Source organism: Bacillus sp. BK450, assembly GCF_004364885.1.
Lineage (GTDB): Bacteria > Bacillota > Bacilli > Bacillales > Bacillaceae > Bacillus > Bacillus safensis.
Genome location: NZ_SOBQ01000004.1, coordinates 1 through 57,671, shown reverse-complemented (window position 1 = coordinate 57,671; position 57,671 = coordinate 1). Strand labels below are relative to the sequence as shown.

Below are 57,671 nucleotides of genomic sequence, written 5' to 3'. Positions count from 1 at the left end.
GCTGATCAATGACACCCATCTCACGTGCGGACAGCTCGAAATCGAAGACTTGTGTGTTTTCGATGATTCGGCTCTTTGTCACAGATTTTGGAATGGTGATAATGCCATGCTGCAAGTCCCAGCGAAGAATCACTTGCGCTACTGATTTATCATGTTTTTTCGCGATATCCTGGAGAACAGGATGGTTTAGAAGCTTCCCGCTTCCTAATGGCGACCACGCCTCAACATGAATTCCTTTCGATTTGCAGTAGTCTCGTAAAGGCTCCTGCGTCAGCTTCGGATGCAGCTCAATTTGATTCACCATTGGCACAACTTCTGCCTCTTCCAATAAATCCTCTAAATGATGCTGATGGAAATTACACACTCCGATCGCTCGAACGCGTCCATCCTTATATAGTTTCTCTAGCGCTTTCCATGTTTCTTTATATTTGCCTTCAACAGGCCAATGAATTAAATAAAGGTCTAATACATCTAGCCCCAGCTTGTTCATACTTGTTTCAAAGGCTTCGAGTGTTGATTCATAGCCTTGATCATTATTCCAGACCTTTGTCGTAATGAATAGATCATCGCGAGAGATGCCTGATTGCTGAATGGCTTTGCCTACCCCTTCTTCATTTTGATAGGCGGCTGCTGTATCAATGCTGCGGTAGCCCGCTTCAAGAGCGTCTTTGACGGCATTTACAGCCTCATCCCCATCTTTTACCTGCCATACGCCAAAGCCTAGCTTCGGCATTTTTACTCCGTTTGCTAATGTGACTGTATCTGTTAATCCACTCATCAAACAAACCTCCGCTTCATTTTTAACTACCAAGCACTATACCCGAATTTTCGATTGATCATGCATAAAATTCTGGCTGAGCTATTTGATATATTTTCCTATATCAACTTGATTGGTGTCAACGATTTGATATTCGCTGGTTTGATCTTTTGTTTTAGAAAAATCATATGTTTCTAAAAATGTTTGATCGTAAAAAGTCAGACCATATGTTTCCTTCTCATTCTCATACACTCTGATCCAATAAGACTCTTTTGAAGTTTTTTTAGTTTCATTCGTTTTCTTTAATTTCATACCCGAAAATTCCTTCAGCAGCTTTTGAATATCCTCTTTCTTTTCAACCATAACACGCTCATTATCATGCTCAATTTGAATCGAAGTCACCTTGTTCTGATCAATTGAGGCCACATCATCAAAAGAGTATGTTTTTGCATTGATTATAAAATAAATACCAATTCCTAATAAAATAATGACGACTAAACCAATCATCCACTTTTTCAACCTAACTCCTCCTTCTATTCACACCACACCTATAAAAACAACGAAGTCCAATCATCCTCCTCAGAAAATACCTGAATTCCGTGCTGTTTAAGCAAGGCGGATGTCACTCCATCTCCAGCTTTTGTCCCCCCGTTAAAATCTCCGCGATAAATCATCCGGCTACCGCAGGAAGGGCTGTACTCTTTTAACACAACCGCCGTCGCTTTCAGAGACTGAACCTGTTCCAGCGCGGCCTTCGCGCCTTTTACATACATCTCCGTGACATCATTTCCATGTACATCAATCACGGAGGCGAGGCCCTGTAATACATCATGTCCGTCTCCGCCAATGATTTCTGCGGGAGGCCTTGGCGTGGAAAAGCCGCCAAGCAGTTCAGGACAAACTGTGACCACCTTTCCCTCCTGAACAAGCTCCTCAATTCGCTGATCTAATCGATGACTGCCATTATAACGAACCTTCAACCCAGCAAGACAGGCACTGACGACAATCATGTATGTTCCTCATTTTTTTTGGTGACTTTAAAATAAATACATACAGGCAAGAAACATATCGTATTCACCAAAAAGGGCAGAGCACAATACAAAGCAGCAGCCCAAATTGGTTCTCCAGGTCCTGCAATACCAAAAAAATAAACAAATAATAGCAAGCTGACAAACAATCCCACGAATGGCATGATGAATGCGTATTTTTTATAATTTTCTATTATTTCTTTCTCCAATGAGCTCCCTCCCTTTCATCATGGCTAAGAACAACGTCAATATATGTTAATTTTACCATAAAAAAACCGAAACCATCATCTCCCTTTGTGCGATGGTTTCGGTTTTTTAACTATATCTTTTCTTTCCAAGCCTTTAAGAAGCGCTCAATCACTTGTAATTCATCCTCATGAAACTGCTGAAGAAATTCTAAATAGGACGTGACTGCTTTATCATGTAGTTCATCATGCAGCGCCGCCAATTGCTTACCTTCCTCTGTCAAAGAATAATAGACAGATTTCTTATCACCTTGCCGGTGGCAATAGTCCACCATGCCTTTTTCAATTAGTTTTTTCACAGCCTTTGTAATAGCTGGCTTTGATAGTTTTAGCTGTTGAGATAGAAATGTATTATTTGATTCGTTTGGATTGGCTTGAATCATCGATAAAATGTGAAGCTGTGTGAGTGTCCATTCTTGTTTGAGTGTATCAGTCGTGGTAATCAGTGGATCTGTTGGATCATTCCGTCTCTTTTCCCTATGCATAATCAGATCTTGAATCGCTTTTAATACAATCTGCTCTTTAGTTTCCATCTGAACCTCCACTCTTAACTGGTTAATAAAATGGTACTAATAATGAAGAAAGGAGTCAAAAGAAATGTCGATGTGAGTAAAATAATAGGACATCAGACCTGAAAATTGCATATGCACTTTTTTACTAGATTCTCCTCATCCTGTCACATGCTATAATCATGGGGATGTCATCCAATTTATCATAATGAAAAGGTGATCTAAATGAATCCTGAACAACAAATGGCCATTCACCAGTTAGAAGAAAAGATACATCTGTTTTCCTCTGCTGTGAACGGAGCCTTCCTTGCATCGGACGATTTCGTTCTATCAAATACTCATATATCGACTGACACGTTCAATTTGCTCTTACCAACATCAGCTCAAATCCAAGATCCAAAAAAAGTGAAAGCAGCCATTGAACATATGCGGTCACAGAAACTCATCTTCAGCACATGGATCGATCACCGTTTACTCCATCCTGATTGGGCTGATTTATTAAAGGAATATCAGCTTCAAGAGGTCGAACGCAATACCATCATGATGCTTGAGCATACAGGTGACATTGATCCAGTCACATCCTCATCACTTACAATCAAGGAAGTACTTGATGAGCAGACACTCTTTGATTACAAACATATCTTTATTGAACTATTCAAAGGATCGACTGAGGCCGCCGCCTTAGAAGACTATTTCCAGCGTTTTTCAATTGAAGCATTACACTCAAAAGCTCGCATGTTTGTGGGGTATGAACACCAAAAGCCGGTCACAACAGGCTTATTATTCGAGGCAAACGACAGCTACGGTATTTATGATGTCATAACAAAGGCAGAACACCGCGGAAAAGGACTTGGCAGTGACATGTTTCATTACCTTCTGACCCAGACAGAGAATAAACAAAAGTGTGTCATCCTACAAGCTTCAGCGGACGGCAAAAATATTTACCAGCGTGCCGGCTTCCAACCAATTGGCGAAATGGCCGTCTTTGAATAGAAAGGTACTTTCCCTTTGAAATGAACATAAAAAAGCTGCCTAAAGATAGGCAGCTACAGATTGTTGACAAAGGGCTAAAACGATCTTGATTTTAGCTCTTTGTCTTCTTTTCAGCATGATGCTGACGATCCATATAAAGCGGCGGTCTCTTCAGCGAAATCACCGCACAGCTAAAGGCAATCAGTACAAACACAGCACCGAATTTAGCCAGATCAACAGATGAACCGGTCATCGTAAACATGACTCCGCCAACCGCTGATCCAATCGAAATGCCGATTTGCAAGGCCGAAGTATTTAAGCTCTGCTGAATATCAGACGTGACAGGATCTGTTTGAATCAAATAACTCTGCAAAGCAGGCGTCAGTGCCCAGCTGAGCGCACCCCAAAGGACAACCATCACCATAAAGAGCGCGAACACCCCCGCTGTATAAGGAATGGTAAACATGACAACCGCAAACACGATTGTCACAAGCAAAATGGCTTTCCCTGAACCCAGTTTGTCACTCAGCCAGCCGCCAAATCCATTCCCGCCTATAGACGCAAGTCCGAAGATCAAATAACAAATACTAATCCAAAACGGGGTCATATGCAGAACTTCCATCAGAAATGGAGTGAAATAAGAATAAAGCATATAATGGCCTGCAAGCATAAACAAACTGATCAAGTGTGCACTAAAAATTTTCGGATGCCCTAAAGAACGAATCTGCTCTCTAAGAGGCGTCACTTTTTCAACAGGCATTTTTTCTAATAGAAAATAGATCAGCACCATCGATATGGCAGAAAGAATACTGATTCCTAAAAACATCACTCTCCAGCCAAAGCTCTCTGTAATAAAAATACCGATCGGTACACCGAGAACAAGTGAGGAGCTAATTCCTATAAAAATCAGCCCTAAAGCCTTTGCACGATGCGCTGGTTCCACTAATTTGGCAGTGATCGTCAAAGATAATACCACCACAAGCGCTGTGCTCATCGCAATCAACACCCTTGATATCATGACAAGGGCAAAGGTCGAACTAAAATAAGTGAACACATTCCCTAATGTAAACACCAATAACGCGATTAAATAAAGACGCTTTCGTTCGATTTTGGCTGTAGCGGTCAGCAGCACGGGTGCTGAAATGGCATACACAATCGCAAATACCGTAATGAGCTGTCCGGCTGTTGCAAGAGACACATTCAAATCCTCTGCAAGACTTGGCAGAATGCCCCCGACCACAAGCTCAACTAATCCAACCGCAAAAGTAGAAACGGCTAATAAATATACTCTCCAGTTCATGTCTAACATCCCTTCTGTATATCATCGCTTTCACTTTTGATACAGGGTGCAGACAAACAAAAAAACCCTGATTACAAAAAAGGAAAGCGCGCTTTTGTAATCAGGATTTATCGGATCCTGGTAGAAACCCTCAAACCATATTATTGAGGTTATACAAGTCTATTTTTTTCTTCAAATATATTAGCATAGCCTTACATAACTCGCAAGCTGTAAAAATAGAAAAATACTGCCATTCCGTTACCTAGACAAAAGGCGCCGTAAAAGGAATCAGAACAACTTGCTTTCTCCTCCGTTTACAGGTAAACTGATGAAAAATCAACGAACAAGGATCTACGTAGATCTGGAATAGTAGCTTGAATCGATCTTTAACAGAGAGGGAACGGTGCTGAGAAGTTCCTACTGACATCTTCAAGTGAACCTGCCGATTTAGTTCTGTTTCATACAGCGGTTCATACCGTTATCATGATTGAGTGTAAAGCTGTGCTTTAAATTAGGGTGGTACCACCAGGAATGGTCCCTAACTTAAAGTACAGCTTTTTTGTTTTAAAAAAGGAGGAACCTGCAATGTCAAAGAAACAATTTGTTGAGAAAATTACAAGCATGGAAGACGACTTTGCCCAGTGGTATACAGATGTTGTCACAAAGGCGCGGCTCGTCGATTATTCAAGCGTGAGAGGTAGTATGATCATTCAGCCGTACGGCTTTAAAATCTGGGAGAATATTCGCGACGAACTTGACCGCCAGATTAAAGAAACGGGTCATGAGAATGTCTATATGCCGCTCTTTATCCCAGAGAGCCTGCTTCAGCAGGAAAAAGATCATATCGAAGGCTTTGCTCCTGAAGTGGCGTGGGTGACACATGGCGGTGAATCCGAATTACAAGAAAGGCTCTGCGTCAGACCGACCTCTGAAGTGCTGTTCGCTGAGCATTACAAAAACATTATTCATTCCTACCGCGATTTACCGAAGCTATATAACCAATGGGCCAATGTCGTCCGCTGGGAAAAGACAACACGTCCCTTCCTCAGAACCCTTGAATTCCTATGGCAGGAAGGGCATACGTGCCATGAGACTGAGCAAGAAGCGATTGAAGAAACAGAAAGAATGCTTCACATTTACGCTTCTCTTTGCGAAGATCTCCTTGCCATTCCTGTCATTAAAGGGAGAAAAACAGAGAAGGAAAAATTCGCCGGCGCTCGCTTCACCTATACGGTTGAAAGCTTGATGCATGATGGAAAAGCGCTGCAAACTGCCACTTCTCATTTCTTCGGGAACGGATTTGCCAAAGCATTTGGCATCGAATTCTTAAACCGTGAAGGAAAACTAGAGCATGTCCAGCAAACCTCTTGGGGTTTCACAACAAGAATCATTGGCGCTATGATCATGGTTCATGGCGATGACAGAGGGCTCGTCCTCCCGCCAAATATTGCGCCAACCCAAGTGCGTATCGTCCCAATCGCTTCTCATAAAGAAGGTGTGCTGGATCATGCCTACGAATTGAAGAATCGACTCGCCCGCATCGCACGTGCTGACATCGACGCAAGCGATAAACAGCCAGGCTGGAAATTCAACGAGTGTGAAATGCAGGGTATTCCGCTACGTGTAGAAGTAGGACCAAAGGATATCGAAAAAGGACAGGTGATGCTTGCAAGACGAGACACTGGTGAAAAGCAATCTGTCACGTTAGATGCCCTTGAACAAACCATCACAGCAACGCTTGAAGACATCCAGCGGACGATGTACGAAAAAGCGAAGGAACGATTACATGAAAAGACATCACACGCCCACACAATCGAAGACATCGAGCAAATTCTTGCCGAAGAAAACCGATTGATTAAAGCCATGTGGTGCGGTGATGAAGCCTGTGAAAACGACATTAAAGAAAGAACAGGCGCGTCCTCACGCTGTATTCCATTCGAACAGGAAACCATTTCTGACACATGTGTCTGCTGCGGAAAGCCTGCATCTGATATGGTGTTCTGGGCGAAAGCCTATTAAGAATATGAACGATAAAGAAGCATCTCTCATGATGCTTCTTTTTTTGTTAAAAAGACCCAAACACCCATTGACCTTCCCTGCATGATCCCCTATAATTCATATTAATATAATCGGTTTTTAAGACTTTAACTGGAGTGGTGATACATGAAACGCTGGCCCTCATTCTTTGCCGAACGCTGTCCTAAATGTAAATCAGCATTAGAAGTCTCAAAGTCCAATGCCCTGCAAGGCAAAGTCGTGAAAACATGTCCCAACCTTCATTATCAAAAAGAGTACCACCCAGCACTAGAAACGTATATCGAGCACGATGACGTCCAATAAAAAAGACCAACATGCTTGCTTTGTTGGTCTTTTCTTTATAAAATATCCAGCCAAATTTTGACCGCTGTCGCCGTAATCATCACAGCAAGTGCCCATTGCAAGTAGACGGCGTTGATTTTCTGACCGACCTTCGCACCAATCGGAGCTGCCATCAAACTTGCCGCCATCAGCACAACAGCAGGAAGAAGCATGACCTGACCCGTCAATACCTTTCCAGTCGATGCGCCTATCGCAGAAAGAAACGTAATCGCAAGTGACGACGCAATCGTCATCCGTACAGGAATTTTTAAAATAGACAGCATCACAGGCACTAAAATAAATGCGCCGCCTGCACCTAATACCCCGGAAACACTGCCAATCACAAAGGCAATACCTGATGCCAGTCCTTTATGAAAAGTGACTTCTCCCTCTGCGTCTGGACGCTGTCCTTTTTTCGGAATCAGCATGAGAATAACCGCCACAATGGCGAGTAATCCATAGACGAGATTCATCCCTTTCTCCGGCATAAAATGTGATACATAACTGCCTAATAAGCTGCCCGCCAATATACTGCTTCCCATATATAAAATCAGCGAGCGATGTAAAAATCCGCTTTTCCGATAAGCAAGTACACCACCCAGTGTCGAAAAAAGCACTTGAATGGCACCAATCCCTGATACCTCATGTGCTGATAGTGCCATCACACCGAAAAGAGGCGGGATATAAAGCAGCATGGGATAGTTGATCACCGATCCGCCGATCCCCACCATTCCTGATAAGAAGGAACCAATACATCCGATGATAAAAAGTGTAATCAAAAATGCAAAATCCACGCTGGTCTCCTCCTTTGCAAAAGGAAAAGGGGATCTTCAGCAGATACCCCTACATCCTTTAGGACCCTTTTCTCATCCAGAACTTCAACACGTGACCTTCTTCTGTCTGCGTGATCAATTCATGTCCGCTTGACTTCGCCCATGCGGCTAAGTCAGCTTTAGCCCCTTTATCTGTTGCATGTATTTCTAAAACTTGACCTTCCGCCAAGTCGTTCATTTTTTTCTTCGTTCGAATAATCGGCATTGGGCATGCGAGCCCTGTTACGTCTAAAATTTGATCTGATGTCATTTGATTGTTCCTCGTCTCTTATTTTATTGGACATTACCGAATCGCACAACGGTTTGGACCCATTTCCATTTCACGCTGCTCTTCCACATCTGGGTTCAGCTTCCCCATATTGGTTTTACGAATCTCTTGAAAGGCATGCGGCTGTGCAGGCAATCCCTCCGTCACCATCTGTCTAAACACATGTTGATCTTCAATATGAAGCCCATGATTTTCTTTTAAAAGTGAGTCGAGCTCCTTCCAAACACTGCCGTCTTCGTTCATTTCTTCGATGGTCATGAAGTGCGCAGGCAGAACGATGTATTCCTTTGAAAGCGCCATATACCGTTCATAAAGCGTCTCTCTCAAATCATCTACCCAGTCCTCCGCCATTCCAGCAAGATCAGGTCTTCCAATCGAATCAATGAACAAAATATCACCTGAAAGAAGATATTGATTGTCTACGATAAAAGATGTTGAGCCGATCGTATGTCCCGGGGAATAAATGGGTTGAATATCAATAGAAGCTGTTCCAATCGTTATCCGCTGTCCTTCTTCAAGACGTTCATATTCAAAGGTTACCTCTTCGGCATCTTTTGGCGGCAGCCAGTAGGTAGCACCCGTTAGTTCAGCCAGCTTTTTCCCACCAGAAATATGATCTGCATGAAGGTGAGTATCCAGCACATGCGTCACAGAGACATCATGCTTTTTCGCAAAATCGATATAGACCTCCGTCATTCGAGCTGCATCCACAACCGCGGCTTCTCCATTGGACATGATCATATAGGACAGACACCCTTTGCCCATCCGTACAAATTGATACAGCTCTCCGCCGCCGCTTAAATCACCTATTTTCACTGGCTCTAGATGCTCACTCCATGCCTTCATGCCGCCCTGCAAATAATGAACAGGCACGCCAGCCTCTGACAGCATCTCCGCCACCAGGATAGAGGAACCTTCCTTAGCACAAACCACCAATACTTCACGGTCACTAGGAATGTGCTGTAAAAGGTCCTCTACTCCGTCAAGCAGATCAAAATAAGGCACATTCAAATCAACGATTGCTTCCCCTTCAATCTTCCAGTCCTGCACATCTGCTTGATTTCGCACATCTAGCAAAAAGAGCGGCTCTTTGCCCACGATCTTTTTTGTTAACTGCTCTGCAGTCATGGCTTTTACCGTCATGTTTTATTCAGCTCCTATTTTTCAATGGCTCCTGTCCAGCTATTCATGCCTGGCACCACATTGATTAATTGTTGAAATCCTTTCTCTTTTAGCTTTTGCGCAGCTAATTCACTTCTTCTGCCTGAATGACAGATGAGATAAATGTCCGATTCTCTTGTTAACTCCTCTGCACGATGTTCCACCTCACCAAGCGGGATATGAACAGCTCCTGGGATATGCCCCGCTTCGTATTCATCCAGCTCTCGTACATCCAAAATAAACAGAGATTGATCTTCTTTTACCTTCTGTTGAAAGGCATTCAAAGATATTTCCGAAATCATAGGCTCTTCCTCTTGCGCTCCGCCCTTACGAATCAAATGATGGAGCACCTGACCCTCTACTTTTGTTCCTAAAAACTCATGGCCGGCACTTTTTGACCAAGCCGCTAAATCCGCTGCTGATCCTTTATCGGTAGCTTGCACTTCAAGTACATCTCCTGGCAAAAGCTCATTCATTTGTTTTTTTGTTTTCACAATCGGCATCGGGCATGCCAATCCTTTTGCATCTAAAATGACTGTTGGTTGCTGCATGTGATGTCCTCCTTTATATAGGGGTGGGGGTATATTTTCATGCGTGCTTAATGCCAAGCATTCATACCACCCTTGATGTTTGTAATATGAGTAAATCCTTGCTTCTTCAATATTTTCGCTGCCTGCATACTTCTCATTCCGCTTTGGCATATCACGTAGATTTCTTCATTCTTCTCAAGCTGAGAAACTCGTTCTTTTAACTGAGGTAAAGGAATGTTTCGAAATCCTTTTATATGGTTTGTTTGAAATTCTACTGGAGATCGCACGTCAATGAGTTGTTGACCTTTGTTTTTCAGCCTTTTCTTCATATCGACTGCATCCATTTGGTTCACACCTCGAACCGGCAGGAAGCGGCTCACGAGTAAGCCAATCACCAGGATGAACAAAATCGTTTGAATCATTTCATCACCTCACTAAATAAATAAATTCACACTTCCGATTTCAGCCTCTGCTAAATAAGCGGCCACACCAGCATATTGAATATCATCTAATAATTCTTTCTCCTGCAGCCCTAAAAGATCCATCGTCATTGTACATGTTACGAGGTTGATCTCCTGTTCCTTCGCCATATCAATGAGCTGCGGCAAGGTCATGGCATTGTGCTTTTTGATCACGTGCTTAATCATCTTTGGGCCCATTCCAGCAAAATTCATCTTTGAAATGCCCATTCGATCAGCCCCGCGCGGCATCATCTTGCCAAACATTTTTTCTAAAAAACCTTTTTTCGTTGGCACCATCTCATCCTTGCGCAAGGCATTCAGCCCCCAAAAGGTATGAAAAATCGTCACTTCATGATCATAGGCTGCTGCACCATTGGCAATAATGTAAGCCGCCATTGCTTTATCATAATCTCCACTAAATAGCACAATCGTCGTGCGTTTTTTCTGTTCTGCCATCCTGCTCCTCCTTCGAAATTACCCATGGGGGTATATACAAAATAAAAAATATATACACATACCGGTAAGGGTATATTATAACAAGTAAAAAAATCCGTCAACCTCAAAGGCTGAAGAATTTCTTACCGGCTTTTCACCAATAGCTCTACTGCTTCTTTCACAAGACCCTCCGTATCCTTGCCTTGTTCAAGACTTTCTCGGACACATTGTTCAAGATTTGTACTTACAATCACACCCATTGCACGATCAATGGCATTGCGTGATGCAGACAGCTGCGTCACCACCTCGCGGCAATCCTTCCCCTGCTCCATCATCGCAAGAACTCCTTTAATCTGCCCCTCAATCCGGCGAAGACGGTTCTTCATCTGTTGATTATATTCCATGCACAAGTACCCCCTTTCTATTCTTTCTATGAACAGATAGTATACCCTAAGAGGTATTTAGTCAAACGACTTGCCCTTCTCTTTTGTAGAGAATGTGAAAAGAATTGCACATTCCACCATTTATGAAGAAGATTAACAACCAACGAGAAATCATTGAAGATAACTAGCCTTCAATCAAACGTTTTAACTTAAGCTCCGTATCAGTATCCTCAACTGGAGTATAGACGCTGCATCTTAAATCAGTATCCCCATACACTTGTAATGAAGTGAGATTAAACAACATTTTCCCTGCCTTAGCATGACGAAATTCAATTAATACTTCAGGCGCATAACTGATCTCATTTTCATTCCAAATTTTACGAAACTCAGGATATGCCTGCTCCATTTCTTCTATAAATTGCTCATACCAGTCATCAGCCACATACTGTCCATAATACGTTCTAAATATGGCGATATATCCTCTAACAAAATGCTCCCAATTCACCGCTAAACTTTTAAATTCCTTTCTTGCGAAAAGTAAGCGTATGATATTCCTTTCTGCGGGGATGATTTGTTCAAAGTCCAAAAAGACATTCGCTGCTGCTTGATTCCAGCCAACAATCTGACTTCTTCTATCAGATACAATCGTCGGGCAATAACGAAGTTCCTGCAAAATTTTCACTAAAGCCGGACTGATTTCCTTCTCATTCTCAATGATAAAGGATTGTTTCACTCCTTCCTCTAACGCTAAAGCGTACAAATATCTCCTTTCATCGTTATTTAATTGTAATGCACGAGAAATCGCATCTAATACCGAAGTCGATACTTTTATATCTCTCCCTTGCTCTAACCATGTATACCAGGTAAGACTCACACCGGCTAGTTGAGCCACTTCTTCTCTTCTTAGTCCTGGTGTTCTTCTACGGGTTCCTACAGGTAAACCAACCATTTGGGGCGTAATTTTCGAACGTTGGTTTTTTAGAAATTCTGATAATGCTTGAAGTCTAGTTTCAGGTTTCATTTAGATCTCCCTTTAAAAGAGTATTAATTACACTAGGATAAACAACAACTTGTAATAGGATAACACAATGGCTAAAGTTAATAAAAACAAGGAGGGAATGATCATGAAAAGAGTTGTCATTACTGGAATGGGAATTATTTCTCCACTTGGAAATGATGTAAATAGCTTTTGGAATCAACTAATCAAAGGACAATCGGGAATATCTCTCATTGATTCTTTTGATACAACTGATTATAAAACAAAAATAGCTGGAATCGTTCGTGATTTCGATGCAGATGAAATATTGGGAAGAAAAGAAGCAAAACGATTAGACCGTTTTAGTCAGTTTGCCTTAGCAGCAGCCGAACAAGCATTAGAAAATTCGCAATTACAGTTAGATCAAGTTGATCTTGAACGTTTAGGCGTATATGTTGGTTCAGGAATCGGGGGAATCCAATCGCTTGTTGATCATGTCAATGTATTAGATAAACGAGGTCCCTCAAGAGTAAGCCCCAGCCTTGTACCCATGATGATTTCAAATGCAGCTGCGGCCCAAATCAGCATTAGATTAGGGGCACAAGGGCCATCATTGTCACCAGTCACAGCTTGTTCTATTGGGAACACCTCTATTGGCGAAGCTTTCAATGCGATCCGAAATGATGATGCAGATATTATATTTGCCGGAGGAACAGAAGCTGCCGTCTCACAGATATCTTTGGCCAGTTTTGGAAACGCACACGCACTATCTACTAGAAACCAAGACCCAAGCCGGGCCAGCCGTCCATTCGATACAGATAGAGATGGCTTTGTGATGAGTGAAGGCGCAGGTATCTTAGTATTAGAATCATTAGAAAACGCGATTCTTAGAGATGCGCCGATATTATGTGAAGTAGTTGGGTACGGAGCTAGTTCAGACGCTCATCATATGGTAGCATCCCACCCAGAAGGTAAAGGTGCCTACTTAGCCATGAAAAAAGCATTGAGAAGTGCAAATATATCAACAGATGACATCGATGTTATTAGTGCTCATGCAACAAGTACACAAGTAGGTGATCGTTCAGAAGTTCTAGCTATTAAGAAATTATTTGGTGATCGTTCAGGTGAAATTCCAACAACGGCAAACAAATCAATGACGGGGCACATGTTTGGTGCTGCCGGCGGAGTAGAAGCCATTGCTTTAGTGGAAAGTTTGAGACGAGGAATGATTCCGCCAACTATTAATGTCGAGAATCAAGATCCAGATTGCAACTTAGATGTTGTATTAGAAGCGAGACAGCTTCCTTTGAAATACGGGCTATCCAATTCTTTTGGTTTTGGAGGACATAATTCAGCCATCTTGTTAAAGCATTACGATTGATGTAGCTATCAAGGGTTTATAGCCCTTGATTTTTTTATTTTGGGAATACCTCACAGACAAATGATGACGGGCAACAGCAATCTGATATATTAAATAGAGAAAAGAGAATACTAAAAAACATTTAGAAAGGAAGGTGATTACATGCCGAACAATCAAAAACCCAACCCACTCATCAATGAAAAATCACCCTACCTCCTTCAGCACGCCCACAACCCAGTTCACTGGTACCCGTGGGGGCAAGAAGCATTTGACAAAGCCAAGCGTGAAAATAAACCAGTGCTTGTCAGCATCGGTTACGCCACTTGCCATTGGTGCCACGTCATGGCACACGAAAGCTTCGAAGATCAACAAGTCGCTGACATCTTAAATGAGCATTTCATTTCCATCAAAGTCGATCGTGAGGAGCGTCCAGACATCGACTCTATTTATATGTCTGTTTGTCAGATGATGACGGGGCAAGGCGGCTGGCCGCTCAACGTGTTTGTCACGCCGGATCAAAAGCCTTTTTATGCGGGGACATATTTCCCAAAGAGAAGTGCATACGGGCGTCCTGGCTTCATTGAGGCACTGACACAATTGCTGGATGCGTACCATAACGACCGAGATCATATTGAATCATTGGCAGAGAAAGCGACAAATAATCTGCGGATTAAAGCAGCAGGGCAGACAGAAAACACGCTGTCTCAAGAGGCAGTTCACAAAGCCTATTATCAGCTCATGAGCAGCTTTGATACGCTGTATGGCGGATTCGGCTCCGCACCAAAATTTCCTGCACCTCATATGCTCTCATTTCTAATGCGCTATTACGAATGGACTGAACAGGAGAATGCGCTGTATGCAGTCACGAAAACGTTAGATGGAATGGCAAATGGCGGTATATATGACCATATTGGTTCCGGCTTTTCTCGTTATTCGACGGATGAAAAATGGCTTGTGCCGCATTTTGAAAAAATGCTGTATGATAACGCGCTGCTGATGGAAGCTTACACAGAAGCGTATCAGCTCACCTCAAAACCTGAGTATAAAAAGCTTGTCCAACACCTGATCCAATTTATTAAACAAGATATGATGAATCCGGGCGGCTCATTTTATTCAGCAATAGATGCAGATTCTGAAGGGAAAGAAGGACAATATTACGTCTGGTCAAAGGATGAGATCATCACCCATTTAGGTGAGGAACTTGGCGCTTTATTTTGCGACGTCTATCACATCACAGAAGAGGGGAACTTTGAAGGGGAGAACATCCCGCATACCATTTCCACCTCTTTTGAGGACATCAAGGCCTCTTTTTCGATCGACGATAAAAAACTTCAGTCTAAGCTGCAAGAAGCCCGGCATATTTTACAATCAGTCAGACAGCAGCGACCCGCGCCGCTTGTCGATGACAAGGTGCTCACATCCTGGAATGCGCTGATGATCGCAGCTCTCGCCAAAGCAGGAAGGGTCTTTGATGAAGAGGAAGCGATCCATATGGCGAAGCAGGCGATGTCTTTTCTAGAAACACATCTTGTTCAACATGAGCGGCTCATGGTCCGCTACAGAGAAGGTGACGTGAAGCATCTCGGCTTTATCGAGGATTATGCGCATATGCTAAAAGCCTATATGTCTTTATACGAAGCGACCTTTGAATTAGATTGGCTGGAAAAAGCCACAGCCATTGCTGAGAACATGTTTGAGCTATTTTGGGACAAGGAAAAAGGGGGCTTTTTCTTCTCGGGATCAGATGCGGAATCGCTCCTCGTTCGAGAAAAAGAAGTGTACGACGGCGCTATGCCTTCTGGCAACAGCACTGCACTCAAGCACCTTCTCATGCTTAGCAGACTGACCGGACGTCAGGATTGGCTAGACACATTAGATCAGATGTTCCAAGCCTTTTATGTCGATGTCTCGTCCTATCCAAGCGGTCATACAGCGTTTCTGCAAGGACTCTTAAGTCAATATGCAACGAAAAGAGAAATCATCATTCTCGGAAAAAACGGCGACCCTCAAAAAGAACAGCTTTTACAGGCGCTTCAAAAACGCTTCGTGCCATTTGATATCATATTGACTGCCGAAACAGGGGAAGAATTAGCGAAGCTCGCGCCCTTTACAAAAGATTACAAAACAATTGATGGAAAAACCACCGTGTATATTTGTGAAAACTACAGCTGCCGCCAGCCAATCACCAATATCGACGAAGTGATGGAACAATTATTCCACAATTGAGTTTGTCATGAGATGACTATGAGAAGACAAAATGAGGACAAACAGATAAAAAACATGTCAATCCGCTAACAAATTGTCTGTACGGTTTTATTTTTCCTAAAAAACGGTTAGAATGCGCACTAGACGTTCTCATACCGAAGGGAGAGAAAATGATGAAAAAGGTATCATATACACTCATCGCTTGTTTGTTATCTGTTGGACTTGCAGCCTGCTCGTCAAACGATGCCAAACAAGATAAGCAAAACGATTCAGCCAAAAACAAGGAAACAACACAGGCTGATCAAAAAGAGCAGCAAAAGCAAATGGAAGAAATGCAAAAGAAATTAGACGCACAAAAAATCGATGATCAAAAGGTCGTTGCGACTGTCAACAAAGACAAAATCACAGGCAGTGAATACAATAGCGCTTTATCTACCATTCAAGGACAGCTTCAGCAGTCCGGGCAAGACCCAACTTCTAAAGAAGGCGAGAAAGCAGTCAAGAAACAAACCATTGATGCGCTCGTAGGACAAGAGCTCATCCTGCAAGATGCTGAGAAGAAGGGCTTCAAAGCCTCTGACAAAGAGGTAGATAAGCAGCTAAAGGAAGAAAAGAAACAGTTTAAAGACAACGCTCAATTCGAAGAAGCACTGAAAAAGAGCGGACTTACATTGGATCAGCTGAAAAGTGACATTGCCGACAGCATCAAATACAGCCAATATGTCGACAAAGAAATCAAATCAGCCTCCGTCTCTGAGAAAGACGTCAAAGCGTACTATGACCAATACGCAGACCAAATGAAAAAACAAAAGCAAAAAGCACCAGAATACAAAGAGGTTAAATCACAAATTAAAAAACAGCTAGAATCTCAAGAAAAGCAAAAAGAAGTACAAAAAGAAATTGAAAAACTAAAGAAATCTGCGAAAATTAATGTGTCTCTATAACCGCTAAGAAAAAATCCGCCATTGTGCGGATTTTTTTGTTGCTTCATGACCCATTTTTCCAAATTTATGACAAAAGCCTCATCATAAACGTCTCTTCCATCCGATATGATGGGAGTACAAAAGAAAGCGCTAACATTTCTTTTGTCTCTGAAAAGGTACAGAATCGAAAGCAATTCTCGTACTTTTGCTTCAGTCAATCAGACATCTACAAAAGGAGGATCTTTATGTTCAAATGGTTTAAACCTGCTCCACATATCGACAGGCTTGATGATGCCAAAACAGACGAGACGTATAAGCGGCTGCGGCTGCAAGTATTTCTAGGCATCTTTATCGGGTATGCGGGCTACTATTTGCTGCGCAAAAATTTCGCTTTTGCCATTCCATATCTACAGGAAGAGGGGTTCACGAAAAGTGAATTAGGCTTTGTACTCGCAGCTGTATCTATCGCTTATGGCTTTAGTAAATTCATCATGGGGATGATCTCAGACCGCTGTAACCCCAGATATTTTTTAGCTGCCGGACTCTTTTTATCAGCTCTTATCAATATCCTATTTGTCTCATTTCCATGGGTCACATCCAGTGTATGGATCATGTTTTTATTCATGTTCTTAAACGGCTGGTTTCAAGGCATGGGGTGGCCGCCATGCGGGCGTACGATGGCGCACTGGTTTTCGGTTAGTGAACGTGGTACGAAAATGTCCATTTGGAACGTCGCTCACAATGTCGGCGGGGGGATTCTTGCACCGCTTATCACATTAGGGATTGTACTGTTTGCGACGTGGAAAAGTATCTTTTTCTTCCCTGCCATCATTGCCATTATCGTCTCCTTCGTGATCATTCTTCTCGTACGGGATACCCCGCAATCCACTGGTCTTCCGCCAATTGAGGAATATCGAAATGACTATCCGGCCCAAAAGTATGAGGATCAAGAAAAAGAATTAACAGTGAAAGAGATTTTATTTAAATATGTACTCAACAATAAATTCCTATGGTATATCGCCATTGCCAACGTGTTTGTGTACTTTGTCCGTTACGGTGTCGTTGACTGGGCGCCGACCTACTTAACAGAAGCAAAGGGCTTTTCACCAGAGCATTCACGCTGGTCTTATTTTCTTTATGAATATGCAGGCATTCCCGGTACATTATTGTGCGGCTGGATCAGTGACCGCTTCTTTAGAAGCCGCCGCGCACCAGCTGGCGTCATCTTTATGGCCGGGGTGTTAATTGCCGTTCTTGTTTACTGGCTAAACCCTGCAGGCAATCCAATGGTCGATAACATTGCCCTTATCAGCATCGGCTTTTTGATTTACGGACCTGTTATGCTTATTGGGCTTCAAGCCATTGATCTCGCTCCGAAAAAAGCGGCTGGAACTGCTGCCGGACTGACAGGCTTCTTCGGCTACATTGGCGGCTCTGCCTTTGCCAATGCCATGATGGGTGTCGTCGTCGATCACTATGACTGGACAGGAGGCTTCATTTTACTGGTTGGTTCTTGTGTGCTTGCGATTGTTTTCCTCGCCATGACATGGAATACAGGAAAACGCGTTGAGCAAGCTTAATGAAAATCACATAAAAGATTCATATCCGCCCAACATGCTCTTTACATCTATTTCTTATGATGGAGGCAGTTACCGTAAAAGGAGGATAAAATATGAAGAAAAGTAGATTACTTGCTTTCGTGTTGCTCTCTTTTGCTTTACTGTCTTTTGTGTGGGTGCCGGCCACCGTATCGGCACATGAAAACCTTTTATCTCCAGATCGCATCTTAACCGTTGCACACCGCGGAGCATCAGGGTATGCACCAGAGCATACCCTGGCTTCCTACAAGCTCGCCACAAAGATGAATGCAGATTACCTCGAACTCGACCTTCAAATGACAAAGGATGGACATCTCATCGTGATGCATGATGAAACCGTTGACCGGACCACAAACGGAACAGGCTGGGTCAAAGACCTCACACTTGCCGAAATCAAACAGCTTGATGCTGGTACATGGTTTAACGAAGCCAATCCCGACAGACAAAATGCCAACTATATCGGACAGAGAGTCCTTACATTAGATGAGGTGCTGCGCTATTTCGGCAAACGAGAAAATTATTATATTGAAACAAAAAAACCAGACCTTTATCCGCAAATGGAAGAAAAACTATTGGCCGCCTTAAAGAAACATCACCTTCTTGGGAAACACACAAGAAAAGGCCAGGTCATCATTCAATCCTTTAGTGAAGACAGCCTGCTAAAGCTGCAGAAATTAGCCCCACGCCTGCCAAAAGTACAGCTATTAGACAGAAACCAAATGACATCCATCACAGACGATCAGCTCGACTTTATCAAAACGTACGCTGTAGGGGTTGGACCGAATTTTAGAGCATTAACACCTGAAAACGTCCAGCAGGTCAGAAGCCATGGACTCCTCCTTCATCCATATACGGTAAACAGCGAAACAGATATGACCCGTCTACTGCAATACGGCGTCACCGGTCTTTTCACCAACTTTCCAGATGTCTTTAACCGTGTAAAAGCTTCACTCTAAATAAAAAAGCCTTGCGGTCCATCCCGCAAGGTCTTTAATTATTTTACCGTTTGATCAGAAGAAGCTGTTTCAATCGGTTTTCGTTTTCCAATCCCAAATACAATAAAGCTAAGTGCCACTACAATCAAGAACACAATTCCCACAATGAGAGAAATTCGAGTATCCTGATTAATGAGCATAAACACAAGCACCATCAATAAAAATCCGATTGTAAGATAATTCGAAAACGGCGCTAACGGCATCTTGAACGGGTGCTGATCAAGTGCTGCCCCCTTTGCCTTTCTGAAGCCAATATGACTAATCAAAATGACAAACCAAGGTACCATCCCAGGAAGGACACTCGCACTATACACATAGACGAAAATATTTGGCGGAGAAACATAATTCAGGACCACTCCTATCGCTAAACCAATCAGCACAGCGAATGTCCCAAAATACGGTACACCGTTCTTCGAAATTTTCGTAAAGAAAGCAGGTGCCTGACCATTCACACCTAATGTATAAAGCATACGGCCCGCACTGAAAATACCACTATTACAGCCGGACATCGCTGCTGTAATGACAACAAAGTTAATAATACCAGCAGCTGCTGTAATCCCAATCTTCGCAAACGTCGCCACAAATGGACTGCCAAGGGTATTCAGCTGATCCCAAGGATACACCGTCACAATGACAAAGATCGCACCGATATAGAAAATCAAAATACGCCAGATGATACTTTTGATGGCATTTGTCAGCGTCTTTTGCGGATTTTGCGCCTCACCGGCTGTAATCCCAATCAGCTCGACACCTTGATAAGCAGCAATAACTAGAGACAATGCAAACAGGAATCCGCTAAACCCACCTGTAAAGAACCCACCATGCGCCCAAAGGTTAGACAGCCCAATAGGCGTTCCGCCATTTCCAAAACCGAAGAAAATAATGCCTAAACCTGCAACAATCATCAAGATAATCGTCACAATTTTGATCATCGCAAACCAAAATTCAAATTCACCAAATGACTTAACCGAAATCAAGTTGGCTGCTCCTAAAATGATCATCGCAATTAACCCTGGAATCCACGCAGGCAGCTCTGGGAACCAATATTTCATATAAGCCCCAACCGCAATAATTTCAGACATTCCGACAATGACCCACTGGAACCAGTTACTCCAAGCCGTCATATACCCTGCAAGCGGATGAATATATTGATGCCCGAATGTAGCAAATGACCCTGTACTCGGCTCAAGATATAACATTTCTCCCATCGCACGCATAATAAAAAAGATAAAAATACCACACACCGCGTAAGCTAGAAGAACGGATGGACCTGTCCACTGAATGGCCTTCGCTGACCCCATAAATAAGCCAACACCGATTGTGCCGCCAAGAGCGATCATTTGAATATGGCGGGCACTTAACCCTCTCTTTAATTCCTTTTGAGCCACTTTTCTTCCCCCTCATCAACAAACAACATAAAAAATAAAAATCAGAATTTTCATTCTGATTGAGAAACATCAATCTTTCGATGTATATTATCATAATAAATCTACCCTTAAAAAACAATTGTTTTTTTGAGGAAAACACTATTAACAAAATATTCTGACATAAAATCAAGTTCAAATTATTTTATATTGATATAATCAATAACCAGAAAAATCTTCAAAAAAAGACCGCTCACACGGTCTTCTAAGCTCAAACTGTTAATTTATAGGAACATCGGCAATTGCTTTCCTAAAACACTTTCCTCTGGTAAATCACAGTAGAAAGTCCCCAAGACAACAAGTAGAAGAGCATAATCAGCACAGCTGAGCCCGTATATAAAACAGGGATCGATAAATTCATAATAAAATTAGTGAACCCACTAAATTGCTCTGCTAAATAGAGAACAACAGGCGGTCCCATAGCTGATAATACGATAAAGCCAATGATCACTGCCGTTGTGATATAACCAGGCTTTAAGATATAAAATAATGGAAACGTACACGCCGCGAACAATAAAAACAACCCGCTGCCAATCGCAATATCTGACAGCGAAAACAGCTTCCCAAACACAAGTAATGTAGCACTTGTCAGCCCGATCGCAATGACCATATAAAAAACGGCACCAAGATAACGGGAGGCAATAATTTCATTCCGGGTATAAGGCAAAGAATTTAATAGGATATTCGTTTCTGCCTTTTCATCATACGCATATGTGTTAAAGGGAATGAAGACACTAGCGACTATAAACGTCAATACTGGATGGACATCCATGAAAATAAAAAATAAGATAAACGGAATAAAAATAAGTAACTGCTTCTTTTGCAAAATCACATCACGCTTAATTAAATGAAACATGCGCAGCCCCGCCTTTCAAATAAAACATGATATCCTCAAGCGACGCCGGTTCAATCACAACAGCATCCCCAAAAATAAGTTTCACCTCATCAATTCGATCTGATAATGCTTCAAAACCTGCTGATGTACGCTGAATATGGATAAACGCCTTTTCTGTGTCTCGATCCAATAACTCCAGGCTTCCTTTCACAAGCGCATAACTTTCTGCCACTTCATGAATCGACTGTTGAAAGACCAATCTTCCATTTTGTATAAACGCAATATAATCCGCAATCCGGTCTAAATCAGTCGTCACATGCGTCGAGAAAAAGATCGTCCGATTTCCATCAATCATCAATTCTTGTAACGTGCTGAGCAGCTCTCTTCTAAAAACCGGATCTAAACCAGCAGTTGGTTCATCCATGATGATCAGCTCTGCATGATGCGACAGCGCAATCGCAAGTGACGCCTTCATCTGCATCCCTTTTGAAAATGTTTTGATCGCTTTATTCAGCGGCAGACCAAACTGTTCAATATATTGATTAAAAAGCTGGTCATCCCAACGTTTATAAGCAGGAGCCACAATCCGTTTGATGTCCTTTAAATTCAACCCTGGGAAAAAAACATTGGCATCGTAAACAAATCCGATTCGTTCCTTAATCTCTTTTTCATGAGTATGATAATCCAATCCAAAAACCTTGATGTCACCTGAATCGGGCTTTAACAAATTCATGATCATTTTAATGGTAGTCGACTTACCCGCTCCATTCTCTCCAATAAACCCTGTGACAAAGCCTTTCTTGACCTGTAAATCAAGATCCTGAACGGAAAAATCCTTGAATCGTTTCGATACTCCTCTGAATTCAATCACATGCTCCACTCATCTCACTCCTCATATAAGAATTTTAATAACTGCTGCAATTCATCAAAAGATAAGCCTAATTCTTTCCCGTTTGTAACAACCGCTCCAAGCTGTTCCTCGATCACCTTCAATTTCTTCTCTTTCATCACTTCTAGGTTTTGTTCGGCAACAAAAGATCCCTTGCCTACAATCGAATAAATAAATCCCGCCTTCTCTAACTCTTCATACGCTCGCTTTGTTGTAATCACGCTAATTTGTAAATCCTTCGCCAGCTTTCGAATAGACGGCAGCGCTGCACCTTCTTCAAGCTCACCCGTTAAAATCATCGATTTGATTTGATTCGTAATTTGCTCATAGATAGGCTCCTTAGAATGGTTTGAAATCGTAATTTGCATATAAAAACCTCTTTTTTCAGAAAAATATTGTATATACACTATATATACATTATATACACACTAAAAGAATATTCAACCATTTTAAAAATGTTCTCCTCATTTTTTTTAAAATACAATACAACGAAAAAACCGCACAGCCCTTAAGCCATGCGGTTCTTTAACAAAATGCTTTATTTCCAATATACCCATTTTCCCATAAGCCACTCCACAGGACCTCTTCTCCATTTTTTCAAATAGAGATAGCTGATGAACAGCTGTGCTGTGTACAGTCCGACAGCAAGCAGCAGCCCAAACATTGATCCCAATTGTCCAAATAGACCAAGTCCATAAGAATAGAAAATCGTTGTACAAATAATCGACTGCGCCAAATAGTTTGAGAGAGACAAACGGCCAAGCCCTGCAAGCAGGCGTTTGAAACCTTGGGCTGCCTTCGAATAGTAGAAAACAATAAAGGCTTGAATATACCCAATCGTCAGCACATAGGCACCCAGCGTAATCACCAATTCACTCCAAGGAGCATCAATGAACGTCGCACATTTTAGCGCAATCCCGATGATAATCATCCAAACCCAGCCTTTACGATAAGCCATGCCTCGATCTTCTTCTGTCAAATGACCCTTTTTCCCGATCGCCATGCCAAGCAGTGCAAACGGACCGATTATGATAGGAGCATAGATAAGACTTAAAATTGGTGTCAAAGTAAGTGTTACAATTGCCATAATGATGGTGACGATTATCATATCATCTTCAATTGTAATCCGGCTCAATACAATATCGCCATATGTACCGGTCCCATATACATTCGTTAATAAATCAGAATTTCCGTAAATAAAATTCATTAGAGATGGATAAATCACTAAAGATAAGGCACCTAAAATACCCGACCATATAAACACTGTTTTGATTCGACTGTTTATAAACATTATTAGGAAAAACGTACAAGCTCCATAGTAGAGAAGAATGTCGCCACTCCAAATGAAGATTAAATGCAGCATCCCAAGCACAATCAAACCAAAACCACGGCGAACGACAATGGCATTCGTATTTAATCCCTTGGCCTTCGTCGATTCAATCAGCTTGATAAAAGAATACCCAAACAAAAAGGAAAAGATCGGATAAAAAGACCCTTGGAACAAAATTTCCGTCACATATACACCGAATTCCTGTCCCCAAAAACTCGAATCAAACATTTTCTCAAAATCATAATCATATTGGAAATTAAGCATATTCACAATCAAAATACCTAATAAACTAAAACCACGTAAACTATCAATTAACTCAACCCTAGATCCCTTCAACTCGACAGCTCCTTCGGACAATATAAAGATAAAGCATATTTATCCTACCACACTTTTAAAAAAATGGTTTCCATCCCCATGAGAAAATTTGCGTTTTAAGGTAAATTTAATAAAAAAACCTAGAATATACATTCTAGGTATCATACTAAATACTTATGACTTTCTTCTTCCCGCAGCACACGCTTCAAATAAAACAAAATTCCCAAACCGAATAAAATCAACGCTATTTCCCAGTCTGCAGAAATCGGCAACCATTTCAGCATCATTAAAATCAGCAAAACCGCTCCAACACCTGCGAAAAAAATGACGTTTCTTTTTAATTCTTTGTTTGATTGAAACAACAATCTCTTCTCCACTGTTTATCCAATTGAATGTTTTTCTAACTTTTTCAATATTCTTTCCCAGCCGGTATCTCCCATTTTCCGATCTATTAACTGTCCCTCTTGATCAAAGAGGCAAAAGCTAGGTAATCCTTGAATCTTATACTTTGCAACAATCTCATAATTCTGATCCAATACAATAGGAGCGGTCATATTCTTTTCCTCTGCATACTCTGAAACAACATCTGCCGATTTTTCCTCTTCTGTATATGGAACATGGACACAGGTTAAATGAATACCCAGCTCATTCACACGTTGTAGAATATGATTGGTTAATTCTTCACAATGAGGACAGTTGACGGACCAAAAATAAAGAAGCTGATGCTGTCCCTTAGGTACACTCCTTTGATCTGAAGGATAAATCCAAGGAAGATTCTCAGGCCAGTTGAGTTTCTGCGTTTCCACTATTCATCCCCCTTTTCCTTTAGCTGAAAAGCAATAATCTTCCCTAATGCTTCCTCTGCAGCAAAAGGAGTAACGCTGCCTGTTGGGTTTTCTTGTTCTTGTTTTAAGCACTCGTACATGTTTTTTTCAATTTTTGATGGATCAATCCAAGAGATACACCATGATGCCCAGAAACAAGTAGGTCCCTCATAACGTTTAGCAAGTGCCAGAAGAAATGGCAAGCTAGGCTGCCCAATCCTCATGAGTGACATGGCAGCGGCCATTCTTGTATCTTCTTCGTCACTTTCTAATAGCCGAGCTAGCGGTTCTGCTGCGTCCCCCGCATCTGCTCCAAATTCACCAAGTACAGCTGCTGCAATGTTCCGCAGAGAGCCTTTTTCTTTTAAAGCCTCAACAAGGACGGGCACTGCATCTTTTCCATATTTTCTTAAATCTCCTATTGCTTGAACGATCGTTACTTCATTTGTATTAGCCAATTGTTGAACGGATTGAGACAGCTTATTTTCTGGTTTCATTTACAATCAACTCCTCTTTTTAATGAACCGCACGGTATCGATAACAAAGCACATAAGATCCAGATCCAGCCACTAGAGATACAATTGTAGTCAACAAGCCATCAGTGATGAGATGAATGCTAATAACGATCATAGCACTGATCACAGACGCAAATAGCAATGATCGATAATAGGCAGCCAAAGCAAAACTCATTTCTCGTCTCAGAGGCTGTATAAAGGCAAAGAGTCGTATGGCCAAAAACCATATATAAACTCCTCCACCAAATAAGGTCCAATACAAAACATCCTGAATCTCAACTAAATAAAGAGAAATCAAGTAGAAAGCATACAGCCAAAAGGTTTGAAACACCTCTAACAGAATGATTTTTTGATATAAAGCACCTGGAAAAAGGTAGAGCACTCCTGTTTGTGCGTGTCTTACAATCCCTGCATAATATGAACTAAAAAGAACGGATGCCGCGATGACGATCAAGAATAGATTCAGCCAATCTGAAAAATAAGTAAGGACGACATAGTAAGTACCAATTAACAGCATAGTAGATAGTACATGGAAAATCATATACTTTTTTATCAGCAATAATTCAATCCAAAGAAAAGCCCAGCTGCCCGTTAATGCCGGAAGTCCCCACCATGTCTTGCCCTTTTTTTGAACGATTGGACTTGAATGAATATGTTTCCCCTCAAATTCCTCCCAAAATACTGCCTCCTTGACTAAAGACTCCTTCATCTCTAAACGATGACTAGCCTTGTACATCATCATGAAAGATAGAAACATCACTCCAATAAAAATGAAGACAGAAAGAATGGAGAATTCTTCGATCATACGTCCAAATTGAAACATCAAAGTATCAGCAATGTTCATTAATGAAGGCTGTTTCATCATCAACTGATTCAAAGCGAGCACTGCAAAGCAGCAAAACATCAATAAAAAGCTGATTAAGAGCAAACGCTTGTATACTCGAATGGTTCTAGCACAAGACATCGCAATCATCCAAGTTTCAACCAAACATAACAGCCCTGTCAGGATGAGTGATTTTCCAAGCAGAAACGGGTAATGATGCGTCATAAAAAACAGAAGCAGATCCGCAGCCACAGCAGAGACAATAAGAAGTGCCCCTCGCCAAAAAATGTGATACAACCATACACTGATGACAACTGTCCATAGAGAAGTGCCATTTCCATATAACCAAATGATATCGTTCATTTGACTAGGCAGCCGATTTGTAAACAAGCCAAACCCCGTATAGAGAACAAACAAACAGACAATGATCCACCCAGCTGCAACCGCATTCCAATCACCCATACTTGAAACTGCGCTTAGCTGAAAACCAATTGCCGCAATGAAAAGAAGTAAGATCAGAAAAGGCATTTTCTTTTCTTGATTTTTACTGATCAAGCGCCTTTGAGATTTCATCCATAAAAGGGAGAGTGTGTTATTCACTTGACCACTCCCCCAAAAGTTGAATAACTTCTGCCCTCCACTCAACCTGTTCTTCCTTTATTTGAGGAACATCCATACTCTTCATGATGGCACCGTCTCGAATCAATACAACCCTGCTGGCCGTATCGAGAACGAACTCCAGACTATGAGTCGACACAAAGACCGCCCCCCCTTGACTGCTTTTTTGTCTCAGCCAATCCGACAGCCACTGTTTTGACGGTATATCTAACCCAACAGTCGGTTCATCTAATATAAAAAGGGAGGCATCTTGAACAATGGCTCCTGCTAAGACGACACGCTGCTTTTGGCCTCTTGAAAGCCTTCCACACAGTTCATTCATCTTCTTTTCCATATGTACTTCTTTCAACGCTTCATATACCTTTTCCTTGATCTGTTTTAAGCCTTTATGATATCCACGAGCACGGAATTGAACATGTTCAGCAGCCGTTAAGTCTGGATACAAATACGGCTGATCAGGAATAAGAGCTACTTGTTTTTGGACATGGGCATGACCAGGCGGGAAACCCTCTATGAGAATTTCCCCTCCATCTGGTTTATATAGACCTGTTACACACCGAATTGTTGTCGTCTTCCCGGCACCATTAGGCCCAAGCAGCGCCACAACCTCTCCTGCTTCGATGGAAAATGACAGACCCTCTATCCCATCACCATTGCTATATCGTTTACTTACATTCTGAACCTCCATGAACGGCATCAAATCTCTCCTTTTGATTAGAGTGATGTATGCTGAGGCTTCTTGGTATGTAGATATCTTTGAAGTTTAAATTGCCATAAGGGCATACAAACAAGCACTAAATTGTGAATAAAATGTGCCACCAGTACACAAATAAAGCCATAATTCACAAAAAGAAAACCAAGGAAGCACCCAAAAACAAAAAGATGCGTCCAGCGAATCCATCTTGGATCATATCCTGTCACCTGATGCATAATTGCCCACAGTAAAGATGATATTAAAATGGACAATATCATACTCCCACTTAACCAAAATATTAAAGAAATCATTAAGAGTCGGTAAATGACTTCTTCTCCAATAGAACTTTGCAGGCTCATATTAAGCCCTTGTCTTAAGGTAAAGCCGGATAAGAACATACTCCTATTTGATAATTCTGGTGATATACGTAATCGATTCATTCTCTCTAACAAATAAAAAACAAGTGATGTGATACCTAAACTAATTATTCCGGCGCTAAGACCGATATATATCTGGGCAATGCTTTGATCTAGAAATTTTAGTCCTAATTCATTCACAAGAGCACCTCCTGCCAATGAACATATAAATACTACAAATCCTGTCAATAATCCTGCAAACAAAGTAGATAGAATGCCAAGTAATTGAACAGTATGAACACTCATCCTAGCATCGTAAGCATTTACTATCGTTAGTTGTATATCTTCCTTTATTGTGAGAGATTGCACTAGTACAATAATCAAACCCAGTATAAGACTTAATGCGATTTGAATTTGGACATTCATTAAGACTAAAACTAATATTGCAATGATCATCGCAGCAGCTGACCCTAACATACCTGAGATGCCAAAAGTAGACTCAACTTGTTCATCTCTTATTACTTTGTTCATTTGATCTGTTAGAATCTCTGTATCTGTGCCGATATAAGTGATCACACCAGATTGCATTTCAACTGTTACCTTAAGTCGAATATCTTCTTTTTCAGCAAGATACCAATACGTTTTGATTTCACGAAAATCCTCTTCTTTTGAACCTGAACCAGTTGGTTTGGTCTTAACCCATAATCCCTTTGAAGAATAAGTTAATTGTTCTTTTAATCCTTCTAATGATATTTGAGCATCTTTTTTAGGCAATGAAGTTTGCCTTACATCGGCGTAAAAAAAAGTAACTTCGCGTTTTGCGTTTACTCCTATGACGAATGATTGATTTTGATGAACAAAGCGAACACGCCAAGACTCAACCAATCCCATTTCGTGAAGAATATGTCGATTTTTTTTCAACAAACCTAAATGATGTAGCTTATTCACTGTTTCATGATCATACCAATAGACTGAATATACATCCCATTCTTCTACATCCACGCCTACAAATTCTTTAATAAAGTCGATACTGACTTTTCTTGCCTCACTTTTATCTAAAAGATTTGATTCTATAGTTGATACTCTATACTTCATGAATAGGACAAGTCCTATCACCCCTAGAGCTGTCCACAAAATGATAGTAAAACTATTCATGTACAGCCCCTGCTTTCATCTCATTTTCAAATGGAAGGTCTGGTTCTGAAATTTCAACTTTCCCAATACATTTACAGTTTTTTGCTTCACATTTCAATTTCATTAGACGTGCTGGTGAGCCAATATCAGAAAATGAATCTGTTAGAATATGACCTAAAGAGATATCCTCTAATTGACAAGGTGTCACATACCCGTCTGCCCTGATATACCAGGCCAGATAACCAGGCGTACAAAAATCAGTTGTAAAAGAACTTTCTTCGTGTTCCCAGTCTATTATATTCAGGTGTTGATCCCATTTATGACGTGCCTGCTGTAATTGACTTTGAACACGCTGTTCAAATGACTTCTCCAGTGCTTTAAAGTTCTTTGTAGCACGCCCAACGGATAAAGTCTTTCCAGCACGAAAAATGGCAGCATTTACTCTTGCACAATGATCTATAACCTCTGTAACTTGATCAACGTTTATTTCATTGATCGTCATTGCCACAATTACGGGGACATTCATTTCTGCTAAATGTTTGATCGTTTCCATACTCTCTTGAAAAGCACCTTTTCTTCCTCTTAATGAATCATGAGTTTCGCTCGTACCGTCAATACTAATTTGTACAGTTACATTGCCCAAATGACTAAGAAGTTCTACTTCTTCATTTCTCCAGTTTAGTCCATTACTAAACACATTTACATTCGTAAATAATGAGCTGGCGGCCATTACAATCTCTTTAAAACCTTTGATTAACTTTGCTTCACCCCCAGTTAAAGTAACATCAGCTACTCCCTGGGCTGCTAACTTTTGCATTACCTCGATCCATTGTGAACATGTTAACTCATTGGGATAAGGCTTCCCCGAACTGGCATAGCAGAATGAACAACCTAAGTTACAGGCATTGGTTAATTGCAGAGTACAGCTAATAGGTAAATAAGATTGTAGCGATCCAGAAAATTGAATTGGCTGATCCAATAACCCCTGTGTCCAAGCCTCTGTAAAAGGATGGGCACTCAACTCTTCACGCAACTGATCAGCCGTCAACTCTTCTTTTTTAACGATCTCCCAAATTCGAGCAGTTTTGCTTAAATCTTTATTCTTAGATAATAGAAATGCAAGTTGAGCGCCTCTTCCACTCAATCTAAAATAATACATCGATTTTCTATCTATCATGACGGCCCCATGAGGCTGTAAATGGATGCCTAATTCAGGTAACTCATATTCTGCAATTTGATTATTCGACATAAAAAACACCCCTTTTTATAGAATAAGGAGTTAGCAATGTATGCATAACTCCCTATGTTACTCATTAAAGTGCTCGCATTGCAGGATGTGGAAGTGCACAAACACGCGTCATTGGTATACTCTTCGAGGCCCAGCACCCCATACATCCAGCAGCCTTTACAATCGAAGTACCCCCTGGACGCTTAAGGCTTTTTTTACTCACAGATTCCCATTCTTTTTGGTTTCGTGCCATAAGTAAAACCTCCTCTTAAATTTTGCATAGTGTCAATAGGCCCATCTCCTATGCACCCTGATATTACCATATGAAAAATGTCGAAGTAAGGGGAATTGTGTAAAATATTCTAAAATTATACTTAAAAGTAATTTTAATATAGATTATACTTAAAAAAAGATTGGATTTGATCATCCAATCTTTTTTCGCATTTTCTATTTATAGTGATTTCTGAACTAACCCATTCCATCTTCAAACCATATGCAAACTAATCGTTCACCCTATACCATCTCCTGACACACCCAAGCATCCACCTCTACCTTTAAAGCAGGTGAAGCCAATGCCACCACATAAATCATAGTCATACAAGGCAGATGATCGCCTAAAAACTGCCCCATGATTCGTTTTCTGCTCTCAGCATCGAACTCTCCTACGAGATAAAATACTAATTTCGTTATATCTTCCACGACCATATCTGCTGCTTCTACGTTTCGCTTCACATTCTCTAACGCTAGCTCTAGCTGCTCCAACGGGCTCTCTGGGATTGTCCCATCCGCCTCCATTCCCACCTGACCTGATAGAGTTAACCACCGCTGTGGTCCGGTTGTTTCTATTTGATGAGTATATGGAGCAACTGGCGGGTGAATGGTCTCAGGATTACGTGATGTTCTCATTGATAAAAACCCCTTTTCTGAAAATACAGTCAATTTTTATCATCATATCAAACTTTCTACCATATTCAGATTTTTATGCTCAAAGTAAACCTGAAGATACTGCTATAATTCTTGTTTTCTAAAAAGAAACCATCCGATAAGAAAAAAGAAAACAATCAATACCGATACACCTAGAAAACTTGTAAGTGCCTGATCCGAATAAGTCCCTTTATGAATCATCTCTTCGGCTGCACTTGTCACGCCTTTAGGCGCAAACTTCCCTATTGTCTCTTCATAAAATAAAGGTACGGTAAACAGAATAAGGTTGATCAAAAGCGACACACCGCCAGCTGTGACAGAACGTTGAAAGAACGCCGAAGCACAAATGGTCGATACTACAATCAACAATAAATTTGGATAATAAAGAAGTGTTCCTTTTAACACATTCACCCAATCCACATGCCCAAATTGAATGTCCACATAATAAACAGAGGCAAGCACCGCCACCACCAAACTAAATAATGTCAAACAGGCATAGGCACATATTTTCGAAACATAATAACTCATTCGACTGATCGGTTTCACCATAATCATCGCCGTCACTCCAGAGGCACGCTCTCCAGCGATCGTCCCCATCACGATCATAATCAGGATAAACACACCTAGCGAATCAAATTTACTCAATGCACTCGCCAAAGCCTCTCCTGCACTAGGCTCTGGTATGTAAAATGTAGCTCCTTCAGGTAAATTAGCTGATTTCGATAGAAGATCCGGCAGCATTTTGAGCGTAATAGGCTGTGTGATCATTAAAATCGTAAAAATAATAGGAACAAATAAGATTTTATAGCTAGTAAATAACTCCCTAAATTCCTTTTTCAACATCATCATGCATTCACAACCTTCATGAAAATATCTTCAAGCGTCAGCTTAGATAGTCGATAATGGAGGAGAACACCGCCAGATTCAGTGATGAGACGAGGCAGCTCCTTCAATGCTATTTGTTGATCGTTCACTCGCACCTGATAAGCATCTCCTGTCTCAAAGCATTCCTCCACCCAATCCCGCTCTTTTAGCAAAGCCACTAGTTTTGTATTCTGTTGTTCTAATTGAAATTCAATCACTGGCTGGATATAGTCTTCTTTGATCTGTTTCATGGAAGAAGACATCTCAATTTTGCCATTGTTGATCATGATAATATGATTTGCCACACGTTCAATGTCATCTAAAATATGGGTCGACATAAAGATCAACATCTCTTGTTTAAGACGCTCAATCAATGTCAGAACGTCTTTTCTCCCCATGGGATCAAGTGCAGACACAGGTTCATCCAAGATGAGAACCTTCGGGCTGTTGATAAGCGCCTGCGCAATGGCAAGCCGTTGCTTCATTCCTCCGCTATAGCTGCCAATGGCACGATCCTTCGCCTCATATATGCGGCAAAGCTTCAACAGCTCCTCTGTTTTGGAGCGAATGATTTTTTTCTCTAAGTGAAATAACCCGCCAACCCAATGCATCCACTCCTGCCCCGTCATATCCTGATAAAATGCAGGATGCTGCGGACAATACCCTATCACATGACTGATTTGATCCATCTCCCTTGTGACATCCAAACCAGCCACCTTCACGACCCCAGAAGTAGGACGAGCAAGCCCCGCCAAAATCCGGATCGTCGTTGTCTTCCCCGCTCCATTGGCTCCTAAAAAACCGACACATCCTACCTCCTCAACAGAAAACGAAACATCTTTTAAAACTTCATTCGGGCCATACGATTTCGTCAGCCCATAACACTCCAACATATTCAAGCAAATCCCCCCTTTTAAGATGCTTTACGACCAAAAATCAAATACACAAAAGGACCGACACTCGCCACAAACACAATCACCAAAGCCCAAACCCACTTCACCTCTCCCCTGATCCTCGATGGGTCTCTTTTCAACAAATCAAACAAACCAATCACCATCAACATCGCTTGCAGCAAAATAAGAGGTAATATCATTTTCATATCCATCCACGCCACTCCTTTTCAAACACCAATTTGTTTTGATATTACTTCTTTTGACGACATGAAAAGTAAATTCGTTCAAATGGATTTTATTTTTATTGGTCGAATGATCTATAAGATATAAAAAAACCCAGTGAAGGTTAGTTCACTGGGCTTGCTTGTTATTCTCAAGATGAACCTCTTAAAATCTTTTCCATCTTCTTTCCTTTCGCTAACTCATCAATCAGCTTATCCATATACCGAATGTTTTTCATGGTTTCTTCCTCAATGTCCTCTACTCGAACACCACAAATGACGCCTTTGATTAAACTGCGGGAAGGATGAAGCTCAGGAGCCTCAGCAAAAAAGGTTTCAATGTCTATCTGTTTATCTACCTGTTTCTGCAGCTCTTCTGGACTGTACCCTGTTAACCAACAAATAATCGTATCGACTTCAGCCTTTGTTCGTCCCTTTCTCTCTGCCTTTGCGATGTAGAGAGGATAGACTTTTGCAAAACTCATTGTGTAGATTTTTGATTTGGTCATTTGTTATTCCCCTTTTCTTAAAGTACTTTTATCCATGCATTAGAAGATAGTTAGCCTAACCTTTTATGTCCGATCTAGTAAGAAGAATCAGCTACAAATAATTATTACAATAATAACCACATTTACATAAATTATGATATAATTACTCGTTATCAACATGTGAAAGGAAGAAGAAAATTGTCTAATTACGATTTTCATGCATTACTTCAACCATTAGAGTTTGAAGTGTTGGTATGCGATGTAGTCTCTCAAAGAGATAACGTTCCCTTTAGAACCTTTAAAGAGGGGCGAGATCAAGGCATTGATGGTTTTTATACAGACGGTAAAACTGAAACCGTCATACAAGTAAAGCGTTATGCTCAGCAAGCTTTTAAGCCTTTAATACATTCTTTAAAGCAAGACCTACAAAAAGTTCGCAAATTAAAACCAGATCGCTATATCTTAGGGATATCAATGGCGTTAACACGTCAACAAACGAAAGATATTGTTGAATTATTTAAAGAATTCAATGTGACTGAACACGATATATTAGATAGAGTTGAACTGAACAGACTTCTTTCACAGCCGACTTACAGAAAAGTGATAATTAATCAACCAAAACTTTTAATTCCAAACTCAAATGTGCTTGAACATTTGTTAAAGGAATATCTACATAGTCGTATTTATAGAGAGTCTGCCTATAGATTAAAAGATGCTTGTAAAATAGCAAAAACTTTTATACCTTCAAAAGTCTATAGGTCAGCAGTTACAAATTGGGACATTAACAGAACTATCATACTTTCCGGAGAACCAGGTGTTGGAAAGACAACAATCGCTCAAATTCTAGCTTTAGCCCATTTGTATCAAGATCAATTAAACGGATTTAGATGGGTATACTCAATCGATGATATATACAGTATGTTAGATGAAGACCAAATACAAGTTTTTATTTTAGATGATTACTGGGGAAGTATCATCGAAAAAGAAAAGAATAAAAAAGAAGAAGAACGCTTAGCTAAGTTAATAAAGGATATCGAAAATTTTCCTAATGATACAAGATTAATTATTACAACAAGAGAATATATTCTTCAACAACTCATTCATAAAAGTCCTTTACTTAAAAAAATATTTGATAACTATACCTTAATTTGCAACTTGGAAGCATACACCGAGAGTGAAAAAACAAGTATTTTATTTAGTCGTCTCTATTACTCAAAACTGAATTATAAGCATGTTAACTATTTGCATCTTCATACAGATGAAATTGTATATCACGACAATTATAATCCAAGGGTACTATCACTATTTTTAGATCAACAACCTCAAAGTTATGAAACACCAGAAGATTACTTAAATCGATTGTTAAATTATTTAGATTGTCCAAGTGATTTTTGGAGAGATATTTTTGATAATTTATCTAATGAAGCAAAGTTTGTAGCTTTGCTACTACTAATTACTTCGACCCCCTCATTACAAGAGGATATTGAAATCTGCTACAAAAATTCCTTACACTATTATTTCACTGAAACGCACACGAAGAATTTAAGTGAGAGTCTCAGAGAACTTGAAGAAACCATGATCAAGACAGTTTATGATGATGAGTATGATGATATCTTTTTATATTTTATTAACCCATCAGCACAAGATTTTCTGCTTGACTTCTTGAAAGAGAATTGTGAACAATGGATTCCAAAACTACTGCCTTGCTGCTCCTTCTATAATCAATTATTATTTCTATTTAAGAATATATCACCTTTTTGTAGTTCAAACGTTAGTGAACAAATCATACAAAGTTGTATAGAACATTATGATGATTATACAACTAGTTTTTCAGAAAACGATAATATATGGAATGTTGATATTTTAGAACAAGAAAAGGGAAGCTTAGATAGATTCTTTGATTTACTTAGAATTTATCTAACACAAAATCAAAAACAACCGAGACTTTATAAATTTTTAGAGTATAAAATCAGTCAGTACTGTATTGATATGGGGAGTAATGATCCTAAAGAATATCAATATAACGATTTACACAATTTACCTGGTTATATCGCAAGTTGCACAAATATTGGAATGACTTTTAACGGATATAAATTAATAGATAAATACTACAAAAACGCCTTTAGTGTGTTTCATTATAAAGCGATGGAGCGTTTTCGAGAAATATTTCCTAAGGAGTACGAAATATTTTACGAATCTTTTAACTCAAAAATTAGAAAAAATATAAAACAATTAATTTTTTCAGAGTTAGATTTTTTAGATGAATACTGCATGGATGTAGAATTAGATATATTAATTGATAGCATTCCTGATTTATGTGATTTTTTTGGCGTTCAATACTCAATAGAAATGGATAAAGAAATTGAGCTTCTATATGGGCGCTCACCTACAAAAATAAATAATGATCATTCAATAATGAACAGGCATTTTTCAAATGAATATAATTCAAGTGAACATGACATAAGTACAGTAAAATATAACGCATATGATTGGATGTATGGAAAGGAAGAAGCATTAATAGAAAATGATGAAGTTATCGAACTTATATCAAATAGCAAACTTTCGAATGGAGTCAAAGATAAACTAATTCTCACATTAGACAATTATTCACCAGTTTACATCTACCAATTACTAAATACGAAAGAATCCTTGAATTTGTTAATTTCAATGTTAGAAAAAGACGGTTCAATGATGCCTGAGAGAGAAAGCGACTTATATATGAAGATGTTAACCCATTTAACTCAAGGAGATTCCACATTATTAATAAATTTAATTAACTTCTGTATTGATTCATTTTATTCATTCATGTATAGGGAAAAACCTTTATTCCGAAAAGGAGAATTTTTAAAAAGTAATATTTATAGTGACCATTTAGCAGATAACCCTTCACTCAAAAATATTGTGTATGAACATTTAATATTAGAGGATGAACAGTGGTTACGATTTATTCATATTCCATTATTCGTCGCTTGCTTTTCGATGAGTATATGTTTTAGCGTTGATGATGATGAATTACTAGAAATCTACCCAGAAATATGGGGTGATAATTCAAAAAAAATCAAACGAATACAGCTAGAGAATGGAAAAGAATTATCCGAACTATTTTATCCTGAATTTGGAGAATACTACATCTATAACAGTGAGTGGGAAAGCATATTATATCGACTTTTCGAAGAGTTAAAACCATATCATTTTAATCAATTCTACGTTGAACCTGCCATTAAGCGATTTATGAAGCACTTAGGGGATGGCGATGAATCATCAAAGGTATTACAACTTATATCAACTATGGAATTGTTATTGGAATATGATCAGCATGATGAGATTAATCATATCGGGCAACAATATAGTATTAGTGACGAACAAAATCTTATCGAGAAATTAGGAATAGCTGATTTTGATTTTTGGGATTTACCTTCGATTCCCCAAAATACATTTACTCATTTATTAAAAGGTGATTTAATAAAACGGAAAGTACATAATTGGCAAATGCCAGTTTACAAAATAGAGAACATCTGTTTATTAAAAGAGCTTGGAGTTTATAATCACTCATTAACATCCATAAAAAAGATTGAAAATCTCCTTAAACGCTTTGAAAATGGTGATTATTCGCAAATAATAGTAACCTAAACAAAAAACACCCCTTTGACAAATTCTCAAAGGGGTGTTTCATTATAAAAATTTACCCTACTCCACCGTCACACTCTTCGCAAGGTTACGTGGTTTATCCACATCACACCCGCGGTGAAGGGCTGCGTAGTAAGCGATTAGCTGTAATGGAACAACAGATGCAAGTGGTGCAAGTGCTGGGTGTACAGCTGGAAGGACGAAACGGTCACCTTCGTCTTCTAGGCCTTTTAGTGAGATGACACATGGGTTTGCACCACGTGCAACGACTTCTTTGACGTTCCCGCGAATGCTGAGGTTCACGTGCTCTTGTGTTGCAAGGGCAATGACCGGTGTGCCTTCTTCAATTAAAGCAATTGTGCCGTGTTTGAGTTCTCCTCCAGCAAAGCCTTCTGCTTGGATGTAAGAGATCTCTTTTAGCTTCAGTGAACCTTCAAGGCACACATAATAGTCAAGTCCTCTTCCGATAAAGAATGCGTTACGTGTCACTGTGAAGAAGTCACGAGCGATTTGTTCCATTTCATCCTTTTGATCGACAAGGGCTTCCATTGCGTTTGCTACAATACCAAGCTCTTTCACAAGATCAAAGTCAAGAGATTGACCATTTAATTCAGCTGCAACAGATGCAAGGATTGCAAGTACAGCGATTTGTGCTGTGTAGGCTTTTGTTGAAGCCACTGCGATTTCTGGTCCTGCATGAAGAAGCAATGTGAAGTCTGCTTCACGAGAAAGCGTAGATCCTGGTACGTTTGTGATCGTTAATGCTTTATGACCAAGCTCTTTGACTTGAACAAGTACAGCACGGCTGTCCGCAGTCTCCCCAGATTGAGAAAGGAAGATGAACAACGGTTTTTTCGATAGAAGCGGCATGTTGTAAGAGAATTCACTTGCTACATGGACTTCTACAGGTACTTTCGCCCAGTCTTCAATGTATTGTTTACCGACAAGTCCAGCATGGTAGCTCGTTCCGCAAGCCACAATGTATATGCGGTCTGCTTCTGCTACTGCGCTTGCGATATCGCCAGCGACTGACAGTTTGCCGTTTTCGTCTTGATATTCTTGGATGATTTTGCGCATAACAAGCGGCTGTTCATCCGTTTCTTTTAACATGTAGTGAGGATATGTGCCTTTCTCAATGTCGCTTGCATCAAGCTCAGCGATATAAGAAGGACGTGTCATGATATCACCGTCAAGGTTTTTAATGATGACCTCGTCTTTTGTGACAATGACCATTTCTTTATCCATTAATTCCGCATATTCGTTTGTTACTTGAAGCATCGCCATTGCGTCAGAAGCCACAACGTTGAATCCTTCGCCGAAACCAACCAATAATGGGCTTTTGTTTTTCGCCACATAGATTGTTTCTTTGTTTTCGTTATCGAAAAGGGCAATCGCGTAAGAGCCTTTTAGTTGAAGAAGCGTTTGACGGAAAGCTTCCTCTGTATCAAGACCTCTGTTTACAAATTGTTCGATGACTTGAACAACAACCTCTGTATCTGTGTCGCTTTTTAGTGTGACGTCTTGTAAATATTCGCGTGTCAATTGTACATAGTTCTCAATGACACCGTTATGAACAAGCGTAAAACGGCCAGAAGCACTTTGATGCGGATGCGCATTTAGATGGCTTGGTACACCGTGTGTTGCCCAGCGTGTATGTCCGATTCCTGCTGAAGATGCTACGTTTGCATCCACGACTTCACGAAGCTCAGCGATACGTCCTTTTTCTTTGAACACATGCACACCATCTTCGTTTGCCACAGCGATTCCTGCTGAATCATACCCGCGGTACTCAAGCTTCTCTAAACCTTTTAGTAAGATTTCCTTCGCATCATTCTGACCAATATAACCTACGATTCCACACATAAATATTCTTCCTCCCGATCATGTGAAAGGGACAAAGAAAGCCTACTAAAATAGAAGGGACATTTCTTCGTCCCTCTCTACATGTTTATTTTGGGAGATCATGTGTATTCCCTTTGTACAAAGAGTCACCTCTTTGGTTTAAAGAAACACTTACGGCTGTGATCTCTTTTTTTGATCAGCCGGGAGGCATCCGCCGAAAATTCGATAACCTCCATCCTCGTCAACTAAGCATCTTTCGTCCGATCGCTTAGTTCGGGCGCTATAATTATAAGAGAGTTTCTGAACATCTACCCTGCCTTTCCTGATAGAATAAAAATCCAGTAACACAAGGATGATTGTACTATAAGGTCTGACCTCCGTCAATCACAATTTAGCGGGTGATCCCCTTCATTTGAGAAAGTGAGACCTCCATACACTATATGCGATGAGGCTTGTCACGTTCTACCTTCGATGTGCTCTCCTATGTATGAAGGCAGCTTCAAATTGCCCTCGCTTATATCATTCGTATAGATCCATCCAATTATGTCGTTTATTCAAAAAAAAGCAAACCGCTGGCAGCGGTTTGCTTTCATCTATTACTCAATACCCATTTCTTCTTTCACAACAGCTGTAATTCGAGCCACATATTCATTACACAGCTCTTTTGTTTTCGCCTCTGCCATGACACGTACAAGCGGCTCTGTCCCCGATGGACGAACCAGGATACGGCCGTCACCATTCATCTCTTTTTCGACCTCTTGGATCACCGCTTTTACTTTTTCATTTTCTTCTACTTTATATTTATCAGACACTTTCACATTCACTAAAAGCTGCGGGAACTTTTCCATTTCCGCTGCAAGCTCTGATAATGTTTTTCCTGTCGCTTTGAGCGTATTCACAAGCATGATCGCAGAAAGCATGCCATCACCTGTCGTATTATAATCAAGGAAAATCAAATGACCTGACTGCTCGCCGCCGACATTATAGCCGTCTTTTTTCATCGCTTCGACCACATAGCGGTCACCAACAGCAGTTTGAATGCTCTTAATGCCTTGCTTCTCAAGCGCTTTATAGAAACCAAGGTTACTCATAACCGTTGACACGACGGTGTCATCCTTTAATCGGCCTTCATCCTTCAAATAACGTGCACATATGTACATAATTTGATCGCCGTCTACGATATCACCTTTTTCATCGACTGCAATTAAACGGTCACCGTCTCCATCAAACGCAAGACCAATATCTGCACCCTTCTCCTTCACAAAAGCAGAAAGTGCTTCTGGATGAGTGGAGCCTACACCATCATTGATATTCAATCCGTTTGGAGATGTTCCCATTGTAGACACATCAGCATCTAAATCTGCAAATAAATGTGTCGCTAGAGAAGAGGTTGCACCGTGTGCACAGTCAAGCGCCACGTGAATACCTGTAAAATCCTCGTCCGCTGTCTGCTTTAAGAATTGCAAGTATTTCTGACCGCCTTCAAAGTAGTCGTTCACCGTTCCAAGATCAGCTCCAACTGGGCGTGGTAATTGATCGACTGGCTGATCCATCAGCTGCTCAATTTCGTTTTCCTGTTCATCTGACAGCTTAAAGCCGTCACCGCCGAAGAATTTAATACCGTTGTCTTGAACTGGATTGTGTGAAGCAGAAATCATGACACCCGCTTCAGCATCCATTGCCTTCGTTAAATATGACACACCAGGTGTTGAGATCACACCTAGACGCATCACTTCAGCTCCAATTGAAAGCAAGCCTGCAACAAGCGCTCCTTCTAACATATGACCAGATACACGTGTGTCTCGACCAACGAGTACCTTTGGACGTTCTTTATCCTTCGTGAGCACATAGCCGCCAAATCTCCCAACTTTAAATGCGAGCTCTGGCGTTAATTCGCTATTCGCTACACCCCTTACACCATCAGTTCCAAAGTACTTGCCCATGTTTCAATCGCTCCTTTTTTACCATTCAAGAGGACGCTTCGTCCTCTTTTTTATCTTCTTTGACCCGCTGTCTTTGACTCGATTCTTTCTTTGCTTTATCTTGCGTGGATTCTTCTTTACTCTTCTCACCCTGATCATCGTCATCAGTTGATGCATCTTGTTGATCTTTTTGATCCTTCCGATCATTCGTCGAAGCCGGCTGATCCTCTGTATCAGTAGAAGTGAGTTTCACTTTGACCTTTGATCTCGATAATGTCCAAGTCACATTTTGAGGACCATTTACTTGAACTTTGACCTCATGGGTTCCTTCGTTCAAGTCCCCTGCATTGATATAGGCTTCAACATCTGAAGCCTTTAGTTTATCAATCGCACTCTTTGATCCCTTTGCTGTTAACGTGAGCCGTCCAGAAGAGGGGCTCACAAAATCAGAAGTGAGATCCTTGCTCAAACCCACGACAGAAATCGGTACATTATCGATCTTTTTTTCTTCAGCTGTTGCAACCTTCACTTTGATCTTAACGGTTTCGGGTGATACCTTTTTCACACCATCTGGCAGGGGAATATCGGCATCAATCTCCGTATCATCTTTGATCTTGCTTAGGTCCAGCTTGACGCCATCAATAAAATCAAGGGCATCCAGCACCTTTTGAGAGCCGTACACTGTGACCTCACTCGGGCTTGTCTCAATGCTTGAGATGCTGATCCCTTCTGGCAAGCTGCCCGTCCGCTCAATTTTAAAAGGGACCTTTTTGCTTGGACTAGAGATTGGGACCGTAATATCCACCACGGACGGACTTACTTCAACTGGCAGCTCATTCCCGCTGCTATCATACACAGTGAGCTTCGCTTCTTTTTCAATTTGCTGATCGACATCTTCTAAGTTCACAAAAGCTTTAATGACAGAAATTTTGTCGATGACATCCTTTGATCCAGTAACTGTGACCTTTTTCGGATTCACAATGGGCTGTTCAGGTGAATAGCCGTCTTTGATTTTATTTTGATTATAAAACTCGGTTTCAACAGGAAATTCAGCTGTCGTTTTTTCTTGTATCGTCACAGTCGTCACAGATGGATTAATCGATAGTGTGAGTCCCTTCGATACATCTCTTGCCTTCAGCTCCACTTTATGTGTACCTGTCGATAAGTTCTGCATGTCTGCGTAAATTTCAAAATTCTTTGTTTGTCTTGCTGTTTTCACAGCACTAGTTGATCCTTTAATCGTGACATTGACTGTCTGCGGCACACCAGTGACGACGTACTTCTCGTCATCATAATACGCTTTAACAGGAATGTCGGTTAAAGTTGCTTCATCTGTCGTCGATGTTGGGAAAAAGGATTCACCGATTTTTTTCGGCGTGGGCGCTTGCGCTGAATTGACTGCACCATACAGCAATAAAGCGAAGACCAATGCAAGAAGCTTAACGGCCCAGCGATTATTCAAAACCTTATCCATTTTTCTTGCCCCTCCAATACCATTTGGTCGAGGAAGCATCTTTGCTGTTCTTACTAAATTCAGCAATCAGCATTTCTTCAAGCGCTTCTTCTGTCAATTCTCGGTGGAGATCACCATTCCTTGCAACAGAAATACCGCCAGTTTCCTCAGAAACGATGACAGTTAAGCTGTCTGTCACTTCACTAATTCCGACTGCCGCCCTATGACGCGTCCCCAGCTCCTTAGAGATAAAAGGGCTTTCTGACAGCGGTAAATAGCAAGCTGCAGCTGCAATCTCATCCCGCTTCATAATGACAGCACCGTCATGAAGCGGTGTATTCGGAATGAAAATATTAATGAGCAGCTCTGAACTCACCTTTGCATTCAAAGGAATTCCTGTCTCTATGTAATCATTCATTCCGGTATCGCGCTCAATTGTCAGCAGCGCGCCGATTCTGCGTTTCGCCATATAGTTAATTGCTTTTGTAATTGCCTCGATCGTTTTCTGCTGCTGTTCCTCTACAGGTGTCCCGCTTCTTGAGAAGAAACGGCCGCGCCCAAGCTGCTCAAGCGCTCTCCTTAGCTCTGGCTGAAAAATAATAATGATCGCAAGGAATCCCCACGTAATCGCTTGATCCATCAGCCATTGAAGTGTGTTAAGACCGAGATACGCACTTCCCATCCTGACGAGAACAATGACCACAATTCCCTTTAAAAGCTGAACCGCTTTTGTTCCGCGGATGACCATCATTAATTTATATATCACATACCAAACAACGAGAATATCAACAGCATTACCGAGGTACTGCAAAAAAGGAATATCCCCTAAAGCCATTTCCTCGTCCTCCAGAATTTTCAGTTATTCTTCGTTTGATGCATTTTTTAATATAAAAATAGCCTATGTATCAATACATAGCGTGGCTATTATACCACATTTTGTTTCAGCAAGGAAAATAGTTGCCATATCTGGCTGAGTTGCTAGTATGCGTGAATCCCGCCAATGTATAGAAAAAGAGCAGCCCCCTTAGAGACTGCTCTTTAAGCCGATTGAGTTACTTTTGCTCCTCTGGCCCAATGACCCGCATTACGTTTTGTGCTGTTGATTTCATTTTGTACCAGATCCAATCAAATACTTCATTAATTTCATTAATTTGACCAGTGACTTGTCCGGCAGAAGCAGTCAACTGTTCCCCATTGACGACGGTGACATTTCCATCAACCTTGCCTTCTACAATCAGCTTGCCATTTTTGACAGTGACATCACCCTTTACGGTTTCCCCTTTAGGTACGGTCACTGTATCATTTTCAACGACGAGATTCGGCTGCTTTGACACACTGAAATTATGATCGGTATTCCAGCTCGTAAACAGACTGCCTCCCATTAAAATGAGAAAGAGGGCAGCTGCTACCATCAGCGGGTGAGCTTTGATCCATCTTTGAACCGACACACGCTTTTTCTCCTTTGGAAGACCTGCCATCACCTTTGCAGTGAAATCAGATGGTGCTTCTATATGAGATGTACTCTGCACTAGCGCGATGGATTTCTCAATTTGTTGAAAATGAGTACGGCACTCCTCACACGATTGCAGATGGCTTTTTAATTCTTTTTCGTCTTGGGGCTCAATGTCCCCGTCTAAATACTGATGCATAAGCTGGACGATTCTATCCTGACAGCTCATCAAAATCACCTCACTCAAAGGTCTCTCAACTGTTTCCGGAGAGCCTCTCTACCCCTGTGTATTCTCGTTTTCACCGTACCAACTGGTATATTCAGAATCTCACTAATTTCTTTTAACGAGAGTTCATCAATATACTTTAATACGATGACCGAACGATATTTGTCGGGTAATCTTAAAATTTTTTGCTGAATGGTACTCGATAATTCAAGAGACACCACCTCATCCTCTGGCAAAATGCCATCAGCAGCAATTTGAGAATACATATTTAATCCTTCTGTTCCTGCCACCTCTGCATCTAAATAATAATCCGGCTTTTTTTTGCGAATACGGTCGATGGTCAGGTTGGTTGCAATGCGGTACAGCCACGTGGAAAACTTGCGATTCACATCAAAGCTTTCGATATTCACATAAGCACGAATAAACGCCTCCTGCGCAATATCCTCCGCTTCATGTGCATTCCCAAGCATACGGTAGCACAGCTGATAAATTTTGTCTTTATACAGGTCTACGATGTCTGCAAATGCGTTCTGGTCGCCTTTTTTCACTTGCTTAATTCTCTTTTTAATCATTGTGTCCATAGTATATTCAACCTCTGCCTTCACCGGTCTTTATGTATACGAACCTCTTTCCAAAAGGTTTCATTCTCCTCTAAAAAATAGTGTAACAAATTTTTGACAGTGTGTTACGCTTATCAACCGGTAAAAACCTTAACATATCCTTAAATTTTCCCAAAACAAAAAAAAGAACGGGAACAAGTCCCGCTCTACAATAGCTTTTCACCCATTAATGAACCAATTAACGCAACTGCCGCTTCAGCGGTTTTGTTTTTCTCATCTAAAACCGGATTTACTTCAACAAATTCAGCAGACGTTAGAATACCCGCCTCCTCTAAAAGCTCCATTGCGAGATGACTCTCCCGGTAACTAATGCCGCCTGCTACCGGAGTACCTACACCAGGGCATTCCGCTGGATCTAATCCATCTAAATCAAGCGACAGATGGACACCATCGGTTCTCTCCTTTAGATACGCAATCGCTTCCTCCATCACCCTTGTCATCCCTAAACGATCAATTTCATGCATCGTATACACTTTAATGCCTTTCTCTCGAATCAATGCCCGCTCTCCTTCATCTAAAGATCGAGCACCAATTATAACGACATTTTCAGGCTTCAATTTAGGCGAATAACCGCCAATGTTCGTTAAATCAGCATGCCCAAAACCGAGACTGACAGCAAGCGGCATGCCATGAATATTTCCAGAAGGAGAGGTTTCCTCCGTATTCAAATCCCCGTGTGCATCATACCAAATGACACCTAAGTTTTCATAATGCTTGGCTACCCCAGCAAGTGTGCCAATCGCAATGCTGTGATCACCGCCTAAAATGAGCGGAAACGAACCAGATTGCACAATACTGTCAACCTTCTCAGCAAGCAGCTGATTTGCACCAGCATTCTCCGTCAAATTTTTTAGCTTTTCACTTGTATATAAACCTTTCTCATCATCTCTTTGTTCAACTGGAATATCTCCAAGATCCTCTACATCAAATGAGAGCGTTTCCAATTTTTCTTTTACGCCTGCACAACGAATCGCACTCGGGCCCATATCGACGCCCCTTCTCGTTTGACCCAAGTCCATTGGAACTCCAATAATCGTGACCTTCTTTTGCTCTCCCATATGTACATCCCCTTTCCGTTCATGCTTATATTTTACTTTCTTGATGCCTTCTGACTCAACTCGACAACATTTTGAATAGTTATACAGTCCCTCTGCCAACATAAAAAAAGACACCTTTTTCAAAAAGGTGTCTTAACTGGGCTAGCTGGATTCGAACCAACGCATGACGGAGTCAAAGTCCGTTGCCTTACCGCTTGGCTATAGCCCAAAAATGGTGGAGGGGGACGGATTCGAACCGCCGAACCCGGAGGGAGCGGATTTACAGTCCGCCGCGTTTAGCCACTTCGCTACCCCTCCACATATGGAATTGATAAAGAAAAAACAGTGCCGGCAAGAGGACTTGAACCCCCAACCTACTGATTACAAGTCAGTTGCTCTACCAGTTGAGCTACACCGGCATATGGTGGAGGATGACGGGCTCGAACCGCCGACCCTCTGCTTGTAAGGCAGATGCTCTCCCAGCTGAGCTAATCCTCCACATCATGGTGACCCGTACGGGATTCGAACCCGTGTTACCGCCGTGAAAGGGCGGTGTCTTAACCGCTTGACCAACGGGCCAGTTTGTCAAGTTTGTTGTTTCCGTGAAGCTGACAAAAGTTATTATATACAGGTTGTCCCCCTTTTGTAAAGGGGATTTTTATTTTTTTTATTTTCTAACTATTTACTCCCTATTCGTTCAACAATTTGACTGAAATATAATTTCAATATTCAAATATAATATTGAAATTTCATATCATACTCAATATACTGAAAATGAAGAAATAAGGAGGTATGTCACATGCAGCCATCTCAACTGCGTTCTTTGACAACAGAATCAAGAAACCCAAACACAATGGGAATTTCTCAAGCAGATCCGCTTGAAATACTCCAGATGATCAATGAAGAAGATATGAAGGTCGCTCAAGCAGTCAACCTTGTACTTCCACATGTCAAAACAGCAAGTGACTTTGCTTATGAGTCCATCTCAAATGGAGGCCGACTCGTTTATTTAGGCGCCGGAACAAGCGGCAGAATTGGCGTAATGGATGCTGTCGAATGTCCGCCAACCTATAGCGTCTCACCTGATGTCATTGTTGGCATCATGGCAGGCGGAGACTCAGCTTTTTCTCAAGCTGCCGAAGATGTGGAAGACAGTGAAGATGCCGGCAAACAGGATTTAGTACACATCCACCTGACATCAAAAGATACAGTCGTCGGTATTGCCGCAAGCGGCAGGACACCTTATATCATCGGCGCTTTAAACTACGCAAAGTCAATTGGAGCTAAAACAGTAGCACTCAGCTGCAATGAACAAGCAGAAATTAGCGAGCTTGCAGATTGCGCCATTGAGGTTATTGTAGGACCAGAAGCCATCACTGGGTCAACAAGAATGAAAGCAGCATCCGCTCATAAAATGATTTTAAATATGCTTTCCACCTCAGTCATGATCAGACAAGGCAAAGTATATGAAAACCTGATGGTTGATGTAAAAGTCAGCAATCATAAATTAAAAGAACGCGCCATCACCATCATTCAACATGTGACAAATGCTTCCTACGAACAAGCCGTGAAGACTCTTGAAGCAGCAGACTTAGAAGTCAAAACTGCCATCGTCATGCTTCAAACAAACACAGATAAGAAAACAGCCAAAGATTTACTTAACAAAACGAATGGCCATATTGACAAAGCGATCTCACGTTATCAATCCTAAAGGAGGCAGAGCTCATGTCAGCAGGTGGACTTACCCTACTACACACAATCAAATCAAAGCTTCCCCAATCTGAAAAAATCATTGCAGACTATATCCTTGCCCATCCAGACAAAGTCATTAAAAGTACAGTACACGAAATCAGTCAGGAAGCCGGCGCAAGCAGCTCTGCTGTCATCCGTCTTTGTAAATCTCTCGGGCTGGAGGGCTATCAAGATTTAAAAATGCGGATCGCTGGAGACTTGATGCATGACGATAAACAAGGCTACAGAGATATCGAACAAGATGAACCGCTTCAATCCATTATTCAAAAAACAGCAGGAAACTCGATTCAATCGATTAAGGACACCGCTTCTATTTTAAATGCAGATGCTTTAGAAAAGGCTGTTCAATTACTGCTGCATGCAAACCAAATTCATTTTATCGGTGTTGGTGCATCTGGCATCGTCGCAGCTGATGCCCAGCAGAAATTTCTCAGAATTAACTATGCAGCAACAGCCTTCACTGACATGCACATTGCCTCCACCGTCATCGCAAATGCAGGAGAGAATGACATTGTGTTTGGGATCTCCTTTTCAGGAGAAACGTTAGACATCATTCAAGCCCTTCAGCTCGCAAAAGACAATCAAGTGAAAACCATTGCTTTAACACATCCAGGTCATACAAGCGTTTCTGCCTTATGTGATGTTCACCTATCGACGTCCGGTTCCAATGAAGCACCTTTTCGCAGTGCTGCCACTTCCTCTAGAATGGCACAGCTCTACTTAATTGATGTCTTGTTCCTCAGTTTAGCTTCTCGTCAATATGAAGAGACAGCCCAATATATTGACAAAACAAGGCATGCCATCCGCTCCATGAAACGAAAATCAAAGGGGGATTCAACATGAGTCATCAAAAGAAATATCAGCAGTTGGCGAAAGACATTCTTTCACTCTGTGGTGGTTCTGAAAATATCTCTTCCCATACACATTGTATGACAAGGCTCCGAATTACACCGATGGACAATGAAAAAGTTCACGTCACAGCAATCAAAGAACTCGATGGCGTCATTGGCGTCGTCGAAGCAGAAACGCTTCAAATCATTTTAGGCACTGGCGTTGTCAACCAAGTATCAAGTGCGTTTGAAGAGCTGCTAAATGCCTCTGGCTCTTATGATTTAAACAACGAAGCACAAAAAAACAAGCAAGCCATTTCACAAAAGAACCGCACCCCGTTCAAGCTGTTCTTACGTCGGATTGCCAGCATTTTCATCCCAATCATTCCGGCACTAGTTGCCTCAGGTCTGATTACCGGGATAACAAAAGCAATCGTGCAAGCAGGCTGGCTTGACGAAAAATCTCAAGCTGCGATTATTTTAACGGTTATCGGTTCTGGCCTTTTCGCTTATCTCGGGATATTAGTCGGGACAAATGCCGCAAAGGAATTTGGAGGCTCTCCTGCATTAGGCGCATTAGCTGGTATCCTTATTATTAACCCAGCCTCCGCAGACATTATGTTATTTGGCACAAACATTCTACCAGGCAGAGGCGGACTCATCGGTGTTCTTCTAGCCGCCATCTTTATGGCACTTGTGGAAACCCGAATTAGACGCTTCGTCCCGCAATCACTTGATATCATCGTCACACCAACCATCACACTACTCATTACAGGTATTTTCACGTACGTTGTCTTCATGCCAGTCGGCGGATTTATATCTGATGCCATCACCTCAGGACTGACTTATCTATTGAATATGGGCGGAATTTTCGCAGGATTTGTTCTTGGTGCTACCTTCCTCCCACTTGTTGTAACAGGACTTCACCAAGGGCTGACACCGATTCATATGGAACTCATCAATTCAATTGGAGATGACCCGCTTCTGCCAATTCTCGCTATGGGCGGTGCAGGACAGGTAGGCGCTGCATTCGCCATTTATATGAAAACAAAAAAGAAAAAGCTCAAAAGAGCCATTGCTGGTGGACTTCCTTCAGGGATGCTGGGCATTGGCGAACCACTCATTTTTGGTGTCACACTCCCGCTGGGACGACCATTTCTCACCGCTTGTCTTGGTGCAGGAATCGGCGGCGCATTTCAAGCCTACTTCCAAATTGCGACGAAAGCCATCGGAGTATCCGGTCTTCCATTAACCTTTATTGTTCACACACATCAAATGCTTCTTTACTTAATTGGACTATTCATCGCATATGTTGCTGGATTTTTCTTCACATACTTATTTGGGTTTCATGATGATATGGCTGTTGAATTCGAGGATCACAATCAATAAGGAGGTCTAGACCTTGAAGAAATGTTTTCTTTTGATCACATGTCTGCTCATGCTCCTTGGGTTACCAGTACAAACATTTGCAACTAGCTCCCATCCTGTATCGTCTTTGTCTAAAACAGCTCATGAAGAATATCCCGTCTTAAAAAAAGCAAAACGACCGGAACAAGTAGGTGTTTCTTCCAGGCAGCTGAGGAAGGTTGATCAAATGATTCAAAATGACATCAAAGCAGGATTTCCAGGAGCCGCTCTCATCATTATCAAGGACGGAAAGATCGTTCATCAAAAAGCCTATGGCTACCGGCAAAAATATGATGGCACAACAGAACTCAAATCGTATAAAAAAATGAAAAAAGATACACTATTCGATTTGGCATCCAATACAAAAATGTATGCGACCAACTATGCCCTGCAAAAGCTTGTCTACGAGAAAAAACTTGATGTCAACGAAAAAATACAGACCATCCTTCCAGATTTTCAGGATGAACCTGATGCAAAGGTAACCAGTAAAGACCAGCTTCGGGTAAAAGATCTTCTCACCCATTCTGCGGGTCTCCCTTCCAGTGTCTTATTTTATAGCAAAGAATCAGCTGGCTCTTTTTTCTCTCAAGACAGAAAAACAACGATGAAATGGCTGCCAAAGGTACCGCTGCAATACAAGCCAGGTACCCAGCACATTTATAGTGACATTGATTACATGCTGCTAGGCATGATCATCGAGAAAAAAACAGGCATGCCTCTTGATCAATATGTCGAGTCAACGATTTATCGGCCGCTAGGTCTCAAACATACAATGTTCAATCCGCTGCAAAAAGGGTTCAAGCCGAAACATTTTGCAGCAACTGAACGTTTAGGCAATTCACGAGACGGTGTCATCGATTTTGAAAACATCCGACGGTACACCCTGCTAGGTGAAGTACACGACGAGAAAGCATATTACTCAATGGCGGGTATCTCCGGCCACGCTGGACTTTTCTCGAATACCTCAGATATGGCCGTGCTGCTTCAGCTGATGCTTAATAAAGGAGGCTATGGAAAAACAACCATTTTTGATCAGGCTTCTATCGATCTCTTTACAGCCTCATCTGATACGAACCCAACTTACGGGCTAGGCTGGCGAAAAAACGGTCATACTGACATGGAATGGATGTTTGGAAAATATGCAAGTAACGAAGCCTATGGGCATACTGGCTGGACCGGCACAATGACGTTGATTGATCCTAAACACAATTTAGGTGTCGTGTTGCTGATGAATAAGAAACATTCACCCGTTGTTTCACCAGAAACAAATCCTAATCAATTTGAAGGCGACCTGTTCCCAACTGGTACTTATGGAAGCATCATGACCGCAATCTACGAATCTTTTCAGTAAAAGGAGGAATTCGATGTTGAAAGCTCTCTTCCCCGCTGCACTGGTTTTAGCCCTGCTAACCTCTTCCATTCCAACGGAAAAGGTTAGCTCTGCCTCTCTGCCAACCGCTAAACAAATGGTTCAAGACATGTCACTGGATGAAAAGATAGGTCAAATGCTCATGCCGGACTTTCGCAATTGGCAAACAAAAGATGAATCCGCACCTACAGGCTTCACAAAGATGAATAACGAAGTATCTCATCTTGTAGAAAAATATCATCTAGGCGGTGTCATCTTATTTGCCGAGAATGTGGTTGATACAAAACAAACCGTGAAACTCACCCATGAATTTCAAAAAGCATCACCAAACATTCCTTTACTCATTTCCATTGATCAAGAAGGCGGAATCGTCACAAGGTTACAAAAGGGAACACATTTCCCAGGAAATATGTCGATTGGTGCCTCTAGAAGCAAAAAAAATGCATATGACACAGGAAAAATCATCGGAAAAGAATTAAACGCCTTAGGCATCAATACAAACTTCTCTCCTGTGCTTGATGTGAATAATAACCCAAACAACCCCGTCATTGGTGTCCGTTCCTTTAGCTCTGATCCTGCTCTTGTCTCTAGACTTGGCCTTCAAACCATGAAAGGACTTCAAAAGGAAAAGACCATTTCCACACTAAAACATTTCCCGGGACATGGTGATACAGCCGTCGATAGTCACTACGGCTTGCCGCTCGTAGAGCATGACCTAGATCGTTTAAAAAAGGTTGAGCTGTATCCGTTCCAACAAGCGATCAATGCTGGTGCAGATATGGTCATGACCGCTCATGTGCAATTTCCTGCCATTGATGACACAACGTATCGAAGCAAAAAAGATGGCGAGGACATCATGGTTCCAGCAACCTTATCAAAAAAAGTTATCACAAACTTATTAAAAGAAGAGATGGGCTTTCAAGGTGTTGTTGTGACAGACGCTCTAAATATGAAAGCGATTGCAGATAATTTCGGACAGGAAGAAGCCGTAGTGATGGCCATTAAAGCAGGCGTCGACATCGCTCTCATGCCAGCACCAGTCACCTCATTAAAAACAGAGAAAAACCTAGAGAATGTATTCAATGCTGTCAAACAAGCGATTTTAAAGAAAGAGATTCCGATGTCGCAGATTAACGAATCTGTCGAAAAAATTCTTCAATTGAAAATCAAACGCGGCATTATTTCCTCCAAAAAACCAATCAGTCTTGAGAAAAAAATCAAAAAAGCCACTCAAGTCGTCGGGAAAAAGTCGCACCTTAAAGCAGAACAAAAAATGGCACGTGAAGGAATCACCCTGCTTAAAAATAACAAAAAGACCTTACCTTTCAAGCCTAAAAAGAATGACAAAATCGTGGTCATGGCACCTTACGAAGATCAGACTAAAGCAATGTCTGTCACAGTCGAATCTCTCATGAAACAAAAAAAGATCAAGCCTGTACGCATCCAGTCATATGCTTTTGCGGATAAAACGTTCACCAAAGATACAGCCAAACTGATTCAAGAAGCTGACTATGTCATCACTGGCTCTTACGTTGTCCAAAATGATCCAGCTGTGAATGATGGCGTAATTGATGACAATGTCCAGGATCCAAAAAAATGGGCTACTGCCTTCCCTCGTGCTGTCATGAAAGAAGCAGCAGCACAAAACAAAAAAATGGTCATCATGAGCCTTAGAAATCCTTATGATGCGGCAAATTTTGAAGAAGCCGATGCCTTACTAGCTGTGTACGGTTTTAAAGGCTACTCAAACGGACAATTCAATCAGCCAAATATTCCTGCTGGACTAGAAGTGATATTTGGAGCTGCATCACCTAAAGGGAAACTGCCAGTTGATATCCCATCTGTCACTCATCCAAATCAAACCCTTTACCCATTCGGCTATGGCCTCAACTTGAAGGGGAAACAGATCAAATAGGAGGGATTCTCTTGAAGAAAACAGCAAGCTTCATACTCGCAAGCTTTCTCATGATGAGCACATTGACCGCCGCCTCTCCCGCAGAAGAACGAACAGATACAAAAGGAAAAAAAGCAACAGTCAAAACAGGGATCGAAACACTTCTCTCAAGCAACCTTTCATGGCTAAAAGGGAAAAGAGTTGGTCTCATTACCAACCCGACTGGCATTGATGCAAATATGAAAAGCAGTGTCGATCTCCTATTTGAACATCCAAATATCAAGCTCACTGCTTTATATGGACCTGAACACGGCGTACGCGGCGATGCACAAGCAGGAGAAGGCGTCGAATCCTATACCGATGAAAAAACAGGTCTTCCTGTTTACTCTCTTTATGGAAAAACAAGAAAACCAACTCCTGAAATGCTGAAAAATGTAGATGTCCTGCTGTTTGATATTCAGGACGTTGGTGCTCGTTATTACACCTATATTTACACGATGGCCTATGCGATGGAAGCCGCTAAAGAACACAACATTCCCTTTGTTGTCCTAGACCGTCCAAATCCCATTGGCGGACTAAAAGTAGAAGGACCTGTTTTAGAGCCTGAACACGCCTCTTTTGTAGGGCTCTATCCAATCCCATTAAGACATGGAATGACCACTGGTGAGCTTGCAAAACTGTTTAACAAAGAGTTTCATATCAATGCTGATGTAACAGTCATCAAAATGAAAAATTGGAAGCGGTCCATGACATTCGATGATACAAAGCTGCCGTTCGTCCTTCCTTCTCCTAACATGCCAACAGTGGATAGTACCTTTGTATATCCTGCCACAGGATTAATTGAAGGCACAAATGTCTCTGAAGGCAGAGGAACGACAAAACCATTCGAGCTCATTGGTGCACCATATATCAATAGCAGCGAGCTGGCAGATCACTTAAATCAGCTAAAACTAAAAGGCGTTCAATTTAGACCTGTGTCATTCACCCCCACATTTTCTAAACATGCCGGTACACTATCTCATGGTGTGCAGTTATACGTCACAGACCGCTCATCCTTCGAAGCAGTGAAAACGGGGTTATCCATTATCAAAGCAATACATGATTTATACCCTAATGACTTTCAGTTCCTTCAAACAGGCAGCTTTGACAAACTAATCGGGAATGACTGGATGAAAGAAGAGATCAATAAAGGGACTTCCGTCAAACACATTATGAAACGCTATCATCACGACCTTAAAACATTCGAAAAGAAGCGAAAAAAATATCTCATCTATTAAATCACAGAAAAAACCTCCATCTATCAAAGGATGGAGGTTTTTTTCATGAGATAGATTTGGTCACAGCTGGTGCTTTCAGCTCAAAACGATTGAGCAAGAAGCCAAACAAGGCAGCAAGCACTTGCTGAAACAGCATGCCAATCACCACAGGAACAGCGACAGCAGGCGGGAAAAAGCTAATGGCAAGCACAGCCCCCGCACTAATGTTTCTCATACCGCCCGTATACACGATGGCCACAATCTCTCCTTGAGTACATTTCATCGTCTTTCCAATCAGCCAAGCAAAAGCATATCCGCTCATTGCAATGAGAAACACAGTCGCTGCCTTGCTAAAAAATGCGGCATCCAGTTCACGCAAGTATGGCGCGACAACAGAACTGTTAATTGACACCACTACAAACAAGCCTATTTTTGAGAAAGGTGACAGTGTCTGACTAATCATTTTTGTGACAGCAGGCTTTGCATAGTGACGAACGAGCATCCCTAAAATAGATGGAAGCACCACCATCCCAAACAGCCCTTTCATGATCGCCACCATGTCCATATGAACCTGTGTACCGGCTAAAAGTGACAAACTGGCTGGCACAATCAATGGCGAAAGCAATGTATCAATTAAAATAATGGATAACGTTAACCCAACATTCCCCTTATACATTGCCGCCCATATTAAACTAGAAACTCCTGTGGGAATCACCATTGCAAGTGTCAAACCGGTGATCGTCATAGCATCACCCGCAAATATGAGATGTCCCGCTGACCAAGCATAAAGAGGCATCAATACGTGTAAAATCATAAACGATAAAATCAAAGGCAATGGGTGCATCACCGTATGCTTTAAAGCCGAAAAAGTAGAAGACAAACTCCCTGCAAAGGTCATCACAGCAAATACCCATGGCACCAAAAACGTAAAATCCTTTAAATAGGCTGCCAACAAAACACCGAGTAACACACTAAAAGGTGTAATGAGCGGCATCATCCGGCCGAGCACTTGATTCAAACGCGCAAGCATGCCGGCCACCTCCATCCCTTCACTTTCTTACCTTTTCTATTGTAACAGACAGAAAGGCCTTTTTAAGAACCATTCACTTGTTTCACAAGCTTTTGACTTGATGTATCCATTCCAACTACGTCCACCTGGACGCCATTTGCTTGATACCTTTCCTTTATACGTTCTATCGCTGCTACGCCTGATTCATCCCATATACGTGCTTCAGACAAATCAATCACAACAGATTGGAGTTCTTTCCCCTGATGAAAAGCTTGGATCAAATCAGTGACAGAAGCAAAGAAAATTTGTCCTTTAACTCGATATTCCCAAGTACCTGCCTGGCTTTCTTTAGACGTAATATGAAGCTTCGATATCTTTGCGACAAAGAATACCGCACTGAGCAGTACACCTGCAAAAACGCCTTTTGATAAATCATGAGTCAACACCACCGTCACGACCGTGACAACCATCACAATAGAATCTGTTTTCGGATTCTTTTTTAGCTGCTGAAAGGAACTCCAATCAAATGTGCCAATGGAAACCATGAACATCACAGCCACTAGAGCAGCCATCGGAATTTGAACCACGACATCACCTAGTACAAAAATCAGCACCATTAAAAAAGCACCCGCTACAAAGGTAGAAAGCCGGCCTCGTCCTCCTGCCTTCGTATTAATCACAGATTGGCCAATCATCGCACAGCCAGCCATACCACCAAAGAATCCTGCAACCACATTGGCAATCCCTTGACCTCTCGCTTCCTTGTTCTTATTACTAGACGTCTCTGTCATATCATCGACAATCTGTGCGGTTAAAAGAGACTCAAGTAAACCAACCATCGCAAGTGCTAAAGAATAAGGAAAAATGATAGCAAGTGTTTCCCAGTTAAACGGAACTTGAGGTATCAGAAAAACAGGCAAAGAACTAGGAAGCTCTCCCATATCTCCAACTGTTCTAACATCAATATGTCCAAATACAGCCAATATCGTCATTACAATAATGGCAATGAGTGGGGAAGGTATCACCTTTATCACCATAGGCAATAAATAAATGATCAGCAAGGCGCCCCCTGTCATCATATACATAGCCATTGATTCCCCAACGAAATGTGGAAGCTGAGCCATGAAGATCATAATAGCCAACGCATTAACAAAGCCAACCATGACGGACCTCGGAATAAATTTCATCAAACGAGACACTCGGCACAATCCAAACACAATTTGAATCAAACCCGTCAAAATCGTAGCTGCAAACAAATATTGCAACCCATGATCAGCAACCAAGTTAACCATGACGAGTGCCATAGCCCCTGTTGCAGCCGAAATCATACCTGGGCGTCCACCAACAAACGAAATCACAATCGCGATACAAAATGATGCATACAAGCCGACCTTCGGATCAACGCCCGCAATAATCGAAAATGCAATTGCCTCAGGAATTAAAGCCAGTGCGACTAATATACCCGCAAGCACGTCCTGACGTACATGTCCAAACCATTCTTGCTTTACAAATAAATCTTTCAAACCATCTACTCCTTTTTATATACATACCGTACATGGAAAAAGAAGATCAACTATACCTGGAGATAAAGGAAGGAAAAACAAACGATACTTCACTTTCGGGGGAAAAGAGGAACGTACAGAGTCTTTTAATATAGAGGATATCACTTTAGTAAGAATAAAAGAAAGAGAATGAAGAATCAAGAACAAAAAGAAGGAGATAAGTAAAAAATCGATGCAACACTTCTGTGCAAGCCGTTTTATTCTCTTTCCTAATGTCATCAGTCTACTGATCATCGAGCAGTTCAATATATATATAAACAAACAAAAAAAGCCTTCTCATCATCGAGAAACCTTGTCATATCAACATATAGAGGAAAGCTTCCAAGCGGGCTCGAACCGCTGACCTCTTCCTTACCATGGAAGTGCTCTACCTACTGAGCTATGGAAGCATGGCTCCGCAGGTAGGACTCGAACCTACGACCGATCGGTTAACAGCCGATAGCTCTACCACTGAGCTACTGCGGAATGATAAAGTAACTTCTTCCATTGGAAGGATATAAACAAAAAGCTTGGCGGCGTCCTACTCTCACAGGGGGAAACCCCCAACTACCATCGGCGCTGAAGAGCTTAACTTCCGTGTTCGGTATGGGAACGGGTGTGACCTCTTCGCTATCGCCACCAAACCTGATGGAGAGAATGTTCTCTCAAAACTAGATAACAATGTTCAAACTTCACAATAGAATATAGGTTAAGTCCTCGATCTATTAGTATCTGTCAGCTCCACGTGTCACCACGCTTCCACCTCAGACCTATCAACCTGATCA

56 protein-coding genes, 7 tRNA genes, 1 rRNA gene, 1 pseudogene, 1 riboswitch and 1 other annotated feature (1 of these 67 running past the window's edge) are annotated in these 57,671 nt (G+C 41.4%); of the genes and pseudogenes, 16 read left to right on the top strand and 49 right to left on the bottom strand.

Annotated features, from left to right (window positions below; all coding sequences use genetic code 11):
* From EV579_RS14575 to EV579_RS14555, 5 genes are all read right to left on the bottom strand, one after another.
* A protein-coding gene (locus EV579_RS14575; RefSeq protein WP_034283114.1) for an aldo/keto reductase crosses the window boundary here: on the bottom strand, positions 1–778 show its 5' portion. Its footprint begins 50 nt before the window's first position; only the first 778 of its 828 coding nucleotides appear in the window; its start codon is at positions 776–778; the stop codon falls past the left edge of the window.
* Between the two features lie 81 nt (positions 779–859).
* Positions 860–1,276: a DUF5301 domain-containing protein gene (locus EV579_RS14570; protein WP_044333453.1), complete on the bottom strand. Its 417-nt coding sequence runs from the start codon at positions 1,274–1,276 to the stop codon at positions 860–862.
* A 29-nt stretch (positions 1,277–1,305) separates the two neighbouring features.
* Entirely contained in the window at positions 1,306–1,767 is a 462-nt protein-coding gene (locus tag EV579_RS14565) for a 2-thiouracil desulfurase family protein (RefSeq protein WP_044333451.1), read from the bottom strand.
* Positions 1,764–1,994: a hypothetical protein gene (locus EV579_RS14560; RefSeq protein ID WP_044333449.1), complete on the bottom strand. Its 231-nt coding sequence runs from the start codon at positions 1,992–1,994 to the stop codon at positions 1,764–1,766. The genes EV579_RS14565 and EV579_RS14560 overlap by 4 nt, the downstream gene beginning before the upstream one ends.
* A gap of 110 nt (positions 1,995–2,104) precedes the next feature.
* The gene (locus EV579_RS14555; RefSeq protein ID WP_044333447.1) at positions 2,105–2,563 is read right to left on the bottom strand and encodes a MarR family transcriptional regulator; all 459 of its coding nucleotides are present in this window, start codon (positions 2,561–2,563) and stop codon (positions 2,105–2,107) included.
* 201 nt (positions 2,564–2,764) lie between these two features.
* Here EV579_RS14555 and EV579_RS14550 point away from each other — a divergent pair, with 201 nt between their 5' ends.
* Positions 2,765–3,532: a GNAT family N-acetyltransferase gene (locus EV579_RS14550; protein WP_133744694.1), complete on the top strand. Its 768-nt coding sequence runs from the start codon at positions 2,765–2,767 to the stop codon at positions 3,530–3,532.
* 91 nt (positions 3,533–3,623) lie between these two features.
* On the opposite strand, the gene EV579_RS14545 is transcribed toward EV579_RS14550, so the two are convergent.
* Positions 3,624–4,811, bottom strand: a complete 1,188-nt coding sequence (locus EV579_RS14545; RefSeq protein ID WP_133744693.1) for an MFS transporter — start codon at positions 4,809–4,811, stop codon at positions 3,624–3,626.
* Positions 4,812–4,888: 77 nt separating this feature from the next.
* Positions 4,889–4,988, bottom strand: a riboswitch (purine riboswitch).
* 149 nt (positions 4,989–5,137) lie between these two features.
* Positions 5,138–5,333: a binding site (T-box leader), on the top strand.
* A 42-nt stretch (positions 5,334–5,375) separates the two neighbouring features.
* Here EV579_RS14545 and proS point away from each other — a divergent pair.
* Positions 5,376–6,809: a proline--tRNA ligase gene (proS, locus tag EV579_RS14540; protein ID WP_133744692.1), complete on the top strand. Its 1,434-nt coding sequence runs from the start codon at positions 5,376–5,378 to the stop codon at positions 6,807–6,809.
* A 144-nt stretch (positions 6,810–6,953) separates the two neighbouring features.
* Positions 6,954–7,130, top strand: coding sequence for a hypothetical protein (locus EV579_RS19030; RefSeq protein ID WP_162860209.1), 177 nt, complete (start codon positions 6,954–6,956; stop codon positions 7,128–7,130).
* A gap of 35 nt (positions 7,131–7,165) precedes the next feature.
* Here the strand turns inward: EV579_RS19030 and EV579_RS14535 are convergent, their stop codons facing one another.
* From EV579_RS14535 to EV579_RS14500, 8 genes are all read right to left on the bottom strand, one after another.
* Positions 7,166–7,942, bottom strand: coding sequence for a sulfite exporter TauE/SafE family protein (locus tag EV579_RS14535; RefSeq protein WP_133744691.1), 777 nt, complete (start codon positions 7,940–7,942; stop codon positions 7,166–7,168).
* 58 nt (positions 7,943–8,000) lie between these two features.
* Complete coding sequence (locus EV579_RS14530; RefSeq protein WP_041106141.1) at positions 8,001–8,231, bottom strand: sulfurtransferase TusA family protein; 231 nt, start codon at positions 8,229–8,231, stop codon at positions 8,001–8,003.
* A gap of 33 nt (positions 8,232–8,264) precedes the next feature.
* On the bottom strand, positions 8,265–9,392 hold the full coding sequence (locus tag EV579_RS14525) for an MBL fold metallo-hydrolase (protein WP_133744690.1): 1,128 nt from the start codon (positions 9,390–9,392) through the stop codon (positions 8,265–8,267).
* A gap of 14 nt (positions 9,393–9,406) precedes the next feature.
* On the bottom strand, positions 9,407–9,961 hold the full coding sequence (locus EV579_RS14520) for a sulfurtransferase TusA family protein (protein ID WP_024427454.1): 555 nt from the start codon (positions 9,959–9,961) through the stop codon (positions 9,407–9,409).
* A gap of 47 nt (positions 9,962–10,008) precedes the next feature.
* A complete protein-coding gene (locus EV579_RS14515) occupies positions 10,009–10,362 on the bottom strand; it encodes a rhodanese-like domain-containing protein (protein ID WP_133744689.1) in 354 nt (117 codons plus the stop codon).
* Between the two features lie 12 nt (positions 10,363–10,374).
* The gene (locus EV579_RS14510) at positions 10,375–10,857 is read right to left on the bottom strand and encodes a DsrE/DsrF/DrsH-like family protein (protein WP_133744688.1); all 483 of its coding nucleotides are present in this window, start codon (positions 10,855–10,857) and stop codon (positions 10,375–10,377) included.
* Between the two features lie 122 nt (positions 10,858–10,979).
* A complete protein-coding gene (locus tag EV579_RS14505) occupies positions 10,980–11,240 on the bottom strand; it encodes a metal-sensitive transcriptional regulator (protein WP_003217059.1) in 261 nt (86 codons plus the stop codon).
* A gap of 163 nt (positions 11,241–11,403) precedes the next feature.
* The gene (locus tag EV579_RS14500) at positions 11,404–12,240 is read right to left on the bottom strand and encodes a helix-turn-helix transcriptional regulator (protein ID WP_044333423.1); all 837 of its coding nucleotides are present in this window, start codon (positions 12,238–12,240) and stop codon (positions 11,404–11,406) included.
* A gap of 103 nt (positions 12,241–12,343) precedes the next feature.
* Between EV579_RS14500 and fabF the strand changes: the two genes are divergently transcribed.
* From fabF to EV579_RS14470, 6 genes and pseudogenes are all read left to right on the top strand, one after another.
* Entirely contained in the window at positions 12,344–13,576 is a 1,233-nt protein-coding gene (gene fabF, locus EV579_RS14495; protein ID WP_044333421.1) for a beta-ketoacyl-ACP synthase II, read from the top strand.
* A 141-nt stretch (positions 13,577–13,717) separates the two neighbouring features.
* Positions 13,718–14,209, top strand: a pseudogene (locus EV579_RS19190) (thioredoxin domain-containing protein); the annotation flags it as partial.
* 84 nt (positions 14,210–14,293) lie between these two features.
* Positions 14,294–15,781 carry a thioredoxin domain-containing protein gene (locus tag EV579_RS19350; RefSeq protein ID WP_326996194.1) on the top strand — a complete coding sequence of 496 codons (1,488 nt, stop codon included), beginning with the start codon at positions 14,294–14,296 and terminating at the stop codon, positions 15,779–15,781.
* A 152-nt stretch (positions 15,782–15,933) separates the two neighbouring features.
* Positions 15,934–16,704, top strand: a complete 771-nt coding sequence (locus tag EV579_RS14485; RefSeq protein ID WP_024424429.1) for a SurA N-terminal domain-containing protein — start codon at positions 15,934–15,936, stop codon at positions 16,702–16,704.
* A 224-nt stretch (positions 16,705–16,928) separates the two neighbouring features.
* Positions 16,929–18,263 (top strand): glycerol-3-phosphate transporter, encoded by a 1,335-nt coding sequence (glpT, locus tag EV579_RS14475; RefSeq protein ID WP_044333417.1) that lies wholly within the window; start codon positions 16,929–16,931, stop codon positions 18,261–18,263.
* Between the two features lie 92 nt (positions 18,264–18,355).
* Positions 18,356–19,237 (top strand): glycerophosphodiester phosphodiesterase, encoded by an 882-nt coding sequence (locus EV579_RS14470; RefSeq protein WP_044333415.1) that lies wholly within the window; start codon positions 18,356–18,358, stop codon positions 19,235–19,237.
* 38 nt (positions 19,238–19,275) lie between these two features.
* Here the strand turns inward: EV579_RS14470 and EV579_RS14465 are convergent, their stop codons facing one another.
* The 18 genes from EV579_RS14465 to EV579_RS14380 all read right to left on the bottom strand — a co-directional run bounded on the left by EV579_RS14465 (position 19,276) and on the right by EV579_RS14380 (position 33,672).
* Positions 19,276–20,664, bottom strand: coding sequence for an amino acid permease (locus tag EV579_RS14465; RefSeq protein ID WP_044333413.1), 1,389 nt, complete (start codon positions 20,662–20,664; stop codon positions 19,276–19,278).
* 286 nt (positions 20,665–20,950) lie between these two features.
* Positions 20,951–21,556: an ABC-2 transporter permease gene (locus EV579_RS14460; protein WP_133744687.1), complete on the bottom strand. Its 606-nt coding sequence runs from the start codon at positions 21,554–21,556 to the stop codon at positions 20,951–20,953.
* The gene (locus tag EV579_RS14455; RefSeq protein ID WP_133744686.1) at positions 21,540–22,415 is read right to left on the bottom strand and encodes an ABC transporter ATP-binding protein; all 876 of its coding nucleotides are present in this window, start codon (positions 22,413–22,415) and stop codon (positions 21,540–21,542) included. Before EV579_RS14455 ends, EV579_RS14460 begins: the two co-directional genes overlap by 17 nt.
* Positions 22,416–22,420: 5 nt before the next feature.
* Positions 22,421–22,792, bottom strand: a complete 372-nt coding sequence (locus EV579_RS14450; protein WP_133744685.1) for a GntR family transcriptional regulator — start codon at positions 22,790–22,792, stop codon at positions 22,421–22,423.
* Positions 22,793–22,962: 170 nt separating this feature from the next.
* Positions 22,963–24,090 (bottom strand): DUF418 domain-containing protein, encoded by a 1,128-nt coding sequence (locus EV579_RS14445; RefSeq protein WP_133744684.1) that lies wholly within the window; start codon positions 24,088–24,090, stop codon positions 22,963–22,965.
* A gap of 140 nt (positions 24,091–24,230) precedes the next feature.
* On the bottom strand, positions 24,231–24,431 hold the full coding sequence (locus EV579_RS14440) for a hypothetical protein (protein ID WP_133744683.1): 201 nt from the start codon (positions 24,429–24,431) through the stop codon (positions 24,231–24,233).
* Positions 24,432–24,449: 18 nt separating this feature from the next.
* Positions 24,450–24,875: a TlpA family protein disulfide reductase gene (locus EV579_RS14435; RefSeq protein ID WP_044333406.1), complete on the bottom strand. Its 426-nt coding sequence runs from the start codon at positions 24,873–24,875 to the stop codon at positions 24,450–24,452.
* Positions 24,875–25,390, bottom strand: a complete 516-nt coding sequence (locus tag EV579_RS14430) for a HEAT repeat domain-containing protein (RefSeq protein ID WP_064498196.1) — start codon at positions 25,388–25,390, stop codon at positions 24,875–24,877. Before EV579_RS14430 ends, EV579_RS14435 begins: the two co-directional genes overlap by 1 nt.
* A 19-nt stretch (positions 25,391–25,409) precedes the next feature.
* Positions 25,410–26,831 carry a sporulation killing factor system integral membrane protein gene (skfF, locus tag EV579_RS14425; RefSeq protein ID WP_133744682.1) on the bottom strand — a complete coding sequence of 474 codons (1,422 nt, stop codon included), beginning with the start codon at positions 26,829–26,831 and terminating at the stop codon, positions 25,410–25,412.
* Positions 26,824–27,546, bottom strand: coding sequence for an ABC transporter ATP-binding protein (locus EV579_RS14420; protein ID WP_133744681.1), 723 nt, complete (start codon positions 27,544–27,546; stop codon positions 26,824–26,826). The genes skfF and EV579_RS14420 overlap by 8 nt, the downstream gene beginning before the upstream one ends.
* Positions 27,547–27,563: 17 nt before the next feature.
* Positions 27,564–29,054, bottom strand: a complete 1,491-nt coding sequence (locus EV579_RS14415; RefSeq protein WP_133744680.1) for a CPBP family intramembrane glutamic endopeptidase — start codon at positions 29,052–29,054, stop codon at positions 27,564–27,566.
* Positions 29,047–30,282, bottom strand: coding sequence for a sporulation killing factor system radical SAM maturase (gene skfB, locus EV579_RS14410; RefSeq protein ID WP_133744679.1), 1,236 nt, complete (start codon positions 30,280–30,282; stop codon positions 29,047–29,049). Before skfB ends, EV579_RS14415 begins: the two co-directional genes overlap by 8 nt.
* A gap of 64 nt (positions 30,283–30,346) precedes the next feature.
* Positions 30,347–30,514, bottom strand: a complete 168-nt coding sequence (gene skfA / locus EV579_RS14405) for a sporulation killing factor (RefSeq protein ID WP_133744678.1) — start codon at positions 30,512–30,514, stop codon at positions 30,347–30,349.
* Between the two features lie 260 nt (positions 30,515–30,774).
* A complete protein-coding gene (locus EV579_RS14400; RefSeq protein ID WP_122631574.1) occupies positions 30,775–31,167 on the bottom strand; it encodes a RidA family protein in 393 nt (130 codons plus the stop codon).
* A 102-nt stretch (positions 31,168–31,269) separates the two neighbouring features.
* Positions 31,270–32,034 carry an ABC transporter permease gene (locus EV579_RS14395; RefSeq protein WP_122631575.1) on the bottom strand — a complete coding sequence of 255 codons (765 nt, stop codon included), beginning with the start codon at positions 32,032–32,034 and terminating at the stop codon, positions 31,270–31,272.
* Complete coding sequence (locus tag EV579_RS14390) at positions 32,031–32,948, bottom strand: ABC transporter ATP-binding protein (RefSeq protein ID WP_133744677.1); 918 nt, start codon at positions 32,946–32,948, stop codon at positions 32,031–32,033. Before EV579_RS14390 ends, EV579_RS14395 begins: the two co-directional genes overlap by 4 nt.
* Positions 32,949–32,962: 14 nt before the next feature.
* Positions 32,963–33,154, bottom strand: a complete 192-nt coding sequence (locus EV579_RS14385) for a PLD nuclease N-terminal domain-containing protein (protein ID WP_133744676.1) — start codon at positions 33,152–33,154, stop codon at positions 32,963–32,965.
* A gap of 161 nt (positions 33,155–33,315) precedes the next feature.
* Positions 33,316–33,672 carry a DUF2200 domain-containing protein gene (locus tag EV579_RS14380; protein WP_133744675.1) on the bottom strand — a complete coding sequence of 119 codons (357 nt, stop codon included), beginning with the start codon at positions 33,670–33,672 and terminating at the stop codon, positions 33,316–33,318.
* Between the two features lie 177 nt (positions 33,673–33,849).
* On the opposite strand from EV579_RS14380, the gene EV579_RS14375 reads away from it, so the two are divergent.
* Positions 33,850–37,281 carry an nSTAND3 domain-containing NTPase gene (locus tag EV579_RS14375; protein ID WP_166644702.1) on the top strand — a complete coding sequence of 1,144 codons (3,432 nt, stop codon included), beginning with the start codon at positions 33,850–33,852 and terminating at the stop codon, positions 37,279–37,281.
* A 57-nt stretch (positions 37,282–37,338) separates the two neighbouring features.
* On the opposite strand, the gene glmS is transcribed toward EV579_RS14375, so the two are convergent.
* From glmS to EV579_RS14315, 12 genes are all read right to left on the bottom strand, one after another.
* Entirely contained in the window at positions 37,339–39,141 is a 1,803-nt protein-coding gene (gene glmS, locus EV579_RS14370) for a glutamine--fructose-6-phosphate transaminase (isomerizing) (protein WP_073203523.1), read from the bottom strand.
* 575 nt (positions 39,142–39,716) lie between these two features.
* Positions 39,717–41,063, bottom strand: a complete 1,347-nt coding sequence (gene glmM / locus EV579_RS14365) for a phosphoglucosamine mutase (RefSeq protein ID WP_034284242.1) — start codon at positions 41,061–41,063, stop codon at positions 39,717–39,719.
* A gap of 25 nt (positions 41,064–41,088) precedes the next feature.
* A complete protein-coding gene (locus tag EV579_RS14360) occupies positions 41,089–42,516 on the bottom strand; it encodes a CdaR family protein (RefSeq protein ID WP_073203520.1) in 1,428 nt (475 codons plus the stop codon).
* On the bottom strand, positions 42,509–43,330 hold the full coding sequence (gene cdaA, locus EV579_RS14355; protein ID WP_008344027.1) for a diadenylate cyclase CdaA: 822 nt from the start codon (positions 43,328–43,330) through the stop codon (positions 42,509–42,511). Before cdaA ends, EV579_RS14360 begins: the two co-directional genes overlap by 8 nt.
* Before the next feature lie 217 nt (positions 43,331–43,547).
* Positions 43,548–44,174: an anti-sigma-W factor RsiW gene (gene rsiW / locus EV579_RS14350; RefSeq protein ID WP_024424448.1), complete on the bottom strand. Its 627-nt coding sequence runs from the start codon at positions 44,172–44,174 to the stop codon at positions 43,548–43,550.
* Between the two features lie 14 nt (positions 44,175–44,188).
* Positions 44,189–44,752, bottom strand: coding sequence for an RNA polymerase sigma factor SigW (sigW, locus tag EV579_RS14345; RefSeq protein ID WP_024424449.1), 564 nt, complete (start codon positions 44,750–44,752; stop codon positions 44,189–44,191).
* A 185-nt stretch (positions 44,753–44,937) separates the two neighbouring features.
* Entirely contained in the window at positions 44,938–45,849 is a 912-nt protein-coding gene (rocF, locus tag EV579_RS14340; protein ID WP_024424450.1) for an arginase, read from the bottom strand.
* 136 nt (positions 45,850–45,985) lie between these two features.
* Positions 45,986–46,057, bottom strand: a tRNA-Gln gene (locus EV579_RS14335).
* 4 nt (positions 46,058–46,061) lie between these two features.
* Positions 46,062–46,146 (bottom strand) — tRNA-Tyr (locus EV579_RS14330).
* A 28-nt stretch (positions 46,147–46,174) separates the two neighbouring features.
* A tRNA-Thr gene (locus EV579_RS14325) sits at positions 46,175–46,247 on the bottom strand.
* A 3-nt stretch (positions 46,248–46,250) separates the two neighbouring features.
* Positions 46,251–46,326, bottom strand: a tRNA-Val gene (locus EV579_RS14320).
* Positions 46,327–46,332: 6 nt separating this feature from the next.
* Positions 46,333–46,407: transfer RNA gene (locus tag EV579_RS14315), tRNA-Glu, on the bottom strand.
* Positions 46,408–46,627: 220 nt separating this feature from the next.
* Here EV579_RS14315 and murQ point away from each other — a divergent pair.
* Genes murQ through EV579_RS14285 form a run of 6 tightly spaced genes read left to right on the top strand, consistent with a single transcriptional unit; the run spans position 46,628 to position 54,357 of the window.
* Positions 46,628–47,539, top strand: a complete 912-nt coding sequence (murQ, locus tag EV579_RS14310) for an N-acetylmuramic acid 6-phosphate etherase (RefSeq protein ID WP_024424451.1) — start codon at positions 46,628–46,630, stop codon at positions 47,537–47,539.
* Between the two features lie 14 nt (positions 47,540–47,553).
* On the top strand, positions 47,554–48,423 hold the full coding sequence (locus EV579_RS14305) for a MurR/RpiR family transcriptional regulator (protein ID WP_024424452.1): 870 nt from the start codon (positions 47,554–47,556) through the stop codon (positions 48,421–48,423).
* Positions 48,420–49,799 carry a PTS transporter subunit EIIC gene (locus EV579_RS14300; RefSeq protein ID WP_024424453.1) on the top strand — a complete coding sequence of 460 codons (1,380 nt, stop codon included), beginning with the start codon at positions 48,420–48,422 and terminating at the stop codon, positions 49,797–49,799. Before EV579_RS14305 ends, EV579_RS14300 begins: the two co-directional genes overlap by 4 nt.
* Positions 49,800–49,812: 13 nt before the next feature.
* Entirely contained in the window at positions 49,813–51,168 is a 1,356-nt protein-coding gene (gene pbp4b, locus EV579_RS14295) for a penicillin binding protein PBP4B (RefSeq protein WP_133744673.1), read from the top strand.
* A 13-nt stretch (positions 51,169–51,181) separates the two neighbouring features.
* On the top strand, positions 51,182–53,101 hold the full coding sequence (locus EV579_RS14290) for a glycoside hydrolase family 3 protein (protein ID WP_133744672.1): 1,920 nt from the start codon (positions 51,182–51,184) through the stop codon (positions 53,099–53,101).
* Between the two features lie 50 nt (positions 53,102–53,151).
* The gene (locus EV579_RS14285) at positions 53,152–54,357 is read left to right on the top strand and encodes an exo-beta-N-acetylmuramidase NamZ family protein (protein ID WP_372714410.1); all 1,206 of its coding nucleotides are present in this window, start codon (positions 53,152–53,154) and stop codon (positions 54,355–54,357) included.
* 43 nt (positions 54,358–54,400) lie between these two features.
* On the opposite strand, the gene EV579_RS14280 is transcribed toward EV579_RS14285, so the two are convergent.
* From EV579_RS14280 to rrf, 5 genes are all read right to left on the bottom strand, one after another.
* A complete protein-coding gene (locus tag EV579_RS14280) occupies positions 54,401–55,366 on the bottom strand; it encodes a bile acid:sodium symporter family protein (RefSeq protein WP_073203509.1) in 966 nt (321 codons plus the stop codon).
* Positions 55,367–55,428: 62 nt separating this feature from the next.
* On the bottom strand, positions 55,429–56,868 hold the full coding sequence (locus EV579_RS14275; RefSeq protein ID WP_073203506.1) for a SulP family inorganic anion transporter: 1,440 nt from the start codon (positions 56,866–56,868) through the stop codon (positions 55,429–55,431).
* Between the two features lie 355 nt (positions 56,869–57,223).
* Positions 57,224–57,296, bottom strand: a tRNA-Thr gene (locus tag EV579_RS14270).
* A gap of 1 nt (position 57,297) precedes the next feature.
* Positions 57,298–57,372 (bottom strand) — tRNA-Asn (locus EV579_RS14265).
* Positions 57,373–57,414: 42 nt separating this feature from the next.
* A 5S ribosomal RNA gene (gene rrf, locus EV579_RS14260) occupies positions 57,415–57,530 on the bottom strand.
* Positions 57,531–57,671 lie beyond the last annotated feature (141 nt).

Excerpts from the sequence above, each read along its gene's own strand:
- EV579_RS14565 (WP_044333451.1), bottom strand. The coding sequence starts at position 1,767 with ATGATTGTCGTCAGTGCCTGTCTTGCTGGGTTGAAGGTTCGTTATAAT.
- EV579_RS14555 (WP_044333447.1), bottom strand. The coding sequence starts at position 2,563 with ATGGAAACTAAAGAGCAGATTGTATTAAAAGCGATTCAAGATCTGATT.
- EV579_RS14550 (WP_133744694.1), top strand. The coding sequence starts at position 2,765 with ATGAATCCTGAACAACAAATGGCCATTCACCAGTTAGAAGAAAAGATA.
- EV579_RS14545 (WP_133744693.1), bottom strand. The coding sequence starts at position 4,811 with ATGAACTGGAGAGTATATTTATTAGCCGTTTCTACTTTTGCGGTTGGA.
- proS (WP_133744692.1), top strand. The coding sequence starts at position 5,376 with ATGTCAAAGAAACAATTTGTTGAGAAAATTACAAGCATGGAAGACGAC.
- EV579_RS19030 (WP_162860209.1), top strand. The coding sequence starts at position 6,954 with ATGAAACGCTGGCCCTCATTCTTTGCCGAACGCTGTCCTAAATGTAAA.
- EV579_RS14530 (WP_041106141.1), bottom strand. The coding sequence starts at position 8,231 with ATGACATCAGATCAAATTTTAGACGTAACAGGGCTCGCATGCCCAATG.
- EV579_RS14525 (WP_133744690.1), bottom strand. The coding sequence starts at position 9,392 with ATGACGGTAAAAGCCATGACTGCAGAGCAGTTAACAAAAAAGATCGTG.
- EV579_RS14520 (WP_024427454.1), bottom strand. The coding sequence starts at position 9,961 with ATGCAGCAACCAACAGTCATTTTAGATGCAAAAGGATTGGCATGCCCG.
- EV579_RS14515 (WP_133744689.1), bottom strand. The coding sequence starts at position 10,362 with ATGATTCAAACGATTTTGTTCATCCTGGTGATTGGCTTACTCGTGAGC.
- EV579_RS14510 (WP_133744688.1), bottom strand. The coding sequence starts at position 10,857 with ATGGCAGAACAGAAAAAACGCACGACGATTGTGCTATTTAGTGGAGAT.
- EV579_RS14505 (WP_003217059.1), bottom strand. The coding sequence starts at position 11,240 with ATGGAATATAATCAACAGATGAAGAACCGTCTTCGCCGGATTGAGGGG.
- EV579_RS14500 (WP_044333423.1), bottom strand. The coding sequence starts at position 12,240 with ATGAAACCTGAAACTAGACTTCAAGCATTATCAGAATTTCTAAAAAAC.
- fabF (WP_044333421.1), top strand. The coding sequence starts at position 12,344 with ATGAAAAGAGTTGTCATTACTGGAATGGGAATTATTTCTCCACTTGGA.
- EV579_RS19350 (WP_326996194.1), top strand. The coding sequence starts at position 14,294 with ATGAGCAGCTTTGATACGCTGTATGGCGGATTCGGCTCCGCACCAAAA.
- EV579_RS14485 (WP_024424429.1), top strand. The coding sequence starts at position 15,934 with ATGAAAAAGGTATCATATACACTCATCGCTTGTTTGTTATCTGTTGGA.
- glpT (WP_044333417.1), top strand. The coding sequence starts at position 16,929 with ATGTTCAAATGGTTTAAACCTGCTCCACATATCGACAGGCTTGATGAT.
- EV579_RS14470 (WP_044333415.1), top strand. The coding sequence starts at position 18,356 with ATGAAGAAAAGTAGATTACTTGCTTTCGTGTTGCTCTCTTTTGCTTTA.
- EV579_RS14460 (WP_133744687.1), bottom strand. The coding sequence starts at position 21,556 with ATGTTTCATTTAATTAAGCGTGATGTGATTTTGCAAAAGAAGCAGTTA.
- EV579_RS14450 (WP_133744685.1), bottom strand. The coding sequence starts at position 22,792 with ATGCAAATTACGATTTCAAACCATTCTAAGGAGCCTATCTATGAGCAA.
- EV579_RS14430 (WP_064498196.1), bottom strand. The coding sequence starts at position 25,390 with ATGAAACCAGAAAATAAGCTGTCTCAATCCGTTCAACAATTGGCTAAT.
- EV579_RS14420 (WP_133744681.1), bottom strand. The coding sequence starts at position 27,546 with ATGCCGTTCATGGAGGTTCAGAATGTAAGTAAACGATATAGCAATGGT.
- EV579_RS14415 (WP_133744680.1), bottom strand. The coding sequence starts at position 29,054 with ATGAATAGTTTTACTATCATTTTGTGGACAGCTCTAGGGGTGATAGGA.
- skfB (WP_133744679.1), bottom strand. The coding sequence starts at position 30,282 with ATGTCGAATAATCAAATTGCAGAATATGAGTTACCTGAATTAGGCATC.
- skfA (WP_133744678.1), bottom strand. The coding sequence starts at position 30,514 with ATGGCACGAAACCAAAAAGAATGGGAATCTGTGAGTAAAAAAAGCCTT.
- EV579_RS14400 (WP_122631574.1), bottom strand. The coding sequence starts at position 31,167 with ATGAGAACATCACGTAATCCTGAGACCATTCACCCGCCAGTTGCTCCA.
- EV579_RS14395 (WP_122631575.1), bottom strand. The coding sequence starts at position 32,034 with ATGATGATGTTGAAAAAGGAATTTAGGGAGTTATTTACTAGCTATAAA.
- EV579_RS14385 (WP_133744676.1), bottom strand. The coding sequence starts at position 33,154 with ATGGATATGAAAATGATATTACCTCTTATTTTGCTGCAAGCGATGTTG.
- EV579_RS14380 (WP_133744675.1), bottom strand. The coding sequence starts at position 33,672 with ATGACCAAATCAAAAATCTACACAATGAGTTTTGCAAAAGTCTATCCT.
- glmS (WP_073203523.1), bottom strand. The coding sequence starts at position 39,141 with ATGTGTGGAATCGTAGGTTATATTGGTCAGAATGATGCGAAGGAAATC.
- glmM (WP_034284242.1), bottom strand. The coding sequence starts at position 41,063 with ATGGGCAAGTACTTTGGAACTGATGGTGTAAGGGGTGTAGCGAATAGC.
- EV579_RS14360 (WP_073203520.1), bottom strand. The coding sequence starts at position 42,516 with ATGGATAAGGTTTTGAATAATCGCTGGGCCGTTAAGCTTCTTGCATTG.
- cdaA (WP_008344027.1), bottom strand. The coding sequence starts at position 43,330 with ATGGCTTTAGGGGATATTCCTTTTTTGCAGTACCTCGGTAATGCTGTT.
- rsiW (WP_024424448.1), bottom strand. The coding sequence starts at position 44,174 with ATGAGCTGTCAGGATAGAATCGTCCAGCTTATGCATCAGTATTTAGAC.
- sigW (WP_024424449.1), bottom strand. The coding sequence starts at position 44,752 with ATGGACACAATGATTAAAAAGAGAATTAAGCAAGTGAAAAAAGGCGAC.
- rocF (WP_024424450.1), bottom strand. The coding sequence starts at position 45,849 with ATGGGAGAGCAAAAGAAGGTCACGATTATTGGAGTTCCAATGGACTTG.
- murQ (WP_024424451.1), top strand. The coding sequence starts at position 46,628 with ATGCAGCCATCTCAACTGCGTTCTTTGACAACAGAATCAAGAAACCCA.
- EV579_RS14305 (WP_024424452.1), top strand. The coding sequence starts at position 47,554 with ATGTCAGCAGGTGGACTTACCCTACTACACACAATCAAATCAAAGCTT.
- EV579_RS14300 (WP_024424453.1), top strand. The coding sequence starts at position 48,420 with ATGAGTCATCAAAAGAAATATCAGCAGTTGGCGAAAGACATTCTTTCA.
- EV579_RS14290 (WP_133744672.1), top strand. The coding sequence starts at position 51,182 with ATGTTGAAAGCTCTCTTCCCCGCTGCACTGGTTTTAGCCCTGCTAACC.
- EV579_RS14285 (WP_372714410.1), top strand. The coding sequence starts at position 53,152 with ATGATGAGCACATTGACCGCCGCCTCTCCCGCAGAAGAACGAACAGAT.
- EV579_RS14280 (WP_073203509.1), bottom strand. The coding sequence starts at position 55,366 with ATGCTTGCGCGTTTGAATCAAGTGCTCGGCCGGATGATGCCGCTCATT.